General features: G+C 37.0%; 46 protein-coding genes and 1 tRNA gene (1 of these 47 running past the window's edge). 24 read left to right on the top strand and 23 right to left on the bottom strand.

All coding sequences use genetic code 11. The annotated features are described in order from the left end of the window. Window positions 1–601 carry the 5' portion of an ADP-glyceromanno-heptose 6-epimerase gene (gene rfaD / locus ACE01N_RS17350; protein WP_380591768.1) on the bottom strand. Its footprint begins 368 nt before the window's first position, so only the first 601 of its 969 coding nucleotides appear in the window; it begins with the start codon at window positions 599–601; the stop codon falls past the left edge of the window. Between the two features lie 158 nt (window positions 602–759). On the opposite strand from rfaD, the gene folE reads away from it, so the two are divergent. The 9 genes from folE to ACE01N_RS17305 all read left to right on the top strand — a co-directional run bounded on the left by folE (window position 760) and on the right by ACE01N_RS17305 (window position 7,876). Beyond that, window positions 760–1,371, top strand: a complete 612-nt coding sequence (gene folE, locus ACE01N_RS17345) for a GTP cyclohydrolase I FolE (RefSeq protein ID WP_380591766.1) — start codon at window positions 760–762, stop codon at window positions 1,369–1,371. Next, window positions 1,372–2,139, top strand: a complete 768-nt coding sequence (locus ACE01N_RS17340; protein ID WP_380591764.1) for a TatD family hydrolase — start codon at window positions 1,372–1,374, stop codon at window positions 2,137–2,139. It begins immediately after the preceding gene. Beyond that, window positions 2,139–3,176, top strand: coding sequence for an asparaginase (locus ACE01N_RS17335; RefSeq protein WP_380591762.1), 1,038 nt, complete (start codon window positions 2,139–2,141; stop codon window positions 3,174–3,176). Before ACE01N_RS17340 ends, ACE01N_RS17335 begins: the two co-directional genes overlap by 1 nt. A 373-nt stretch (window positions 3,177–3,549) precedes the next feature. Next, window positions 3,550–3,637 (top strand) — tRNA-Ser (locus tag ACE01N_RS17330). Between the two features lie 80 nt (window positions 3,638–3,717). Beyond that, window positions 3,718–4,548, top strand: a complete 831-nt coding sequence (locus tag ACE01N_RS17325) for a MotA/TolQ/ExbB proton channel family protein (protein WP_380591760.1) — start codon at window positions 3,718–3,720, stop codon at window positions 4,546–4,548. A 16-nt stretch (window positions 4,549–4,564) separates the two neighbouring features. Further along, window positions 4,565–5,014 (top strand): hypothetical protein, encoded by a 450-nt coding sequence (locus ACE01N_RS17320; protein WP_380591758.1) that lies wholly within the window; start codon window positions 4,565–4,567, stop codon window positions 5,012–5,014. A 48-nt stretch (window positions 5,015–5,062) separates the two neighbouring features. Further along, a complete protein-coding gene (locus ACE01N_RS17315) occupies window positions 5,063–5,641 on the top strand; it encodes an ExbD/TolR family protein (protein WP_380591756.1) in 579 nt (192 codons plus the stop codon). 1 nt (window position 5,642) lies between these two features. Next, the gene (locus ACE01N_RS17310) at window positions 5,643–6,116 is read left to right on the top strand and encodes an ExbD/TolR family protein (RefSeq protein WP_380591754.1); all 474 of its coding nucleotides are present in this window, start codon (window positions 5,643–5,645) and stop codon (window positions 6,114–6,116) included. A gap of 149 nt (window positions 6,117–6,265) precedes the next feature. Next, on the top strand, window positions 6,266–7,876 hold the full coding sequence (locus ACE01N_RS17305; protein ID WP_380591752.1) for an OmpP1/FadL family transporter: 1,611 nt from the start codon (window positions 6,266–6,268) through the stop codon (window positions 7,874–7,876). An 86-nt stretch (window positions 7,877–7,962) separates the two neighbouring features. Here the strand turns inward: ACE01N_RS17305 and ACE01N_RS17300 are convergent, their stop codons facing one another. The 9 genes from ACE01N_RS17300 to porU form a co-directional block, all read right to left on the bottom strand. Continuing rightward, the gene (locus ACE01N_RS17300) at window positions 7,963–11,433 is read right to left on the bottom strand and encodes a PPi-type phosphoenolpyruvate carboxykinase family protein (protein WP_380591751.1); all 3,471 of its coding nucleotides are present in this window, start codon (window positions 11,431–11,433) and stop codon (window positions 7,963–7,965) included. Between the two features lie 228 nt (window positions 11,434–11,661). Beyond that, window positions 11,662–12,039, bottom strand: coding sequence for a YccF domain-containing protein (locus ACE01N_RS17295; RefSeq protein ID WP_380591749.1), 378 nt, complete (start codon window positions 12,037–12,039; stop codon window positions 11,662–11,664). A 160-nt stretch (window positions 12,040–12,199) separates the two neighbouring features. Further along, window positions 12,200–13,849: a diphosphate--fructose-6-phosphate 1-phosphotransferase gene (locus ACE01N_RS17290; RefSeq protein ID WP_380591747.1), complete on the bottom strand. Its 1,650-nt coding sequence runs from the start codon at window positions 13,847–13,849 to the stop codon at window positions 12,200–12,202. Window positions 13,850–13,978: 129 nt separating this feature from the next. After that, window positions 13,979–14,881: a 1,4-dihydroxy-2-naphthoate polyprenyltransferase gene (locus ACE01N_RS17285; protein ID WP_380591745.1), complete on the bottom strand. Its 903-nt coding sequence runs from the start codon at window positions 14,879–14,881 to the stop codon at window positions 13,979–13,981. A 33-nt stretch (window positions 14,882–14,914) separates the two neighbouring features. Then, window positions 14,915–16,273, bottom strand: a complete 1,359-nt coding sequence (locus tag ACE01N_RS17280; protein ID WP_380591743.1) for a dihydroorotase — start codon at window positions 16,271–16,273, stop codon at window positions 14,915–14,917. Between the two features lies 1 nt (window position 16,274). Beyond that, on the bottom strand, window positions 16,275–17,018 hold the full coding sequence (locus ACE01N_RS17275) for a polyprenol monophosphomannose synthase (protein ID WP_380591742.1): 744 nt from the start codon (window positions 17,016–17,018) through the stop codon (window positions 16,275–16,277). Window positions 17,019–17,024: 6 nt separating this feature from the next. Then, complete coding sequence (gene ispF / locus ACE01N_RS17270) at window positions 17,025–17,519, bottom strand: 2-C-methyl-D-erythritol 2,4-cyclodiphosphate synthase (RefSeq protein WP_375728776.1); 495 nt, start codon at window positions 17,517–17,519, stop codon at window positions 17,025–17,027. Between the two features lie 139 nt (window positions 17,520–17,658). Further along, window positions 17,659–18,813 carry a type IX secretion system outer membrane channel protein PorV gene (gene porV / locus ACE01N_RS17265; RefSeq protein ID WP_380591739.1) on the bottom strand — a complete coding sequence of 385 codons (1,155 nt, stop codon included), beginning with the start codon at window positions 18,811–18,813 and terminating at the stop codon, window positions 17,659–17,661. Window positions 18,814–18,899: 86 nt separating this feature from the next. Continuing rightward, window positions 18,900–22,718: a type IX secretion system sortase PorU gene (gene porU / locus ACE01N_RS17260; RefSeq protein ID WP_380591737.1), complete on the bottom strand. Its 3,819-nt coding sequence runs from the start codon at window positions 22,716–22,718 to the stop codon at window positions 18,900–18,902. A gap of 300 nt (window positions 22,719–23,018) precedes the next feature. On the opposite strand from porU, the gene ACE01N_RS17255 reads away from it, so the two are divergent. After that, on the top strand, window positions 23,019–23,411 hold the full coding sequence (locus ACE01N_RS17255) for a hypothetical protein (protein ID WP_380591735.1): 393 nt from the start codon (window positions 23,019–23,021) through the stop codon (window positions 23,409–23,411). A 2-nt stretch (window positions 23,412–23,413) separates the two neighbouring features. Beyond that, a complete protein-coding gene (locus ACE01N_RS17250; RefSeq protein WP_380591733.1) occupies window positions 23,414–24,070 on the top strand; it encodes a DUF3267 domain-containing protein in 657 nt (218 codons plus the stop codon). A 30-nt stretch (window positions 24,071–24,100) separates the two neighbouring features. Here the strand turns inward: ACE01N_RS17250 and gdhA are convergent, their stop codons facing one another. Continuing rightward, on the bottom strand, window positions 24,101–25,438 hold the full coding sequence (gene gdhA, locus ACE01N_RS17245) for an NADP-specific glutamate dehydrogenase (RefSeq protein ID WP_380591731.1): 1,338 nt from the start codon (window positions 25,436–25,438) through the stop codon (window positions 24,101–24,103). A 235-nt stretch (window positions 25,439–25,673) separates the two neighbouring features. Here gdhA and gldB point away from each other — a divergent pair, with 235 nt between their 5' ends. Beyond that, window positions 25,674–26,681, top strand: a complete 1,008-nt coding sequence (gldB, locus tag ACE01N_RS17240) for a gliding motility lipoprotein GldB (RefSeq protein WP_380591729.1) — start codon at window positions 25,674–25,676, stop codon at window positions 26,679–26,681. Window positions 26,682–26,765: 84 nt separating this feature from the next. On the opposite strand, the gene ACE01N_RS17235 is transcribed toward gldB, so the two are convergent. Then, complete coding sequence (locus tag ACE01N_RS17235; RefSeq protein WP_380591727.1) at window positions 26,766–28,847, bottom strand: putative porin; 2,082 nt, start codon at window positions 28,845–28,847, stop codon at window positions 26,766–26,768. A gap of 192 nt (window positions 28,848–29,039) precedes the next feature. Here ACE01N_RS17235 and ACE01N_RS17230 point away from each other — a divergent pair, with 192 nt between their 5' ends. Beyond that, complete coding sequence (locus tag ACE01N_RS17230) at window positions 29,040–30,410, top strand: T9SS type B sorting domain-containing protein (RefSeq protein ID WP_380591725.1); 1,371 nt, start codon at window positions 29,040–29,042, stop codon at window positions 30,408–30,410. A gap of 228 nt (window positions 30,411–30,638) precedes the next feature. Here ACE01N_RS17230 and ACE01N_RS17225 read toward each other — a convergent pair whose 3' ends face one another. Continuing rightward, complete coding sequence (locus tag ACE01N_RS17225) at window positions 30,639–32,753, bottom strand: sensor histidine kinase (protein WP_380591723.1); 2,115 nt, start codon at window positions 32,751–32,753, stop codon at window positions 30,639–30,641. A gap of 10 nt (window positions 32,754–32,763) precedes the next feature. Then, window positions 32,764–33,498, bottom strand: coding sequence for a LytR/AlgR family response regulator transcription factor (locus ACE01N_RS17220; RefSeq protein WP_380591721.1), 735 nt, complete (start codon window positions 33,496–33,498; stop codon window positions 32,764–32,766). A gap of 188 nt (window positions 33,499–33,686) precedes the next feature. Here ACE01N_RS17220 and ACE01N_RS17215 point away from each other — a divergent pair, with 188 nt between their 5' ends. The 3 genes from ACE01N_RS17215 (at window position 33,687) to pgi (ending at window position 37,893) form a co-directional block, all read left to right on the top strand. Then, entirely contained in the window at window positions 33,687–34,046 is a 360-nt protein-coding gene (locus ACE01N_RS17215) for a hypothetical protein (protein WP_380591719.1), read from the top strand. A gap of 276 nt (window positions 34,047–34,322) precedes the next feature. Next, a complete protein-coding gene (locus tag ACE01N_RS17210; RefSeq protein ID WP_380591717.1) occupies window positions 34,323–36,035 on the top strand; it encodes an erythromycin esterase family protein in 1,713 nt (570 codons plus the stop codon). A 208-nt stretch (window positions 36,036–36,243) separates the two neighbouring features. Beyond that, window positions 36,244–37,893 (top strand): glucose-6-phosphate isomerase, encoded by a 1,650-nt coding sequence (gene pgi / locus ACE01N_RS17205; protein ID WP_380591715.1) that lies wholly within the window; start codon window positions 36,244–36,246, stop codon window positions 37,891–37,893. A 94-nt stretch (window positions 37,894–37,987) separates the two neighbouring features. Here pgi and ACE01N_RS17200 read toward each other — a convergent pair whose 3' ends face one another. The 4 genes from ACE01N_RS17200 to ACE01N_RS17185 all read right to left on the bottom strand — a co-directional run bounded on the left by ACE01N_RS17200 (window position 37,988) and on the right by ACE01N_RS17185 (window position 42,456). Beyond that, window positions 37,988–38,986, bottom strand: a complete 999-nt coding sequence (locus ACE01N_RS17200; RefSeq protein ID WP_380591713.1) for an NAD(P)H-dependent glycerol-3-phosphate dehydrogenase — start codon at window positions 38,984–38,986, stop codon at window positions 37,988–37,990. Between the two features lies 1 nt (window position 38,987). Beyond that, on the bottom strand, window positions 38,988–40,724 hold the full coding sequence (gene lysS, locus ACE01N_RS17195) for a lysine--tRNA ligase (RefSeq protein ID WP_380591711.1): 1,737 nt from the start codon (window positions 40,722–40,724) through the stop codon (window positions 38,988–38,990). 159 nt (window positions 40,725–40,883) lie between these two features. Continuing rightward, window positions 40,884–41,972, bottom strand: coding sequence for a fibrobacter succinogenes major paralogous domain-containing protein (locus ACE01N_RS17190; protein ID WP_380591709.1), 1,089 nt, complete (start codon window positions 41,970–41,972; stop codon window positions 40,884–40,886). Between the two features lie 10 nt (window positions 41,973–41,982). Continuing rightward, complete coding sequence (locus tag ACE01N_RS17185; RefSeq protein WP_380591707.1) at window positions 41,983–42,456, bottom strand: T9SS type A sorting domain-containing protein; 474 nt, start codon at window positions 42,454–42,456, stop codon at window positions 41,983–41,985. A gap of 387 nt (window positions 42,457–42,843) precedes the next feature. Between ACE01N_RS17185 and ACE01N_RS17180 the strand changes: the two genes are divergently transcribed. Next, entirely contained in the window at window positions 42,844–44,316 is a 1,473-nt protein-coding gene (locus ACE01N_RS17180; RefSeq protein ID WP_380591705.1) for a glycoside hydrolase family protein, read from the top strand. Between the two features lie 17 nt (window positions 44,317–44,333). Here ACE01N_RS17180 and ACE01N_RS17175 read toward each other — a convergent pair whose 3' ends face one another. The 5 genes from ACE01N_RS17175 to ACE01N_RS17155 are packed head-to-tail and all read right to left on the bottom strand — an operon-like array spanning window position 44,334 to window position 50,074. Next, the gene (locus ACE01N_RS17175; RefSeq protein WP_380591703.1) at window positions 44,334–45,650 is read right to left on the bottom strand and encodes a TolC family protein; all 1,317 of its coding nucleotides are present in this window, start codon (window positions 45,648–45,650) and stop codon (window positions 44,334–44,336) included. A gap of 7 nt (window positions 45,651–45,657) precedes the next feature. After that, window positions 45,658–46,785 (bottom strand): efflux RND transporter periplasmic adaptor subunit, encoded by a 1,128-nt coding sequence (locus ACE01N_RS17170; protein WP_380591701.1) that lies wholly within the window; start codon window positions 46,783–46,785, stop codon window positions 45,658–45,660. Window positions 46,786–46,826: 41 nt separating this feature from the next. Beyond that, window positions 46,827–48,110, bottom strand: coding sequence for an ABC transporter permease (locus ACE01N_RS17165; protein WP_380591699.1), 1,284 nt, complete (start codon window positions 48,108–48,110; stop codon window positions 46,827–46,829). Window positions 48,111–48,113: 3 nt separating this feature from the next. Continuing rightward, the gene (locus tag ACE01N_RS17160) at window positions 48,114–49,382 is read right to left on the bottom strand and encodes an ABC transporter permease (RefSeq protein WP_380591697.1); all 1,269 of its coding nucleotides are present in this window, start codon (window positions 49,380–49,382) and stop codon (window positions 48,114–48,116) included. Between the two features lie 2 nt (window positions 49,383–49,384). Next, a complete protein-coding gene (locus ACE01N_RS17155; RefSeq protein WP_380591695.1) occupies window positions 49,385–50,074 on the bottom strand; it encodes an ABC transporter ATP-binding protein in 690 nt (229 codons plus the stop codon). Window positions 50,075–50,280: 206 nt separating this feature from the next. On the opposite strand from ACE01N_RS17155, the gene ACE01N_RS17150 reads away from it, so the two are divergent. The 7 genes from ACE01N_RS17150 to ACE01N_RS17120 all read left to right on the top strand — a co-directional run bounded on the left by ACE01N_RS17150 (window position 50,281) and on the right by ACE01N_RS17120 (window position 57,526). Further along, window positions 50,281–50,715 (top strand): cupin domain-containing protein, encoded by a 435-nt coding sequence (locus ACE01N_RS17150; RefSeq protein ID WP_380591693.1) that lies wholly within the window; start codon window positions 50,281–50,283, stop codon window positions 50,713–50,715. A gap of 64 nt (window positions 50,716–50,779) precedes the next feature. Next, window positions 50,780–51,385, top strand: coding sequence for an SET domain-containing protein (locus tag ACE01N_RS17145; RefSeq protein ID WP_380591691.1), 606 nt, complete (start codon window positions 50,780–50,782; stop codon window positions 51,383–51,385). A gap of 129 nt (window positions 51,386–51,514) precedes the next feature. After that, window positions 51,515–53,581 carry a sensor histidine kinase gene (locus ACE01N_RS17140; RefSeq protein WP_380591689.1) on the top strand — a complete coding sequence of 689 codons (2,067 nt, stop codon included), beginning with the start codon at window positions 51,515–51,517 and terminating at the stop codon, window positions 53,579–53,581. Between the two features lie 50 nt (window positions 53,582–53,631). Then, entirely contained in the window at window positions 53,632–54,339 is a 708-nt protein-coding gene (locus ACE01N_RS17135) for a LytR/AlgR family response regulator transcription factor (RefSeq protein WP_380591687.1), read from the top strand. Window positions 54,340–54,525: 186 nt separating this feature from the next. Then, entirely contained in the window at window positions 54,526–55,344 is an 819-nt protein-coding gene (locus tag ACE01N_RS17130) for an FISUMP domain-containing protein (protein ID WP_380591685.1), read from the top strand. A gap of 71 nt (window positions 55,345–55,415) precedes the next feature. Beyond that, window positions 55,416–55,919: a hypothetical protein gene (locus tag ACE01N_RS17125; protein ID WP_380591683.1), complete on the top strand. Its 504-nt coding sequence runs from the start codon at window positions 55,416–55,418 to the stop codon at window positions 55,917–55,919. A gap of 38 nt (window positions 55,920–55,957) precedes the next feature. Continuing rightward, the gene (locus tag ACE01N_RS17120) at window positions 55,958–57,526 is read left to right on the top strand and encodes a LamG-like jellyroll fold domain-containing protein (RefSeq protein WP_380591681.1); all 1,569 of its coding nucleotides are present in this window, start codon (window positions 55,958–55,960) and stop codon (window positions 57,524–57,526) included. Window positions 57,527–57,671: the final 145 nt, after the last annotated feature.

The raw sequence follows: 57,671 nt of genomic DNA, 5'->3' as shown, positions 1-57,671 counted from the left end.
GAAACAGATTAACATATCCCTGCTTCTGAATCTGGTTGAAGGAATGCAAAACAACACTGGCCATCGAATTCTTATGAATTTCATTACGACCGTATACATTAAAAAATTTCAAACCTGCCCAGAATAAGGGTTTTACCTCTTGCTGCAGTGCCCACATATCAAAATCCTGTTTCGACTGACCGTATAGATTTAAAGGTTTTAATTCCGAAATTAATTCATGTTCATCTGAGTATCCGTTTGAACCATCGCCATAAGTGGCCGCAGAAGAAGCATATAAAAACGGAATACCGTATTTAATACAGCTACTCCAAAGCTTTTTGGTATAATTAAGGTTTAACTCATCAAAAATCTTTTTATCAGTTTGGGTAGTATCAGAACACGCACCCAGATGAAAAATAAATTCAATAAAAAGATGTTTATTCTCAATGAAATCGAATAATTCTCTGTGGGTTATATTCTTGATATTCAGATCTTCACTGATGTACTGGTTTCTTTCTACATGCTCCAAATCAACACAAACCAAATCTTTGTAGCCACGCACTAATAACTTCTCCACCAATACGCTACCAATAAACCCTTCTGTTCCTGTGACAATTATCATGTTTTAATTTTCCCCTTTAAACAACAAAAATCACTAAAAATAGTTATGTAATTAACTGGTATTTTTTTCAACGGTAAAAATACAATTTTATTGTTAAGATTTATAAAAAATTACTCAAACGTCTTAATTTTGACAATTCAACCCAATAAAACAAGTACATGAAGGAAGGGAAAGGCTACTTAAAGATTGATAAATACGATAAGGAATTAACAGGTGAGATGGCCACTCACTATCGGCAAATCATTGAAAGTCTGGGAGAAGATCCGGAACGGGAAGGACTATTAAAAACACCTCAGAGGGTAGCGAAAGCAATGCAATTCTTTACACAGGGATATGATCTCGATCCATATGAAACAGTCAAGTCTGCCATGTTTCACGAGGAATATCAGCAAATGGTTATTGTTAAGGATATAGATTTCTTCTCATTATGCGAACACCACATGTTACCATTTTTTGGTAAAGCTCACGTAGCATATATTCCAAATCAGTACATTACCGGTTTGAGTAAACTTGCCAGAGTAGTCGAAATATTCTCCAGAAGACTACAGGTACAGGAACGCCTGACAACGCAAATAAAAGATTGTATTCAGGAAACGTTAAATCCTTTGGGTGTAATGGTTGTTATTGAAGCACAACACATGTGTATGCAGATGCGTGGCATACAGAAAATCAATTCTATCACGACCACGTCCGATTTTACCGGTGCCTTTACAAGCGCTAAAACCAGGGAAGAGTTTATGGGATTAATCAGGATAAACGGAACCAAATAAATGATAGACACTCATTCGCATATTTATTTAAGCGAATTCGACACGGACAGAACCGAAGTAATATCCAGATCTAAAAATGTGGGAGTTGACAAAATAATCCTCCCCAACATTGATTTGGAATCTTATCCCCAGCTTATTTCAACATATAAATTGGCCCCGGACTATTTTACTATTCTTAATGGCTTACATCCAACAAGTGTAAATACAGGTTTCAGGGCGGAACTGAATTCTTTACTTGAGATGATAAATGACCATGAATTTAAAGGAATCGGAGAAATTGGCATTGATCTTTACTGGGACAAAACTTATATTAATGAACAGAAAGAAGCGTTTAGAATTCAAATCGATTTTGCCATACAACATAATTTGCCTTTCGTAATTCATGCTAGGGATTCCTTTTCAGAAATATTTACCGTGTTAAAAGAGTTTTCTCCGGGGAAATTAAATGGTGTCTTTCATAGTTTTACCGGAGGTCTTGAGGAAATTCAGAAAATAAACAAACTCGGGAACTTTTATTTTGGTATAAATGGCGTTGTAACATTTAAAAACTCAAACTTACGAAACGTTCTAAAAGATATCGGATTGAACCGATTACTTCTGGAAACCGATTCCCCATACCTTACACCTGTTCCATACCGGGGCAAAAGAAATGAATCGTCATATCTTTATTATATTTGCAGGCATATTTCAGAGCACACTGGTGACGATTTTCAAAAAGTTGATGAAATCACCACCAGGAATGCAATCGACTTATTCAACTTACTATAATGGTTAAAACACCTACTTCAATCCTGTTGATTTATACAGGTGGTACAATTGGTATGGTTCAGGACCCGGAAAACGGTTCACTCATGCCGATGGATTTTGAAAATATTCTGATTCAGCTTCCCGAATTAAAAAGGCTTGACTGCTGTATAACCGCGCTTTCTTTTGATCCGATTATTGACTCATCAAATATGACCATCGATACATGGATTAAAATTTCAGAGCTTATTTATAAAAACTACAACGCATTTGACGGCTTTGTCATTCTGCACGGAACCGACACTATGAGTTTTACGGCTTCAGCTCTGAGCTTTATGCTGGATGACCTGCAGAAGCCGGTCATACTGACAGGTGCACAGCTCCCGTTAGGCATGCTCAGAACTGATGGTAAGGAAAATATTATAACAGCGATTGAAATAGCTTCAGCAAAATTAAAAGGGAAAGCTATAGTCCCCGAAGTTTGTATCTATTTTGAGAATAATCTGTTCCGTGGCAACAGAACAACTAAGCATTATTCAGAAAAATTCAATGCCTTTAAATCACATCACTATCCCGCCTTAGCAGAAATTGGTGTCAATATTAATTATAATACTCAGTTCATTCATCAAATAGATGAACCACTTCCGCTTAAGCTATCCACTAAAATGGATAACCGTATTGCTTTGGTCAAGATATTTCCCGGAATGAAGAATTTTATCAATTCTGTTTTGGAATCAAAGGAACTTAAGGCTGTAATCGTTGAAACTTATGGAACAGGAAATGCCCCAACCCACAATTGGTTTCTTGATTCTATAGATTCAGCCATAAAAAGAGGAATCATTATTGTTAATGTTAGCCAGTGCCCCGGAGGAAGAGTTGAAATGGGCAAGTATGAAACAAGCCTGGATATGTTAAATAAAGGCGTTCTGAATGGATATGACATTACAACTGAAGCGGCATTGACCAAATTAATGTATCTGCTTGGCAGATACGATGATTTAGAAGAGGTTAAATATTGGATCCCCAGATCAATCCGCGGAGAGCTCTCTATGAGTTGTTAAAATTACATACCCAATAAAATACTAAAGACTAAATAAATATCGTTTAAATAATTGGATAAAAAACATTATACCATTTGTTTGAAAAAATTTTTTGTTAACTTCACGGCGCGTTTTTTTCGCCACATTTTTGAAGTAAAATGGTATTAAATTTTTACATTTTAGTTCTTTTATTTTACATTTGAGAGTTCTTTAATTTATTTAGTATGATAAGCCCATTTTTGAAGTTGATCCCAAATATTCAAATTCAAGTATTCAGCATCAATACATTCCATAACGGGCTCAAAAACATATAATTAAAAACTTTCAGATACTAACTAATGCAAAAGACACAGGTTCTTTGAATGAAATATTGAGTCATTTTGCACTAAATCATGGAGAGGTGCAGGAGTGGCTTAACTGGCACGCCTGGAAAGCGTGTGTTCCTCTAAAGGGAACCGGGGGTTCGAATCCCCCTCTCTCCGCATTTAAAGAATAAATTGAGAAATAATTATTAATAATCGATAAATTAGATTGAAACTAAAGTCAAATTAAATTTTTAGAAATGAAAAAATTATTCGCGTTTTTAGCAGTATTTGGTTTGCTTACTTTCGGAATGTCGCAAATCATTGTAGCACAAGATGAAGCAGCCACTGATGATGTTACTATGAGTGAAGATTCAGCCGCTGTCGATACTACTGCTACCATGGAGACTGTTGACAATACAACTGTTGACAATCAGGCTACGACTACTGAATCTGGAGGCATTCATAAAGTAATCAAGAAACAGTTCATTGAAGGTGGTGCCGGATTCATGGGTATCGTAGTTTTATGTCTTATCCTTGGTCTAGCTCTTGTTATTGAAAGGATTATCTATCTTAATCTTTCTTCAACAAACACTAAAAAACTTCTTGAAAACATTGAGACAACACTTAACGAACAAGGTGTTGAAGCAGCATTGGAAGTTTGCCGTAATACACGTGGTCCAATCGCTTCAATTTTCTACCAGGGTCTTAGCCGTTTAGATGAAGGTGTAGATGTGGTTGAAAAAACTGTTGTTTCATACGGAAGTGTTCAGATGGGTCTTCTTGAAAAAGGGTTAACCTGGATTTCATTATTCATTGCGATTGCCCCGATGCTTGGTTTCATGGGTACTGTAATTGGTATGATTCAGGCATTTGATATGATTGCAGCAGCTGGTGAAATCTCACCAACACTTGTTGCTGGAGGTATTAAAGTGGCCTTAATCACAACTGTAACAGGTCTTATCGTTGCAATTATTCTTCAGCTGTTCTACAACTATCTGGTTTCAAAAATCGACAGTATAGTTAATGACATGGAAGATTCTTCCATTACATTGCTGGATATAATTGTAAAATATAACGCTAAGAATTAATTAAATATCGTTTAAAATGTCAGCACACAAAATATCTACATGGGTTGAATATATCCTGATCGCTTTAGCAGTAGTTTCTACTATTGTGTTTTATGGCATCGGATTTCAGGATACAGCACCCGGACCGGATTATACAGACCAGTTTTTAGGTCTTACATATTTATTAGTGGGTTTAGGATTAGGAGTAACATTATTACTCTCAGTTATTAACTTCGTAAAAAAAGTTATTGCTGAACCTAAATCTGCATTAAAATCGCTAGCAGGACCGGTATTTATTATCCTGATTTTTGTGGTAGCATATGCAATGTCAGATGGCACACCATTAAAATTACAAGGATATACCGGCACAGATAATGTACCAAGCATGCTCAAATTTGCAGATACCTTTCTGTATAGCATGTATGCTCTTATTGTCATTGCACTGATTATGACACTTGGCAGTTCTATTATGAAGCTGTTTAAATAAACAAAAGTCATCTACGGATTAATTACTATCCGTTAAAAAAATAAATAAATGGCGAGTCGAAAAATACAGGAAATTAATGCAGGTTCAATGGCAGACATTGCCTTCCTGTTGCTGATCTTCTTCCTTGTAACTACTACCATGGATGTTGATACAGGACTGCAACGAAAGCTTCCACCAATTGAAGAGGATCCTCAGAATACACCTCCAATTAAAGAAAGGAACGTTTTCATTGTTTTGATCAACAGTCAAGACCAGCTACTCATTGAAAAAGAACCATCAGATATTTCAGAACTGAAGGCAAAAGCTAAAGAGTTCATAAAGAACCCTGAAAACAAAGCAACATTGCCCGAAAAGGAAATGAAATATATTGAAGGTTTAGGCCGAGAGGAATTTGTATGTAAAAATGCGGTCATATCGCTCCAAAACGACATGAATACCACATATGCCAAATACATGGAAGTTCAGAACGAACTGGTGGCTGCATACAATGAACTCAGGGATGAATTTGCAAGAAATGAGTGGGGTAAAAAATTCAAGGAATTAAGTCCGGAACAGCAGGATGCGGTGAGGGAAGTTTATCCAATGAAACTTTCTGAAGCTGAGCCTAAAAACGCTAATTTGGAATAATATGGCAACATTTAAAAAGAAAAAAGGCGGAGAACAACAGGCGATTAATACAGCATCATTACCTGACATTGTCTTTATGTTGCTTTTCTTCTTTATGGTTTCCACAACCATGAGGGAAGTAACGTACAAGGTTCAGATTCAATTGCCGAATGCAACAGAGCTTGATAAGCTTGAGAAAAAGTCCCTCGTGAGTTTTATATATATTGGGTCTCCTTTACCACAGTACAGAGGTATGTATGGTAGCGGTTCCCGTATTCAGTTAAACGACAAGTTTGAAACACCTGATGACATCATGGGGTATATTGCAACTGAACGTGAAAATATGAATGAGGTGGACAGGCCAAAAATGACCGTATCGCTTAAAGTGGATAAGGATACAAAAATGCAGATTGTACAAGATACAAAATATGCATTACGTAAAGCTCAGGCACTTAAAATAAACTATTCTGCGCGTAATCCGCAAAAAACGCAATAACACAGATATATTATACCTGTAAAAGGCTGTCTGAAATTCAGACAGCCTTTTTTTTGTCATTTCGAAATTAAGTCGACATTTACTTCAATTATTTCTTTACATATATAAATTATTATATCTTTAATAGTTATTAACTAAAAATCAGTACAATGAAAAAAACACTCCTCTCATCATTCTTCTTATTTACTGTCGGCTACGCTATGGCTGGCGGAATTTTAACAAACACAAATCAAAGTGCCATGTTTACACGATTACAGGCACGCGATGCAATCATTGATTTAGATGCCGTTTATTATAATCCGGCTGGTTTAAATTTTTTACCTGATAATGGGCTTTTTGTTTCGTTGAATAATCAAACTCTGGGACAAACAAGAACCATTAAAAGTGATTATATGTATTTAAATGATGGCAATTATCAGGGTAAAGTCTCTGCGCCCTTTTTCCCGGGCATATATGCAGGCTATAAACTTGACAAAATTGTTATTTCCCTGGGTTTTAATCCAATTGGTGGTGGTGGTGGTGGAATATATGAGAAAGGTCTTCCATCCTTTGAATATCCGGTTGCGGACCTGGTACCTTCCCTGAGCAGCCAGGGTGCACAAGGTTATAACCTGGATGCATACTTTAAAGGTTCATCGGTATATTTCGGGTATCAGCTTAATGTTTCTTATAAAATTAACGATAAACTATCCGTAGCCCTTGGCGGAAGATATGTTCAGGCTAAGGAGAGTTATTCTGGCTATTTGAAGAATATTGAATTAAACATGGGTGGCACATGGATGCCTGCCAGTGATGTTTTAAACGGTTTTGCAGCACAAGCCAGTGCAAGAGCCACAGCTGCAAGTTCCGCTGCTGCTAATATGGAACCTATTATTACTGCAGGCAACGGCGGATTAACTTTCGAACAGGCACAGAATAATGGAATAATTGACGCCACAACAAGAGCGCAACTGGAAGGTGGACTTTCAGAATTAGGAATTTCCCCAACAGGTTTAACTCTTGCACAAGCCCAGGGTGCCTATTCCAGTGCTGCTACAAGTTTAACCGCTACTGCAGCTAAATCAACAGCAACAGCATCAATTTTGCAGGATCAGGAGGTGGAATATGAGAAATCAGCTTCTGGAATTACACCTATCTTTAGCATAAACTATAAACTGAACGATCAGCTAAACTTTGCTTTCAAATATGAACATAAAACTGAGCTTATATTTGAAAATTCCACAAAAAAGGACTTTACCACCGGGTTTACTTCTGACGGTGCTCCGGTAACACAATTTCCGGATGGAGAGAAAGCACATTTGGATTTACCGACACAGATAAGTATCGGAGCTACCTATCGCCCTGTTAAACCTTTACTTATTTCAACCGGATATCATACATTTCTGGATAAAAATGCAAACTGGAATGGAAAGGAACAACTTTTGAACCACAATAGTTGGGAGTTTGCGTTGGGGCTTGAGTATACGCTGACTGAAAAAATATTAGTTAGTGCTGGCTGGCTCAAAACAAGTACAGGTGCCACGGAAGCATACCAAACTGATTTAAGTTACAGCTTACCTACCAATACGTTTGGCGGAGGATTTGCATACGACATTAATAAAATGATAGAATTGAATCTTGCAGGTTCATATACCATGTACCAGCAAGGAGAGAAGAATTTTTTGCATGATATCGGCGGAAGTGGTACTATGGTTCCGGTTAAAGAAACATATGACAAAGATGTTTGGATTGTGTCTCTTGGGCTAAACTTTAGATTTTAAAGTGGAAGTATAGTCAAGTAATATTATAAAAAAGCCATCCGTCAATCAACGGATGGCTTTTTCGCTTTACGAATTTCGTCGTTTCATTAATCGATAATTGGTATTAACGGATCAACACCAATTGTCCCTTCAAGCTCTTTAAGATATGCAGGAGATTTCACCCTTTTTAGTTGTTTTTTTGCATCTTCAAGATTAGCATTAACATTTAGCTTATCAGCTATTTCTTTAAAACTACTCTGTTTCAATTTACTTTCGAGGTATGCTATATTTCTTGTCCACAAATCTATATCACGTTTCTGTTTCTCAACCAAACGTGCATTATACCATTTACTGTTCAAAACCACATCTCTACTGAACATTTTCCTTATATCCGGATGGTTCCTGTCCTTCCCTTCAAATTTACCTTCAACCATGATACTAACGAGAGCCTTAAGCGGAGGACACAATGTTTCAAATGTACCATCAATCATATATCCTTCGGCAACTCTTTTCTGGGTAATGGATAGATTCTCGATTGACGCCACAAAAGCATCCATATCCTGAAGTTCCGGTTTAAGCATATCCTCTGTAAATACTGCGTCCGGACGACTAAATATACGCGCCATAAAATGCTTCACGAATTTAAGGGTAATTCTGTACCCCAGAAGGCTGGCCTCCACTTCTTTTCCCTTGTACTCAAAATTATTCACCTTTTCCAGATAACCGTTATCGATCAGGAATTTAGGATCCCTTTCTGCAACAGTCATTCGACACCATACTTCCGGCACGAGCAAACTTACATCATGATCCACCTTGTATTTTGGACCTACATAACCGGCAGCTGATGAAAATCCATCATACCCGGTTAGTATATAAGAGAGAAAAGCATTATTTAAATCAACCGAAGGGAGCAGGGAGTTAAACGGACCCTTTGTAAGTGCTCCTTCAGATCCAAATCCTGTTGTTGAAGGCGATTTTCCCGTAATACTACACATAAAGTCAATAAAGAGCTCCGGTAGTTCCTGGTAATGAATAGGATTATAAACAGCAAGCGGCGGCACATTATTTGCGGGTTCAGCTGGATTGTTTCGTCTTCCTGTTAATACTGCATTTACCGGTAAAAATACTGGTTTATCTAATGGAATACCTCTGAAAATACGCGTGCTTATTTCAGCAACATATTTATTTGTACCATCAACCAAATCAGGCCGGGTCTGCAAGTATCTTGGGTTTTTGGTTGGAACACCATCCACCAGTCGTGGTTCTGAAGATATTGCCAGATATTCCGGATCATCACTTTTTAGAAAATTATTGATCAAATCCTTAACCGGTTGTGTATACATTTCAAAGCCAATGGCATCCTCTTTTATATTGAGCACCTGCTCTCTGTTAAGCGGTTCAAAATTTGAAAGGAAAGTATTCGGACTTGAAATATCCTTTTCGCCTTGCTTGTCGTAACCTTTTATCACACAGTCATCCGGACGTTGAAACAGCCTGGCTTCTACATTCTGAACAATCTTTACACTCGGATTTTTATAATCCGCGTTCAGATTCTCCAGTTTATCACTTTTTATAATAACTGATGCTGTGATATCATCTTCAACCTGTACTTTCTGTGCCGCGTTAAAGTCCTGACGCAACAGGAATACCCTCCATGAACCATCGGTATCCAGACCAACTCTTAAATAGTTGGATAATAGTTTTGTATTATGAAATTTTAATTCATGTCCCGGAATACCATTCACCTTATCCACAGAAAAATACTTCCTCCAGTTCTCTTTATCCCAGGTTGCATTATAGTTCCCTTTTATAACATACATCAACATTTTTATAGGCTGAGGAATTGATGCGAGCCATTCGTTATATTCGTCTGTATATTCTTCTGCAGGAGTCAATAATTTTATAACTGAACCTAACGATCTTCGTGAACTCAGAATAGAACGTGGTGGATTTTTAGAATAATCTGCGGCAACCCTGAATCGTTTGGAAAAGTCCTTATTCATGATTTCCTCAATCATGTCAAGGTCATTCTGCATATCACCAATAATGACCGGCCCCTGTATCATAGCATCCTGTATGGACTTTGAGATCTCTGATTTTCCTCCACCGGAAACCGTACAAGGCTTATGGCACAATGTACCTTCCGGTACAGTTCCTACAAGATGCCAACGCGAGGTTCCGCGTCTTTTACGCATTTCAACCTTATAGCCCGTTGGATAGATATAATGCTTGTATGGCAGTAACTTAATGCTTTTTTCAGCCCCCTTCACCAACCAGGATATCTTTTGATTCATCAGATCGAACAATGCATCTTCAGGCACATAGATGATACTATTATGATTTTTATCAATGGCATATCCTTCATGCTTAAGGTCCATGATATCGCCAAATTTATATAACATTTCAGCAAAAGTCATATCGTTCGAAGGTAACCTCTCATCCAGATAAAATTTCTCACCAAGGTTATAACTTCTGAATGCCAAAGCACCACCGGCATGTTCTTCTTCTGCCAGTCCGTAAAGGTTTGCCGAATAGCTTATCATTGTCTTAACCTCTTTCTTGCAATAACCAAAATAGTTATCTGCAATAATGGTTATTGCCACTCCCCTTTCATCCCTTGCAGTTATTTTAAATGCGCTGCCATCGTTATACAGTTCTTCATCAGATTTCCAGCACATGCCATCTTTTCGTTGCCTTTCTGTAGCATTATCATAATGAGGAAGTCCAAGTTCCTTCTTGGTATGCTTTGTAATATGTGGAGCAAGTATCACGCATCCTGTGTGTCCGGTCCAGAAATCAGGGCTTAATGCTGCATCATTTTCCGGTAAAATCGGATCACCTGCATTACCAAAAATTGATTCCACAAAATCCAGGTTACTCACAAGACTTCCTGGCGCCAGAAAGCGAATCTCCATGGATTTTTCCTTATTTACTCCTGTTACCTCCGGCACTACGATCGGACGAAGTAATAAACTTACAAAAAGTTCAGCTTCTTCCTCCTGACCAGCAGTATAAGGAAGTTTCATTATTTCTTTTGGGGGATTTAGTGCACTCTGCAGAAGTTTTGCAAATGCAACTTTTGGGACAGCCTTTTTATCATTAGGAATTGGCAAACCTCCTTCGCATACATGGAATACACCTTTTGTGGTACGCCTGTCATTTTTTGGATTATGTAAAATCCCCTGACTTATTCTGTATGATTTTATTAAATCTGTTTCATATAAGTCGGAGTCAGGTGGAACAGATACTGTTTTAGCTATTCCATGTCTGTCGAGATTAAGAGGGCGTTTCGGAAATTCAATTTTAATCTCCCCCGGAACGTCATTTAAATAGGAATCTAAAAAGGACTCTATACGAATCCCTATAGGGGATATTTCACCGGGCAAAAATCTGGATTGTTCCTTAAAATTATCGAACAAAGGTTGCGCCATTTCCAGAAATTTAGACGTAGAGTTACTGTTATACACGGGATAACCCAAAGCAGCCAGCTTCAAATTTATGTACTGAATCATTTTTTTGTCAGATACATCAGATTTTTTTGCATCGATGCCAATTCCAAATGTGCGTTTTACTGTCATTTTTATATTGTTTTTTATCTTCTGAACCGTATTACAAATTTAGACAATTAATGTTTTACAACATATTTTCAAGAGGTTAAAATATGATAACATTTTAACAATCCATAGCAGGATAATTCCGTTGAATTACAACAGCCTTCTGTCTCCCAAACCCTATGTCATATTAACAGAGTAAACGCTTTAAATGTTGATGAAATGCGCGATTATGAAAGTAAAATCAGGACAATATTAATACTTGTACACTATATCCTTGCCAAACGGAGCAAATGCCAGCCTGGCCATTTTAAAATGTTGTTGCCCCCAGGGAATTCCTATAATAGTAATAAAAAGTAAAATGCCAAACAAAATATGAGTTACAAGTATCCAGAAACCTCCAATGATAAACCATAAAATATTCATGGGAATTGTAATGCAACCATCCGGCTCGTTGCGATCCTGAATCCTCTGATTGAAAGGCCACAATGCAAACATTCCAAGTTTCATACATTGAATGCCAAAGGGAATACCAATGATAGTTACCATAAGTGCTAAACCAGATACAAAATATTCAATCGCAACGGCAAAGCCACCAAATATCAACCAAATAATGTTCCCCAAAAATCTCATATTGTGATAATTTTAAGTTTAAAGATAATGATTTGAAAGAAATCGAAATCAACTTTAAAAATAAAGGTTAAAATAATATTTTCAAAATATTTTTTTTATGTTATATAAAAAAAGCCATTCATCTTACGACAAATGGCTTTTTAGTATTATGTATTTCAGTTTATTCCTTCTCTATCTTTAATGTTTGTGTTGTTAGATCACAAACTTCGGTTGGTCCAAAATACTGAATCGGACCAGGATAAACAAAAGCAGTTTCAACAGCCCATTTTTCCCGGTTTTCTTTTAACTTAAGGAATGGTTTGCCATCCAGTTCAACCAATGCTTTCTGAATAACCGGTTTCATGTGACCATGACGACGCTCCATATTCATCATCATGGTAACCGGAACCCCACCTGCAATCCATTCATCCGCAGGAGCAGTTGTATTGCGAACAGATGCCATGTAACCGGTTTTACCTTCACCTATGAGCATAGATGCGGTATAACCAAGTGAAAAACAGTAGTCGGCATCAAAATTGGATGGAGCAGCACAACGGCCTTCGTATCCAAAGAAATGGTTCAGTGCAGAGAATTTACCTTTAAACTCTTTTGCTTTTTTCATTTCTGAAAGTTTGGCATCAACCATTTCAATCAACAGTTTTTCTGTCTCAATGCGTGAAACCTGAACGTTACCATGTGGGTCACGATCCAATGTTAACTGTGTAGCAATACTATCAGGAAGTGATTTAAACACTTCGGAAGAATGCGCTGAAAGCTTGCCAGCAACCCATTCGTTTCTATGAGATTTTTTAATATGCTTAAACTCCGTATCTGAATCGGTTCCTTCGGCCAGAAGTTCGTTCAATTCAGAAATAAGAATCTTCATTTCAGGGATAAATTCAACTAATCCTTCAGGTATAAGAATTACACCGAAATTGTGACCTTCAGCTGCCCTGTTACTAATAGTCACTGCCACGTTTGCCACAATTTCTGCCAACGTTTGTTTCTTCTGAGCCACCTCTTCCGAAATCAGACAAATATTAGGCTGTGTTTGAAGTGCACATTCCAGTGCGATGTGAGAAGCCGAACGTCCCATCAACTTAATAAAGTGCCAGTATTTTTTTGCTGAGTTGGCATCACGCATAATGTTACCTATCAACTCACTGTAAACTTTACAGGCCGTATCGAAACCAAACGAAGTCTCAATCATTTCGTTTTTAAGGTCGCCATCAATTGTTTTAGGACAACCAATCACCTGAATTCCTGCTTCTTTTTGAGAATAATATTCAGCCAAAACACATGCGTTTGTATTGGAATCATCACCACCAATAACAACCAGTGCATTTATACCGAGCTCCTTACAAATCTCAATACCTTTATCAAATTGCTTTTCTTCCTCAAGTTTTGTACGGCCTGATCCGATAATATCAAAACCACCGGTGTTACGATACTCATCAACAATTTCTGCAGTTAATTCCATGTATGAATGATCAACCAATCCACTTGGACCACCCAGGAAACCATACAATTTATTATCCGGATTTAAAGCTTTTAATCCATCAAATAATCCTGAAATCACATTGTGCCCACCCGGTGCCTGACCTCCTGATAAAATAACGCCTACATTCATTACAGGATATTCTCTAACAGAACCTGATTCGAATGTCAACAACGGCATTCCATAAGTATTAGGAAAAAGTTTGGCTATTTCTTCCGGATCAGCCACACTATTTGTTTTTTCACCTACCACAAGCGCTACAGGACCCTGTAATGATTTAGGCAGTTTTGGAGCATATGCTGCTCTGGCAATTTGTAACGGACTCTTTAACATTGTTCTGACTTTATTAATTTATACTGAATTTTTTCTTTAATTAACGGAGGTGCAAATTTTACGATTTTTTTTGATTTTTAAAAGTTTTCATTCACTTTAATCTCCCTGAGATCACGGCCTAAAGAAACTTTAACAAATTAGAAATGAGACCGCAAAAAGCACTGAAAATAAAAATGTTGACAACGATAATTCTCTTAGCAGCGGATCAAGCGAAGCTCCCTCACGCTTTATTACCTTTTGCAAATGCACCACAAACAAGGGCATAGCCAACAAGAAAATGAGATTAAAAACGAAACAATATGAAAGCGAAAGATAAAGCACAGCAGATAACCATCCCAATGTAATCAGGGATATATGATAATTTTTAGCACGCTTTAATCCCAGTCTCACAGGTATAGTATGTTTCCGGTGAATTTTATCGTTTTCAATATCCCGCATGTTGTTCAGATTCAAGACCCCGACAGAAAACAATCCCAAAGTTAATGCAGGCAGAAAGATCCGGATATCTAGCATGAGTGTTTGCACATAGTAACTTCCTGCCACGCCAACCAGACCAAAAAAGATAAAGACAAAAAAATCACCCAAACCTGAATAACCAAATGCTCCTTTCCCGACCGTGTATTTTATGGCTGCCCAGATAGCGGCAATACCTAAAAAAAAGAACAGCACAAGTTCAGGAAATTTCTCTTCGGGAAAACTGATATATAATAACAACAAACCTGAAATCAACGATAGCAGGACAAAAGCTATTATCATCCGTTTCATTTCCTGGTGTGTGATCTTTCCGGACTGAACTGATCGTAATGGTCCAACCCTGTTCTCATTATCCGTCCCCTTTTCTGAATCGCCGTAATCGTTTGCCAGATTAGACAAAATCTGCAAAAAAACAGTGGTAATCAGAGTGAGTATAAAAACGAGAGGTCTGAAAAGCCCTTCTCTGACAGGCAACAGCCCACCAGTAATAACTGATGCCAGAGCAAGAAATAATGTTCTTAACCTGAACGCTTCAATCCAGTTTTTTAACCGTTGCAACAAATTATAAATTTTATGCTGTATAAATCGGGATCAAATTGCCCGTTTTGTGAACCGCAGCCTCTGTCCTTTCACGGATTCATCGAAAATTCCGGCATCATAAACTTTGTGTCCGTTAACAAACGTGGTCATTATGGAATGGGAAAAGGTCATCCCTTCAAGTGGCGACCAACCGCATTTATAACGTATATTATCTTTTGTCACTTTACTTGCAGTATCCGGGTCAACCAAGACGAGATCAGCTTTATATCCTTCCCTTATAAAACCGCGTTCTTTGACGTTGAATAAAACAGCCGGAGCATGGCACATTTTCTGAACCACCTTTTCGTAAGAAAGCTTCTTGTTTTTCACTAACTCTAGCATTGCCACCAAACTATGCTGAACCATCGGACCACCAGACATTGCTTTCAGAGCTCCACCCTGCTTTTCCTCCCACAGGTGTGGCGCATGATCCGTGGCTACAATATCCACCTTATCACTTATAATCCCTTGCAATAAAGCCTCCTTATCCTCTTTGGTTTTAACCGAAGGATTCCATTTTATGAGCGTACCTTTGGTACTATAATCCGAATCATCGAATAACAGATGATGTACACAGACTTCTGCTGTGATATTCTTTTCCCTCAATGGCTTTGAATTATCGAATAACTCAAGTTCCTTTTGGGTAGAGAGATGCAATATATGTAATCTTGCATTGAATTTTTTTGCCAGGCTTACAGCAAACGATGACGACAAATAACACGCCTCAGCACTTCGGATCAAAGGATGCTGTTCAATTGGTACATCCTCACCAAACTGCTGCTTTGCTTTTTGAATGTTTGCCTGAATAGTTGATTCATCCTCACAATGTGTAGCAATTAACAGTGGTATTTCTGAAAAAATATTTTCCAGGGTTTCCTTGTTATCCACCAGCATATTTCCCGTTGAGGACCCCATAAATATTTTCACGCCACATACCTGTTCCGGATCTACTTTCTTTAATTCATCAATATTATCGTTGGTGGCACCCATAAAGAAAGAATAATTTGCCAGGGATTTTTCAGAGGCAGATTTATATTTATCCTCAAGAATCTGAATCGTTACTGCCTGTGGTTTGGTATTTGGCATCTCCATATAGGATGTTACACCTCCAGCCACTGCTGCTTTAGCCTCAGTATAGATATCACCCTTATGTATCAGACCAGGATCGCGGAAATGTACCTGATCATCTATCACACCGGGGAACAGTATTAATCCTGTTGCATCAATCAACTGAATATCCTTGAACGATTGCGGATCAACCTCAGTCTTAAAAATCTCTTTAATCACCTCATCCTCAATCAATACAGAACCTGTAAACCTTTCGTTTTCATTTATAATTTCTGCATTGAATATTAGTATTTTATGTGTCATTTCAGGCTGCGTTTTTCTGAGGGTACTTTTTGAAATAACTGCGTAATTTCAACTTTAATACGCCCCAAACGGCTTCATTAAAAATACCACCGCTCATTTTCGAGGTCCCGAGAACGCGGTTCACAAATACAATCGGGACCTCTTTAATAGTAAATCCACATTTAAACGTTGTGAATTTCATTTCGATCTGAAAGGCATATCCCTTGAACCTGATCGCATCCAGATTGATAGTTTCCAGAACCTGCCTCCGATAACATTTAAAACCGGCAGTAGTGTCAAATACTTTCATACCGGTTACAATTTTTACATATTTTGAAGCAAAGTATGACATTAGTACACGACCAATAGGCCAGTTAACAACATTTACTCCGCTGATATATCTTGAACCAATTGCCAGATCTGCTCCTTCTGACTTACATGCATGTAATAGCCGGGGAAGATCATTGGGATTATGGGAAAAATCGGCATCCATTTCAAAAATAAAATCATATTTTCTTTCGATGGCCCATTTAAAACCTGCAATATAAGCAGTCCCAAGTCCCTGTTTTCCCTGACGCTGAACCATGAATAAGCGGTCATCGAACTCTTTTTGAAGTTTTTTTACAATGTCTGCAGTACCATCTGGTGAACCATCATCAATAATAAGAATATGAAACCCTTCTTTAAGATCTGTTACAGCACGGATTATGTTCTCAATGTTCTCCTTCTCGTTGTAAGTTGGAATGATTACTACACTTTTTGCCATGTGCTTTTATATGTCTTTAGCTTCTTTTTTATAAATAAGGACTACTGCATAAGCCGAAATTCCTTCTTCCCGCCCTTCAAATCCCAATCGTTCTGTTGTAGTAGCCTTTAATCCAACACTGTTTTTATCTATATTCAGTACTTCTGCCAGTTTCCGCTTCATATCAGACATAAAGTCGGCAAGCTTTGGTTGTTGCGCTGCAATTGTACAGTCTATGTTTCCGATCACGTAGCCCGATTCACTCAGCAGTCTCACAACTTTTAGCAACAATTTTTTACTGTCCACATTTTTAAATGCATCATCGGTATCAGGAAAATAATGCCCGATATCCCTAAGTCCGGCAGCACCCAACAGAGCATCTGAGAGTGCATGAATCAGGACATCTCCGTCAGAATGAGCAACTGTTCCTTTTGTATGAGGAATTTCAACACCACCGAGCCACAAAGATTCGCCTTCGGCTAACCGGTGAACATCATATCCGAAACCTACTCTGAAATCCATAATGCATCAATTTTGTTATTGCAAAAGTAGCAAAAGATGAAGATACAAAAAAGGCCGGGTTGACCGGCCTTTAATTTAAATTATTTCAAATATGTTATATCAATTTAAAAAAGATTAATCCAATTGATAATCTGTACTATTATTGTCCGTTAATCATTTTTTGCAATCCATCAACTCCAAAGGACAACGTAAATCTTAAGGTATTTGCCAGAGGGCTGGTTGAATCCGTCGGAATCAGATAAGAAACATCCAGGCTTAACACATTCATTTTAAAGCCGGCTCCAGCAGAAAAGAAAGTTCGGTTCCCTTTAATTGCAGATTCATGATAATAGCCACCGCGAATGAAGAACATTTCATCGTACACATACTCCAGACCAGCTGACCACATTATCTCCTGCATCTCTTCCTTGAATCCCCCGGGAGCATCGCCAAAAGATCTTACTGCACCGACCAGAACGTTCATATCATTTCTTATCTGTGCATCATTCTCAGCATTAGCAGCATCATATCCACCGGGTGTTGGAACCAGTAATTTTGAGAATTCCACTGAAGCAGATAGTTTATTATATTCATCAATTACCATTCCCCAGGTGGTACCTAAACGAAGTGTGGTTGGAAGAAAATACTGTTCCGTTTCGTTATATGACATCTTTTGACCTAAATTGGTTATACTTAAACCAACGTTATAATTAACATCATATCCACTTATTTCAGTCTCCCTTGTATAGAAAGTTGACATATCAGCCGCAAAAGAACTACCAGCACGGTAATCTTCACTTCCCTGTTGTGTAGCACCACCACTCAGATCCGAATAAATATATCTGAATGTAACAGCCCCTGTTACATAATCGGAAAACTTTCTGGAATATGCAGCATCCAGAGCAAATTCATTTGGTTTGATGGTTCCAAGTCCGAAACCCGTTTCATCGGTCCACTGTATCTCACCCAACGAGAAATACTTCATAGATGCACTGACCGCATGTAAATCACTAAGTTTATAATATCCTGACAGATAGAAAAGCCCGATGTCATTAACCAGTGCTCTCAACCACGGTGTATATGAGAAAGTAAACCCGAATTCATCAGTATTATACGGATATTTTGCAGCATTCCAGTATTGTGAATTAAAGTCTGCTGATGTTGAAACACCGATATCACCCATAGCACTCGAACGTGAATCCGGTGCGATAGTTAAAAATGGTGTTGCTGTAGTGATAACATTGCTGGTATTCTGGGCAGATAACGCGCCTGTAACAACAACAAATAAAAGCATTAATTTCGATCTAAACTTCATATTTCCTAGCTTAATTAATACGCTTCTAAAAAACGTTTTTCTAAAACGCAAAGAAACTGTAAATTATTTTATTAACCAACCAAAAACTAATTAACAATAAGTTTTTGAGCTGCCCCCAAACTCTCCTTACCGTTCTGAGTAATTCGCACCCTGTAAAAATATATTCCCCTTTTGACTTTTCTACCCGACATATCCGTCAAATCCCAATTAAGAGGATTTGAAGTATTGTCGGCACTGTATGCTATCTGGTTTAAAGTATTTAAAAGCTGACCATTGGTAGAAAAAATGTCTATTTGAATATCCAGAACCGATTCCGGACGGTTATGATCAAATTCAAAATACACATAAGATTTCGCCGGATTCGGATAACAGGTAACCTTCGTAATATCGGGTTTATCATTCTTATCCACCACAAATTTAAGTTCTGCTGAAGATGAATTATTATAAATATCCCACACACGGAAATGCAAGGTATGTTCTCCTTCATCAAGATTACTGAGTCTATACCTAACCTGACCCTCAGACGAACCTACAGATGGTTGAAAATAATCATTCACTATGTATGTCTGATATGGATCATCATCCAGGGTCAGCATAATATCATGACCAATGCCCAGGCCTGAAGTATTAATTCCACTCTGATCTACAATATCAGCAAAAAACAACGGATTGGAACTTACCGAAGAACCATTTGTGAAACCAGTGCTGTTCAGATATAATGAAAGCTCAGGGCCCGCATCATCTGCAATAAAATTATCATTGAACCCTCCAATCTTAATTTCTTCCGTATATCCCTTTGCTTCGGCTGTTTCTGAAGTTGCATAATACACAATCCTACCATTTCCAACCATATAATTTATCTCTTTGGGTATCATGAACTCAAACTCAAACCTGCCATCCTTTACTTTAGCCTTACCATTGAATATGGCTTTGTCCCATAATTTGAAGGTAAGTGGTCCACTATTAACATAATCAGCAGCATCGTTCATGAGGGTTGTAATTGTGGAAATCTTGTCGTATATTTTAATATAAACATCGCCATTAAAAAACGTTGCCGTATCGCCATTTAAAGCTTCAATATATCCACTCACGGTAGCACTTTCAAGTGCTGCGATTGTATCATTATCTGTTTCAAAACTGGTATTACCGTTGACAGCAGAGGTTTTAACTGTTAGTTTGGGTTGCAACATCCTTAGAGCCGGATCACCCAGAAGCATAAATTTACGCTTGTTGGCTCCGGTTCCGGTGTGACTTTTTGTTTCGCGACAAATATCACCTAATCTATATGATTCCCCACTATCATCCAGCTTAAAGGCATAGTCAAAAAAGTTGTTGTTAATGGTATAATTGGAACTGGAAAAAACAAGACGTGTGGTTGTAAAGAGTGATACACCTCCTCCTGCCTGACTCAGCAGCACCCATTCACCAGCTGAAGTACTCTCTTTCATATCAAACCGGCTGAATTCACAGGTAGCAGTTACCCATACCGGTAAATTATTAAGGTTACTTAGTGCCTTAATCATATTTTTTGTTACAATCTTTTCATCTGTAAGTCCTGTTATTCCTCCATGTCCTGAGTAATTCAACAGCAGGACTCCTTTTTGAAGATCCCTCTTCAATGCCTTATTGGCATCAGGGAAAGAAGGCCCGGAAGCCTCAACCACCTGCTGATAGGCATCCAGTAAAATTTTGTCCACAACCATATCGGGATGCAGCCTCATCACTTTATCTGCCATAAGATTAGCATCCCGCATATGGGTATTGCCGTCCCCATCATCCGCAACAAAAGTGACTGAATTTTTCCACATGTTTTTATTGAGATTCTGGTTATAATATGTTGATTTGGACACCATTGCTTTCGCTTCTTCAACAGTATAGACAGGATAGCGCCCTACACCAATATCCACTTTATCACTATTCCCAAGCGATCCTTCAGAGTCATCAAGGATACCAAAATAATCATCTGTTACGTATGTATTGGCTTGGTTTAAAGATTCATCCGACTCAAATGTAATTACTCTGTTACGTTCAAGATCCACGTCTGGCCTGTTATCAAAAGTTCCATCTCCGAATATAAGCAGATACTTTAGACGATCTTCATTGGCTGTTCCCCTGTCGTATAACATTTTCATAAACCAACGAATAGCTGTTACATCAGGCTGACCACATGAAAATTCATTATAGATTTGTTCCGGTGTTACAACCAACACCTTCAAACCTTCAGATGTATGCAGATCATAAAGGTCCTGAGCCATGCCTTCGCCAAGAAAATCTTTATTTGATACAATCACCATATCAATACCTGCTTCAGCATGTAGGTTCTGATTTTCAACCTCACCAATCACCTCCGGTTTTGGGAAGGAACCATTCGGATTCAGTGCCACATAATTTCGCAAAGATGAGGCATCATCATTAAATGAAATTGCACCATTTGTAGTTGCAGTTGCAACTTTTTCAATGTTCATGCGATCAGTTACATCCAATACTATAATATTATCATCAACTCCGTTAACAGTAAAACGATGTGATTTACCTTCACCGGTATTATAAGGATACCTGAACTGTAATTCGTCTCCGGTCATTTGTAACGGGCGAATCACATTCACCCTCACAAAATCAATCCAGCCCGTAGCTGAATTATCTGCACTTAACAGTTGTACATTAATGTCGATATCAGGAGAAACAGGTGTAAATATCTTGTTTAAATCTCTGGTATACGCAAACATACTTATTTCTGAACTTATTGTTGACGGGATGGATAATGATCCAAGTAATCCGTCATTGTAATTTACGTACACGTTTGATCTGGCATCTAACGATCTTGCTACATAAGATACGTAAACTTTCGACTCTTCATTTGTAGAGATTGTTGGAAAGTTAAAAGAGACTGTTTGCGTTGTACCTTCATCCATTTTAGGGCCATACCAATCATCACCCGATTCCAAAAGATTTTCAGTCATAGGTTCATAAACCGCATAATCCACAAATGTTGTAACCTCATCATCCGCAACATTAATTGTATCGGGTTTTGACTTTAACTCTTTTAATGATCCTGAACCGGACGTCAAAAAGTAATAGGCTTTGTCACTAAAAGGATGTTGTGTTTGAACAAACTGTTGCGATGCATCATCCCAGGTCCATTTGTAAGTTCCAACAGCATAAAACAGGATATAATCTCCGTTGTTAAAAACCCCGTCCGAGCCTTTTTCAACCCAAACCGCCACTTCATTCAAATCATCGTATTTGTAATTTGCAATAAATTTATCCAAAACCTGTCCTCCGTTACCGTAAATTTTAACAGTACCCGGATCAAGCCCCATACTGCTTATATCACTGTAAGTAAGCTTATAAAAGCCTGTTTTTTTAATGGCGACCTTTACCCATTTTCCGGTGGCAAGAGCCGATGACGGTTTAAAATAGTCAGTTTTATCCAACGTTGCAGACTTTAATTTAACAACCGGTTGCTTAACAACATTTATTGCAAATGATTTTAAACCTTCAATTACATTTCCATTTTTTCGTAATGGTATAACGGTAATATCCAGCATACCGTTCCCCCTTGACATGGTAACATAATGCTCTACAATTGCCGAATCAGAAATAAAACCCATTCCCTGAATCTGTTGATTTGTATTAACTGGCAATGGCTCCCATTTCTGATTCTTTAGGGTGACACTAAAATCAACATTGCTAAAATCTTCCTGATTGATGGGGATATACGTATAATACTGTGGTAAATATCCATACTCATCCGCATTCTGTGCTCCTTCAAAGTTTAAAAAACCTATAGAATCTTCCTTTGTTACCTGTCCCAACGTGTTATACCAGTTAAGACTAACATTAATCTGAGCATTCAGAACAGAAAAACCACAAACAAAAAATATTAATATGAATCTCTTTAACATATTATTTTAAATTGGTCACTAAAATAGATAAGTTTTACAATTCAAAAAACTTTTCTGATGAGTAATGACAGTTAGAGCAATTTCAGTTATAACGCAATCATTCAAAAAATATTTTACAATTTTAAACCCTTTTAAACAGACTTTAATTTCAATATAATCGCTTTGAGAAAAAGGATTTCGTTACTCCTTATGATAATTACTATAGTACAGACGTTTTAAATGATCCAATCTTACAGCAACTTTTGTAATTTTGCAGCGTTGTTTTTTATAAAACGCAAATTAAGATATTCGGAAAAGAAAATGGTATTTATATTATCAGCAATAGCAGTTTTTGTGATCCTGATCCTTATAGGGGTTCTTTTTCGCTCTAAAAAGGATGAAACGGAGGAAGAACCTACACTCCTCCCTGATGCGGATTGCTGCGGCGCACATGAAGTATGCGAAGCTGAATCGCTCATGAACCACACCAACAAACCCGTGTATTTTGAAGATGAAGAGCTGGATCGTTTTGCAGGAAAAGATGTTCATGATTACTCCAACGGGGATATCACAGAATTTGAAGATATCCTTTATACTCTAAAGGAAAAGGATGTTTCGGGATGGCTGAAGAGTCTGCAACTCCGTAACATAGAACTACCCATTCCTGTACGGGACGAAGCACTAATGATCATCAGTGAACGCAGGTTTGGATGAACATGAAATCAAACCCAACCGTTTCACAATTAGACTCAGGAGTTGAATACACCTTAATTAAAGAACTCAGGTTCGATGAAATTAAACCATTCATTTTAAAAATAATCTCTAAGCGGGATACACTAATCAACTTTTATGTGCTGTACCAGACAATTGCACTTGCAGCACTTATAATACTGGTGGCATTTCATATTTACAATGCACTAATCAATGAGGCTTACCACATACAAAACTTCTACTGCATATTAACCGGGTTACTTTTCTCTTTTAGTGTTTTGGTTATAATTCACGAACTGATGCACGCTTTAGCTTATTCTGTGCTTGGTAAAAAACAGTTAAAGTTTGGAGCCGATATTAAAAAGTTTATCTTTTACGTGCATGCACATATGCAGGTTGTCAACCGAAAAGAACTGATTCTTGTGGCACTTATTCCTTTCATTCTGGTTCATCTGATTTGCATACCTTTAATTATAATCCTCTGGCATTCCCCGCTTTCTTTGTTTTTTTGGGTGGTATTGTTAGCACACGCTTTGTTCTGTGCCGGAGATTTTGCAATGATAAGTTTCTTTTCAAGGCAGAAAACATCTGAAATATATACCTATGATGACAGCAGAAATAAGCTGGCACGTTTTTATATAAAAAAAGCTGATATCGAATAATACCAGCTTTCATAAATTATATCTCAGTTTTTAAATAACACCCTGTGCGAGCATTGCATCCGCAACCTTGACAAAGCCTCCGATATTCGCTCCTTTAACATAATTAATTTTACCACCCGGTTCTTTACCATAACGGATACAGGTTTGGTGAATGTTATGCATAATGATCTGTAAACGTGCGTCCACTTCATCTACCGGCCAGTTTAACCGCATACTGTTTTGGCTCATTTCAAGTCCCGAAACAGCAACGCCGCCTGCATTTACAGCTTTTCCGGGAGCAAACATAATATTGCCGGTTGCGAGCTCTGCAGCCTCTGCTGTCAGCCCCATATTTGAAGCCTCAGCTATCAACTGACAGCCATTATCTATCAGCATTCTCACATCTTCGTGGTTCATCTCATTCTGTATGGCACATGGAATAGCGATATCCACTTTTTCACGCCACGGCCTTTCACCTTCATAAAACTTTACGCCATAACGCTCTGCATAAGGTTCAACCACATCCATATTGGTAGCACGAAGTTCGAGCATATAATCAATTTTTTCGCCAGTCACACCATCCGGATCATAAATATATCCGTCAGGACCCGATATTGTAACCACCTTAGCACCCAATTCAGTTGCTTTGAGTACTGCACCCCAGGCCACATTACCAAATCCTGAGATGGCGATTGTTTTACCTGCAAGTGTTTGATTTACATCCTCAAGCATTTCCTTTACAAAATATACCGCGCCAAAACCGGTTGCTTCCGGCCGGATCAGACTACCGCCAAACTCCACTCCTTTTCCAGTCAACACGCCTGTAAATTCATTCTTCAGCTTTTTATACATTCCGAAAAGATAACCAATTTCGCGACCACCAACACCAATATCACCGGCAGGCACATCAGTATGAGGACCAATATGGCGGTAGAGTTCGGACATAAAAGCCTGGCAAAAGCGCATAATTTCGTTATCCGATTTTCCTTTGGGATTGAAATCAGAACCACCTTTACCTCCTCCCATTGGCAGGGTTGTCAGGCTGTTTTTAAATGTCTGCTCGAATCCAAGAAATTTCAACCCGCTTAAAGTTACACTGGTATGGAAACGCAGACCACCTTTGTAAGGCCCAAGGGCGCTGTTAAATTCAACCCTGTACCCTCTGTTGATACGTATTTCACCACTATCGTCTATCCAGGGAACACGAAACATGATAACCCGTTCAGGTTCAACGATGCGCTCCAGAATTTTTGCTTTCTGATACCTGGGGTGCGATTCGTAGTAATCCCAAACCGATTCCACTACTTCTTCTACTGCCTGCAGAAATTCATCTTCGCCAGGATTTTTTGCTTTTACATCTTCTAAAAAAGCAGTCATTTTTTCTTTCATCTGCCATTTAATTTTTTGTTCTCATATCATCAGATCATTACAAAATATCTGATCTGAATCTGGTTCATAGTCTCGATACTAAAGTTTTAAATGCGTGCAATTTCTTAATTAGGTATAAATATAGGTATGATTTTTATCAATTTTAATTTTTGCCTGATACTTAAACAATTTAAAGGATTTTTTTGGGTTAAAGAGATAGATTTTGTTTTTTCGTTCAACAAAAATTCTGAAGAATATGAAATACCCTGTTTTTACTTTCATTCTGGTTTTCACAGTTTTTTTTGGGTGCAAAAAAAGCAACAGATTTACCGTTAAAACCGACGATATTGATATAAATATTCAATTCATCCGTTTCGATCAGGAATTGGGAAAAGAAGATACAACTGCAACTGCTGCAAAAGTTGATACTTTCCAGAATAAATATCCTCGATTCTTTAATTTATACTCTTCCCAAATTATTAAAACAGGCGTTCCTACCGGTAAGAATTTTGAAAAGTACCTAAATCGATATCTTACCGACACAGTATACTGTCAGGTTTATGATACTGTAGAACATAAATTCAGTTCCACTCAAAAGCAGGACCTCATCATCCGAAACGGATTCAAACGTTACAATTATTTTTTCCCTGAAAGAGCCATACCCGATGTATATTATATGATTTCAGGATTCAATGAATCTGTTGTTGTAGCAAAAGATATTCTTGCCATAAGCCTTGAAGATTATCTGGGCGTTAATCACCCTTTTTATCAATGGTTATCACTGTATGAATATGTCAGGATTAATATGTATCCCGAAAAGATACCAACCGATGCATTATGGGGCTGGCTGAAAAGTGATTTTCCATATCGGGCAGAACAACAGACGCTATTGAATAAAATGATCTACGAAGGTAAGATAATGTTTGTTTTAGAGCAGCTGTTACCCGACGAACCCAAAAACAGAATACTGAGTTATTCCGAGCCACAACTGAAATGGTGCGAAGCAAATGAAAAAGCAATGTGGAGTTACATCATCGAATATAAACATCTGTTCAGTAAAGAGCCTTTAGTTATAAATAAATATACCGATCCTGCACCATTTACTCAATTCTTCGGAAATGAATCATCACCCAGAGCAGGCTCCTTTATCGGGTATAGAATTGTATCGGCTTTCATGAAAAACAACAAGGAAGTAACACTGAAACAATTATTGAATATTAACGTCGGAGCGGATATCCTTGGAAAATCAGGATATAAACCGTAAAATTAATGACGAATACAAAATTATCTTAGGAGTTTGCAATCAGGGGAAAGTATAACAGCATAATCCCAATTTGGATTTTACGTACTAATCATAAAAATTCCAGGAGACTCCTATTTTCAAAAAGCGCGGATTGTACCCATAATGGAGGGCTGAAAAATACCGTGGTGGAATTACATCTTTCAATACATTGTAATACATAATGAAGAAACGCATCCGTTTGATCTGAAAATTCGCATACGCATGGGTCATTGGAAAATTACCAATTAATAGTTCATGCTGGTTGTAAAACCTTCCGGTTGCAGGCATATAAGCCGGGACATAGTAAGATGTATGATAATAATTATCCAGCCCGATCTGAAACCTTAGCACATTAGCATACGTATTTTTATAATAAATATTAGATCTGACAGCCAAATCCGGTAATGGTAACACGTCCGAATTTCCTGTTATCTGATAGGTTGCAATATTGTCCCAATGAAATTTCCCAACGGTAAGGTCTTTGTAAAGCGTCGCTTCAACTAAAGGCAATCCAGAAGTATATTGACGCGGTAACGAAGCTGTATCATAATAAATATAATTTACAATTGTATTGAGCTTAACCTTTGCTCCTGCATGCCATGAAGGAATTTTAAGTTCACCTTCCAGACGTTGCTCAAACACATCTTTGAAGTCATTATTCCACCAAAAATGATTTGATGCGTAATGATTAAGAAAATAATCGGGCGTTGTTTTAGAAAAATCAGCATTCAGGGTTAATGAGGCAGAATCCAGAACTGCAAACCATTTTGTCAGTTCACCCTTAATACTATAGTCTCCCTGTCGATACCCCAAAAAGTAAATTTCGGCACCTGCTTCAAAAAAGAAGTTTTTCCCTTTTCTTCTGAATATCTGACCTCCAAATGAAGTATTAGCATAAGTAGTGTCATTGGAATGCCGCATGTATTCAAATTTTGAAGAATCGGCAACCATTGTGCTATAAATAGACTTAGCCTGTGAATATCCGTAGTTAAACACAGAATCCGGCATGAATGACCATGAATTATTTTCCTGACGGATCAGTTCATTTTTAATGTAAGCTCCAAATCCAAAAGGCATATATTTATTTAAACCTTCTTCAAAATACAGCTTAATTTTATTTTCCAGAACCCTGCGATACGTACTATCCAAAGTAGTTGCACTGTTAATAAAATTATTCTGATAAAAACCGTTGGTTGGTAATGGAGAACCTTCAACATAGTTTTTGGAATACTCTGAGTATTTAAATGTATGTCCTATTGTGTTAACAGCCACAAATTCCTTGACTATTGTATCCTCAAGCTCTACATCCTTTTTGTATCCTATTCTGTATTCGTGGTTCAGATAAAGAAAACGGTTTTTTAACTGTGATTGTGCATTATTAAGATTAACCTGAAACGTGGCATAGTCTCTCGATGCTCTTCTGTCAGCAAATACTGCATAAGGATCTGAGATATAACGATCATCTGCAAATCCACCGTTTTCAAAATTCTGCAGATTATTTATCCCTCCAATAAAGTAGAGGACATACCTTGGTTTCAAAATGGATGTTGACAGAGAGAAATTCAGGTGCTTGGTAGACATACGGTCGTAAAATCCCCTACCGTAAATATAATTTCCATACCCTGTTATATTGATGTCTTTATGAATATTCCGGGAATGTATAATCCTTACCTGCTCCTCTGCCTGTAGTTTTGGGCCACCTGTCCAGTAATTCAAACTGGTATAAGGGGTCTTGGTATTATAAAATCTGTAATCTTCAGGCATTTTCATATAATCACGGTAAACATCCATAAAAAGAAACGGAAGATCCACCGGGCGATCAAAATAAATCATCGACTGATAAGGGCTGCCAAGATTTCCCAAATGAGCATTTGCAATACTTGTACGGTATATAGGGTAATAAACAAAAAAATCATTCATGGCAGTATCAAAGGCGATATGAAATGTGTCCAGATTGTTCGGATCAATCTTCCATGAAAATATTTCTGCTTTTTTCGACTCTTTTTCCTTTACTTCCAATTTTTTAGGCCCCACATATGTTGTTCCCTCTTTTTGTTCATCACTCCCAGGTTTTACAAGTTCCTGCGCCTGTAAAACGGAAATACAGTAAAAGAATAAACCAACTAATATTAAGGCTCTTAAATTCATGGGCACAAATATAATTAAATTAACACTTGTCATTTATTGTGACACACTTACTTTAAAAACTTTAACAAAAAACTTATTATTGCCCGTGTCTAAATTTAATCTGCTGGCAATTCAACGATGATAATGCAATATTACTCTGATAATTTACACTGGTAATTTGATGTAAAAATAAAAGGACTAAATTTGCGTTTTATGCGTAAACAATTCAACATAATGAATCTGACAAAACCGGTATTAATAACACTCTGTTTATTATCTACTTCAGTATTTGCACAGTTTAGTCTGAACACCGGAACTCTTCTTAATTCAGGTGATAATATAAGTGCCTCAGGACTGGATACAATATTTGTTGTTCAAAACCTCAACAATGTAACCCTGCAATACACCAATTCAGACACCACAGACTTTTCATGGAGCAGGTTTACGATTCAGGATGGTGCTGTAACAACTCCTTCATTAATACCGTCTTCTATTGTTTCGAACCAAAAGATAGCCACTTTGTCCATAACCGAACCCGGAGGTTATCAGGTAGAGATAGGACCTACAGGTAATTCCATAACAAAACAAATATGGGTTATTGATTATGAGGAATATACACCGAGGGTAGATTCTGTTGTGGTTTATGATAAATCAAAGGATGGTGCAGACAGTTGCTCATTTATTAAAGTGGAAGCTTTCACAAGCTCAGACACTATTCTGGTAGGTGATCCGATACAGAATAAAATTGTCCGGCTCACTCGATATCAAAGCATAAACTGGAGTTCGGTTCCATCACTTACTTTTGACAGTAAAGAATTTAAAATCAATTTATTTGCGCCTAATATACCATACGAAGATACACGTATAAAGGCAACGCTTGCAGAATCACTATTCGAAGGTATTACTTCATTTAATACTGAAGTTGAAAATGACACCTTATATATTCCGGTTGCAGTAAAACTTGAAAGCATTGTCGCCAATATTATAGAAAGGGATAATAATAACGAATTCGAAAAAGTTGTTACCGGTGATATCAAAGGAAGCGCACCTTTAAATGTTGACTTCTCAACAAAGGGAGCTAATTCAAAGGTTGAATTTTACGATTGGGAAATTCTTGCCATGAGTGAAGCCGATTCCCAGAAAATAACGTTTGCACTTGACTCGTTCCGATATGAGTTCCGAAATGACGTAAATGATAACGAAGAAGCAGACTATCTTGTCCGGGTCACTGTAAGTAATGACTATTGCCACGCAAGTGATAAAGAAGAAGTGCGTATTGTTTCATCGTACCTTGATGCCGCCAACATTATGATCATTGGATTTGGTGCCAGTGAAGAGGCTGGTCAGTTTAAAGTGGTGTATAAATCCCTGAAACCGGAAACATTTCGTGGCGCAATTTATAACCGCTGGGGACGCCGGGTTTTTACATGGACTGATCCTGAACTTGGCTGGGACGGACGTTATAACGGGAGATATGTTTCACCGGGTGTTTACTACTATGTAATTACAGCAACCGGAACCGATGGTGAAAAATGGAAAATAAAACGCGACCTGAACATTATTCGCTCAAAAGACTCCAAATAATACAAGTTAAAAACCCTCCAGGACTTGGAATCTCTGAAGGGTTTTTGAAACTGAACGAATCTTTCCGGGACGAACTTACTTTCTAAGGTGGTCTAGGCGTATTGTATAACCTAATTTAACCTTTATTAACTGTAGCAAATATCATATATTTTTTTTAATCAGCCGTAAAGATTCAAATCTGTTTATTGAAGACAGGTTCTCATTTAATGAATTAAAATAATACAACCTTTATTTGGTAGGTTTTGCTATTACAAAGCTGAACTGGTGTGGGATAGACACTTTTACGATCGTTCCTTTCGCCTTGCCATCCAGTACGAGATCGGTAACCGAAATTACAATATGGCGAACGTTATACTTATTAAAAAGATTAATCTGTTCCTGCATCACATTCATTCCAATACCACTCCCTTTACTTGTATGAAGTTCTGCGGCCTTTTTTCTTCCAATTCCGTTATCCTTTACTAAGATTACCGTTGCTTCAGGTGTTTTTTCAATACTAATTTCTATTAGCCCAGGGTAATCAATCTGGTAAAATCCATGCCGAACCGAATTCTCTGCATAGCCCTGTATCAGCATCTTGGGGACCTGCATTTTCCGTTCAACTCCGGGACCTGTAATTACCTTAAAATCAAATTTGTCCTTAAACCGGTATTTCTGAAATTCAAGGTAATCCATTGTAAATTGTATTTCTGCATCCAGTTCGCGGGTAATATTGGTACTGTCTATCAAACTGAAACGCATCAACCTGGAAAATCGCGTAAAGTAATCGTAAGCCACGTCCTTATCTTCCTTATAAATAACTGATCCAATAACATTCAAGGCATTGAATGTAAAATGCGGATCAAGTTGATTCCGAAAGTTTTTTAATTGCAAATCGGTAATCTTACTTTCAATGGCTTTCAGTTCAAGTTCTCTTTTCCGGGTCAACTGGCTTCTCAACCACACAATCAGATTTAACAACAGGAAAACCATGAGCCAGTAAGGGTATTTAAGCCAAACCCATACAGTACTTCTATAGGTCAAACGATTGATATAAATTTCTCCGGGAATAATTATGGAATATATGCTACCCTTTCTCACCGAAAACTGATCAAAATAAAAATCTTCATCCATTATTTCTATTGATGCCGGATTCTTAAATCCTTTTCGGTAAACAATCAGTTCATTCGAAATATTACTAAAAAGCACATGTTCTTTGTCGGGCTTATTATCCAATTGAACAGATGTTATATAATCGTATCCGTCAAGATTAACCTGTGCAAAAAGGGTCTGACTTAAACTTCCGTTTGATTTATCTACCAACCAGTACTGCCTCCCCTCGGTCTTAATATATAACTCGTCCTCCTTATCCTGAATAAGCAAAAGATCCGTTATTATCTGATCAACATTCAGATCCGCTTCAAAAATAACATCTCCGGTGAGGCTCACCTTAACCAACTTCCGGTTATTTGAATCAATGCTTAAATCCCACAGGAATAAGTATATATCTTTGGAACCCGATTCGGCATCATCCATAACCACTAAATCAGCATATCCATATGATTCCGCTAGTATTACCGGATCAAATAAAAAATTAAAATCCTTATCAAGAACCATATAACGGCATTCCATTTCGCCATAGTCCCAGGCAAAAGCCTCGCGAATGTGACGATTTGAAACTGTGTTAATAACAATAGAAAACTCATGCTGATCATTTGTTGTTACTTCTACCTGCGGATTCATGGAATCAAAACGGAAACGATTCATTTGCCTGGTGCTCACATTAAAACACATAATTTCACTTGATCCCAGACTTTCGCTGTCGTCACCCCAAAAGTATAACAGCACTTCCTGCTTCTCATTCTTTCTGAATCCCAACCATCTGATTTTTGAAGGTCCATGCTCTCCACTGGTATTTTGTTTTACCGGGTAACCATATACGTTATGCGTACTGTCATGAATGGAAAAAACAAACAGATAAACAGAATCGATACTACGGGTAAAAAAAGCTGTTGTTATATATCCGGTATCAAAAAGATCTTCAAAGTAAAACTCATCAATACTTGCTACATCTCCATACTTTTCTTCGTACTGCGTTTGGTACATAATATTACCGTTCGCTTTTGACACGAACATTTGGGTACCATTTCCGGTAAGAGCAGATGATCTGAACCTGAAAAATTCAGAGATACCGTCCTCGTCCAGATCATAGTAAACCCGACTGACACTTTCATTATTCAAAACCTTGAATGTTGTCTCCAATTTATACTGTGCAAAAGGAAATGGCAAAAGCCAGATAAGTACCAATACAACAATGGATGTAATGAATAACGGATGCTTTATAATGGTTGTAAACCTGATCACTGCTAAAATATTACAACAGGTTTTGTAAATAGTTACGTGAGTACTTCAAATTAATATCTTCTCCACTATCGCCCATAAGAATTATTTCCAGGTTATGCCGTTCTACACGCTTAAGATATGAAACATTAACCACGCAGCTTCTGCTGATCTGTAAAAATCCGTTTGCAGGCAAATGATCATTTTTTATTCTGCCAAGATTGAAACTGGAAAAGATTACCTCATTATCTTTTAATATAACATGAGTATAAGTGCCCTCTGCCTGCAAATAAATTATCTGAGAAGGATCGAGCAATTCAATTCCCGAATTTGTAGGAATTTTAATTTTCCCGTAGAAAAACTTATTCTCTTCGTCTCTTTTTTTAATCAGAGGTTTTATTCTGTTTAACGTATCATACAGTTCCTTGCGATCAACAGGTTTCAACAAATAGTCGAATGCATTTAGCCTTAGCGCATCCAGCATATATTCATCAAAAGCTGTTACATAAACCACATGAAGTTCCAGGTTTACCGAACGGATTTTCTTAAGCACCTCAATCCCTGATATACCAGGCATCTCTATATCAAGAAATAATATATCCGGCTTTAACAACTGAATCTGACGGTCCAGATCCATGGGATCGGTCAAAACACCACATACTTCGGCAATACCTGTATTATTGATTAAGGTTTTAAGCAATTCATTGGCTTCATATTCATCATCAACCAGCAGGGCACGAATTTTTGTTTGATCATCTTCATTTATCATAATACCGGTTATTTTGAATCAATATAAAGATAGCAGTATCCTGACAATTTTCAGAATGAGAAAGCCATTCAACCTAATGTTTTACAACATATTAACTCAAAATATAAAAGTGCGGCTATATTCATTTTTTGCACCCCGCATAATATTGTAACTTTAAGGTTGAAAATACATACTTTCAATTTTTTATTATGAAGCAAATCATCTTTGTTTTGGCATTGATAGCATTAGTGAGTTGTGAAAAGAAAACCGAAAAAACATGTCTTACGGCAAGAGTAATGGCAACAACCTGCGCCGGGTCGGTATTGCAGTTTATCAGTGCAAATGAATCATTTGGTGAAGCCTGGATAAATATTTTTGAATCACCCCAAATTACTTATTCTAACTGTGCTTTGGCAGAAAATCTTCCAACAGGTTTTCATAAAGGAGATACACTAAACCTGAATTACATACAGGTCTCCCGCTTCACAACTGCCGGCTTATGCACATTGGATAGTTTACCCAAAACAAAAATCAGAATAACTGAGATACTGGACGGTGATTGTAATTGATTTCTCCAATCTATTTCATTTCGCTTAGGGCATAATGCATCTATCCAACCGAAATTTTATTTTTTCTTGTTGTCCGGGTAAAGCTTCAGAGATTCCTCGCTTCACTCGGAATGACAGGCATTTGATGGCTTTCGGCTGGAGAATGGACCTAAAAGACTGTCATTCTGAGCGTAGTAAAATGAAGCGAAGAATCTTTAAATAATATTGATTTTTAGCCTGACAACAGTGATTTTTTTATTTTCTTTATTGTCTGATTACCTCTTAAATTTAAAGACTATGAAATTACAACTTACCTTAATCTATTCTTTATGTCTGTTAATATTTACTTCTTGCAATAAAAATTCAAAAAAAGAAAGCAATGATCCCTATAATTTTAATTTTGAAAGAAATTATTCAGAAAACAATAATGAATTTAGCTGGGAAATCAGTGGGACTTACTTTAAGATAAGAAAAGATACTATAAATAAATTTGAGGGTAATTCTTCATGTTCAATAATAAATCCAAATAATCTTAAATCATCTACTGGTAGACTAAGAATTTTTCAAAAAGTACGTATTTGTCCTACAAATAATGAAATTAAAATCTCTATTTACTTAAAAGGGAAGAAGATTCAGAATTGTATGATAAAAGCATACTTACTCGACCAAAATGAACAAATTGTTATTGAAGATTCCCTGGCATTCCACCCGTCGATTGATTGGACAAATTATAATTTTAAATTAAAAAACGCAGATTGTGAACTACTATTTTTAGAGTTTATAATTGGAAAAGGTTCTGAAATTTGGGTTGATAACCTGAACGTTACACAAAATGGAGAAAGCATTAATATTCTCAGGAACAAAGAAATTTCAAATTCGCAAATCTTTGGGAATAGAATAATCGAAAAATCATTTTTGTGGCAAAAGGATTCCGAGCTTTCTCTGTCAGATTCTTTAACTGACTTTGAAAATTACAATGTTGTGGGCATTGGAGAAACCGTACACGGAGCTAAAGAAATGGTACTTTACAGAAACTCTTTAATAAAATACTTGATCAAAAAGTACAATTACACTACAGTTATTTTAGAAGCTCCTGACTTTTATATGAATGAAGCAAATAAATTCATTAATGGAGAAATTTCTGATGAACGTATATTAATGAACTACAGGAAACACTTTGCCCAATACTACAATTATGCAATTTCAAACATTGAACTGTTCAAATGGTTAAAAGAGTATAATTTAAAACATGACAATAATGTTGTTGTTTTAGGTATGGATGTGTCTCATGAGTGGCGCACATATATACATAAATATCTGGGAAAGTTTAATTTTCCAATTATTAATGAAATAGATAACAATATAAAATCGCATAATATAAAAACTGCGGTGGATATTATTAATAAAAATCAAGATTTTCTGGTTGATAAAATGGGGGCTACATATTATGATTCATTACAATTTATCGTGAAAAAAATAATTGATTTTAATAGTGTTTATGATAGCCGATCTAACAATAAATCCAGGGACTTGATAATGTATCATAATATAATAAAGTTGATCCCTCCAGATAAAAACGAATCATGTCAAAAAACTATAATATGTGGTCACTTTGAACATTTAGGGAAAGGAACGTTCCTTAATGATCCTTTAACTAAGACTGTTGGAAGTATGTTAGCAGATGAACTTAAAGATAAATATTTCGTTATTGCGGAAATAACTGGAGGTGGTACTAACCAGTCCGGATCCTTTTTCATTCAACCAAATTCAATAAATAAACTTCAGAAACCCGATGACAGCTCAATAGAATTTTTATTTAAGAATATGAACAATTGTTATGTAAATACAAATGATATATCAAAAGATATACCTGAGCTTATAACGATCAGAAGCATTGGTGGACGTATTAATGATTTTAATCAATTCGTTACGTGTAATTTTAAGACACGATGCGATGGAATTATTTATATAAAAGAATGTACCCCAATAGAAATTGTTTTATCCCAATAATATTTAGCTTATTGAGGGCTTCAACTATGGTGAAACCCTCCGCAAATACCTAAATTCTTAAACCCTGTTAAGAAATTTTACTTTTCTCTATTGAAACAGCCAAAACACACAACTTTTAATAATCTGTTATATCTTTGCAAACACAAAATAATAACGGACAACCGGTTCATATCAATTCGATAAAAAAATAATAAAAAAGATAAATATTATGTTACCAATCAGCAATCCAACCAGCACAAAAGCCTGGAAAGAATTAGAGGCGTATTTTGCAAAATTTAAAGGGACCCAGATGAAGGATCTTTTTGCAAACGATGAAAATCGCTTTAAAAAATACACCCTGAAATTCGAAGATATATTAGTCGATTACTCAAAAAACATAGTTGACGACAAAGTTTTGGAACTTTTGATTCAACTGGCCAATGAATGCGGACTGCAATCAGCCATAGAAAGTGAGTTTTCCGGTGAAAAAATAAATCAGACAGAAGGTCGTGCTGTATTGCATGTAGCATTAAGAAATCGAAGCAACACGCCGATTTTGGTTGACGGAAAGGATGTAATGCCTGAAATTAACAAAGTGCTGGATCAAATGAAAGCTTTTTCTGAAAGCATTATTTCCGGTACATGGAAGGGGTTCAATGGAAAAGCTATTACCGACATTGTAAATATTGGTATTGGCGGTTCCGATCTTGGACCCTTGATGGTTACAGAAGCACTAAAACCTTATAAAAAGGAAAATCTGAACCTGCATTTTGTATCAAATGTTGACGGAACACACATAGCAGAAACTTTGAAAAAGGTCAACCCTGAAACAACATTGTTTATTGTGGCTTCAAAAACATTTACCACTCAGGAAACAATGACCAATGCTCATTCGGCAAAATCATGGTTCCTGAAAGCGGCGAAAGATGAAAAGGCTGTTGCTAAACATTTTGTTGCGCTTTCTACCAATGCTGAAGCTGTTTCTGCATTCGGTATCGACACCAAAAACATGTTCCGGTTCTGGAACTGGGTTGGAGGCCGTTACTCGCTATGGTCAGCAATTGGTCTATCCATCGCATGTGCCATTGGATTCGACAATTACATTGAATTGCTGGAAGGTGCCCATGTCATGGATAAGCATTTTAAATCTACAGATTTCAACATGAACATCCCTGTAACACTGGCATTAATAGGACTTTGGTACAATAACTTCTACGGAGCGGAAACCGAAGCAATTTTGCCATACGATCAGTACATGCATCGTTTCTCAGCGTATTTCCAGCAGGGAAATATGGAAAGTAACGGAAAGTATGTAGATCGTACCGGGGAAAAAGTTACATATCAAACCGGGCCAATTATCTGGGGTGAACCGGGAACCAATGGCCAGCATGCCTTTTATCAGCTGATTCATCAGGGAACAAAATTAATTCCTTGCGATTTTATGGCTCCTGCCATCAGCCACAATCCACTGAGTGACCACCATCCAAAACTTTTGGCAAACTTCTTTGCGCAAACAGAAGCTTTAATGGTAGGTAAAACGCCTCAACAGGTTGAAGCTGAGTTAAGGTCTGCGGGCAAATCCGACAAAGAAATTGCAGACTTGCTGCCATTTAAAGTATTTGAAGGAAATAAACCAACAAATTCTATTTTGTTTAAACAGCTTACGCCACGCACGCTGGGTTCTTTGATTGCCATGTACGAACACAAGATTTTTGTTCAGGGTATCATCTGGAACATATTCAGTTTCGATCAGTGGGGCGTTGAATTAGGTAAGCAACTGGCAAATCAGATTCTACCAGAACTCTCAGGTGAAGAAGAAGTGACAGCTCATGATGGTTCAACCAACGGATTGATTAATGCTTATAAAGCCATGCGTTAAGAGATTACATACAATAAATAAAGAGAGGCGGTCTGAAAAGATCGCCTCTCTTTATTATATAGATAAAACATACTGTTTTTTCTTAATGTGTCACCTATCGTAAATTCTCATGCAATAATTTGATCTCAATGGCCGGTGAAATGCGTTCATAAACAATGTTATAAACAGCATCAGTTATGGGCATCGAAACTTTGTACTTTTCGTTAATCTCTTTAATACATTTCACACCATAATAGCCTTCTGCCACCATGTGCATTTCCAATATGGCATTTTTTACCGAATATCCCTTCCCTATCATGTTTCCGAACGACCTGTTCCGGCTGAACTGCGAATAACAGGTCACCAGTAAATCGCCGAGATATGCCGAATCTTTTATATCACGGGATATCGGGTGAACCGTATCAACAAACCGTTTAATCTCCTGAATAGCATTTGAGATCAGCACGGCAAGGAAATTATCACCATAATTCAATCCGTGGCAAATACCGGCTGCTATAGCAAATACGTTTTTCAGTACAGATGCGTATTCCGTTCCATAAATATCATCGGAAATATTAGCTTTAATGTAATGGCTGCCAAGCATCTGTGCCATCATTCGTGCTGTCTCACGGTTCTGGCAAGCCAGCGTAAGGTAAGACAACCGCTCCATGGCTACCTCTTCAGCATGGCAAGGCCCGGTTATGACACCAATATTTTCGATGGGAACCTGAAATTCCTGATTGATGTATTCCCCAATAATCATATTTTCATCAGGAACAATTCCTTTAATGGCCGAAAAAACAATTTTGTCCTTTATAGAAACCTTAATCTTTTTGAGTGCAGGCTTAAGGTAAGGCGAAGGAATGGCCAGAATAAGAATATCAGACTTTTCAATCACTTTGTTGATATCGCAATTCAAAAAAAGCCGATCGGTATCAAAGCGAACCATAGTAAGATAAGACGGATTATGCTGCAGTACTTTAAAGCGTTGCAGGTTATCCTTATCCCGCATATACCAGTTAATGCGCTCAACATTTTCAAGCAACATTTTGGCAATAGCAGTAGCCCAGCTACCTCCTCCTATAATCCCTATTTTCGCACCCGATTTTTCCATGTTATTCAAATGAGGCAAACCATGAATTTACCTCATCTATAGATGGATTTTTTAAGCCCAGTTTATTCTTTTTGTTATATCCGCAAAGGTCGTTAAAAAATTTAGATGCCTTTACCTCTTTAAGTTGTATTACCTTTTTATAACCTAAATTACGAACCACATCCACCCATTCCGGTGCTATTCCAAGCTCAATAAATTTTTCATCACTATCCGGTACAGAACGTTTTTCGGGTTTCATTTGCGGGAAAAACAACACTTCCTGAATGGCCTGCTGATTGGTCATTAGCATCACCAAACGGTCAATACCGATTCCCATTCCGGACGTCGGTGGCATACCATATTCCAGTGCCCGCAGAAAATCCTGATCAATAAACATCGCCTCATCGTCACCTTTTTCCAAGAGCTTCAACTGTTCTTCAAACCGTTCACGCTGGTCAATCGGATCATTTAATTCTGAATAAGCATTAGCCAGTTCCTTACCATTCACCATTAATTCAAAACGTTCGGTAAGTTCAGGATTGCTACGATGCTTTTTACACAATGGCGACATCTCAACCGGATAATCAATGATAAACGTAGGCTGAATGTAACTTCCTTCACATTTTTCACCGAATATTTCATCAATGATCTTCCCTTTACCCATAGTTTCGTCCACCTCCACGTCTATTTTTTTACAAACTTCACGAAGCTGATCCTCATTCATTCCTGAGATGTCTATTTCTGTATGCTCTTTAATGGCATCAAGCATTGTGATGCGTTTATAAGGACGTTTGAAATCAATTTCTTTATCACCCACCTTTAGTTTGGTTGAACCGTGAAGATCCAATGCAACTTTTTCAACCAGCTCTTCGGTCAGGTCCATCATCCAGTTGTAATCCTTATAAGCTACATAAATTTCCATAGCTGTAAACTCAGGGTTATGGGTTCTGTCCATCCCCTCGTTACGAAAATTCCTGGAAAATTCATATACGCCGTCAAAGCCTCCAACAATCAACCGTTTCAGGTAAAGCTCGTTGGCAATACGCATATACAATGGAATATTTAAGGCATTGTGATGTGTTACAAACGGACGGGCAGCAGCACCACCCGGAATTGGCTGTAACACCGGCGTTTCAACTTCAAGATATCCTTTACTGTTAAACAGATCACGAATGGAGTTGATCAGTTTTGTACGTTTAACAAAAGTATCCTTCACACCGGGATTTACAACCAGATCAACATAGCGCTGACGGTAACGCATTTCAGGATCAGAAAATGCATCGTAAATTTTTCCCTCTTTTGTTTTTACTATTGGCAAAGGTTTCAGCGACTTTGCCAAAACGGTCAGGGATTCCACATGAATAGAAATCTCACCAACCTGGGTCCTGAATACATGACCTGTAACACCTACAAAGTCACCAATATCCAGCAACTTTTTGAATACAGTATTGTATAAGGTTTTATCTTCATCGGGACAGATATCATCCCTGGAAATATACATTTGAATACGACCTTCAGCATCCTGCAATTCGGCAAAAGACGCTTTCCCCATAATACGGCGGCTCATAATACGACCGGCCAGGGTAACCTTACCAAAATCTTCGTCATCCTTAAAACTTTCCTTAATCTGCGCAGAGTAATGGCTTACTTCGAATTTTTCCGCCGGATAAGGATTAATGCCCAGACTTCTTAATTCATCAAGGCTGTTTCTTCTGATTAATTCCTGTTCGCTTAGTTCTGTTTGAAGATTATTTGACATATTCAATTCCCTTTTTAAAAAAGTTTTGCAAAGATAATAAACCTGCAATGATAAAATGAAAAAAGGCAACAAAAAAGGACCGCCCTCCAGCGGTCCTACCTCATCCTACTACCTCAAGGTCAATAACCCTCAAAATATATTTTTACATCGAACGATTGTCTATTCTTTAATACACCTGACTGATATGTTTGCGTCTTTTTTAATGTTCACTTTAATAACCAGGTTATTTTCAGCATTAAACTGATAAGCTACAGCATAATCAGGATTATCAGCAGATTCTTCACCGGTCCAAACATAAGCCCTGGCCCCAAGCCCTGTACTTGATCCATCTGATGCCACCATTCCGGCAGGAATAATTTCAGTTTCAGCTGATCCGGTTACACCATTCGCCTGAACATTCCAGTGAAATGTTCCGGTCTCTTTTAAAGAACTTCCTGCCAATGCAGATCCACCGTATTTCTGTAACAACACACTCCATTCCGCACTGGTAGGCATACGGTATCCGTCAGGACAGATATTTTTACCTTCTGCTATAATTGCATCATATGTATACAGGTAACCATAGTCTACAGCAACTAATGGATCGTTATTATATGATTTTACGTTCTGAATAGGTGTACCATCTGTATAAATCTCTGCTTTCAGATTATCTGCCATCCAGTTATTGCCATCATTTGTAGTAATGGTATCATACCAAACAGTTAAGTTCGGATCTCTTGTATCTTCCAAACCTGTACCCATTAATTCTTTCTTTACAGATTTAAGCTGAGTCTGTACATCCGCCAGGCTTTTCTTAAGATCAGTAATCGTTTTTGCATCCACACCATCAACAGACTGAGCTGTTGATGCACTTTTTGCATACATGGCGTAGGGCACGCTTAAAAGCTGACTGGTGGACATATCCACATAATCAGTTCCTCCGTCAGTGTCCATTGCTACACCTACAAAATATTCACCAACCGACCAGTCAATATCTTCAAAGTATCCAAAAGTTGGATGACCTGTTCCGATAGTCAGATTTATAATTCCATAATTATTGGTCGTTGGAGAAAATTCCTCAACATAGGCCAACTCACCAACCACAGAATTCTTAAGAATACTGATTTCAATGCCAACTTTCTGATTGGCAATGACATCACCTCCAGCGTCTCTTGCAACAGCCTGATAACTGAATCCAGGTACTGATTGCGCCACAGCAGCAAATGACGTTACTGCGATTAAAGCTACTATAAGTAATCTTGTTTTCATGCTTTGAAATTTATTTTTTTACAATTTTTACCGATCCGGATATATTACCAAATTTATCCAGCGTATTTACAGTATATACACCTGATGCAAGTGATGTAAGCAACAAACTTGTTTTCTCCGAATTTAATTCTTCTGATAACACATTTTTACCTGATAAATCAGAAATAACTACATGTCCTCCCTTCAACTGATTATTTTTCATATGAATATTTACATATTCTGTTGCCGGATTAGGATAGACACTAATCTCTGCAGCAGGCAGACTGTTTTTTAAACTCAATGCTATTTTTTGGTTTTCATAAATGTCTGGTGTTAAAACAGGTGATGCATCATTTTGATTGGCAGAAATTCCACCGCCTACAACCCATGTTAAAGATGCTTTTGCTGATTTTCCTTCTGCTCCTGAAGAAACAAACATATCTTGCGCAGCCATTGTTCCTGAAAAAAGAACTATTCCCAATATTAAATTTACTATTCTCTTCATGGCCTTTTATTTATATTCACATAACAAATATAGATCATTAAATTAAATTAAACAATATTTTTAAAACATTTTTTTAATATTTATTTAACATAAAACTGCCCGCACGAGGTCAGGTAACCCTAAATAGCTGTAAATATGACATTTACACACTTGAATCGATTTAGGCAATTCTTCATGTTTTAAAACACGATATTTCCAAGTAGCTCATTTTCAATAATTTATTTAATTTTAGTTAAAAACACCTTTAATTAACATTAATTTAACAATATTGCCATAACTGTGTTAATTTAACATTAATTTTTACTCACGTTAAATTATTATTTATAACTAGAAAATTGAAGATCAAAGAATTAGGACAAATTCATATATTTGCAGAAAGCAAGTTTTATGAAAATCCTAAAAATACTTGGTATAACCTTTATTATATTTTATCAAAACATTAACGCTGAAGTTTTTATTCAAGCTGTTCCGCCGACAGTTACTACATCCAAATCCTTTAGTGTTAAAGTTAACAGTAAGCCTTTAGGTTTATTTGCTATCCCGTCACGATACGGAAACAACATTTCTTACGGAACTTTCGGATTTACAGATTCAGTCTCAATAGAAGTTACCACCAATTTCCCATCGGCAGGTTTTACCAAATGGAAATTTTTACCTGCAACAGACAGCATAAAATATAAAATCTTGTCGAATGGGATAATTACCTTTAAACTGTACAAGCCAACAAAACTTACCGTAATACTCAACGGCGATTACAGAGGAAGAACCCTGCATTTAGTCGCTTCCCGCCCACAAATCAATCCTCCTGATCCCAACAGTCCGGGAACACTTTTCTTTGGTCCTGGGCTGCATGAAATTTCTGCAGAAGAACAACATACAATTACACTTGAGAGTAACAGAAAAGTATATTTATCCCCAGGTGCAATAGTTAAGGGATATATCCGGGCTGAAAATGCCGAGAATATTAAAGTATACGGCCAGGGCATTCTTATTCCGCCGTCGGACTCTATCAACAAACATGTAATAGATTTTGAGGCTTGCAGCAATATTTCTGTATCCGGTATCAGTATTCTAATGCCACATGAAGGAGATGGTATCTTTATTTACAAATCGGATCAAACCAATATTAGCAATGCTACAATAATAAATCCGGTAATTTGGAATAGTGAAGGCATAATTATAGCGAACAGCTCGGAGACAACCATAAAAAACTGCCTGATCAGAAGTGGCAGCAACGCAATAGCAATCAAGGGCATCGGGAATAACCGGGAAGCTTCCAATGATTCAATAGAACCAGGATCAGCACTACCTAGCACGGCCATCGACATATCGCAGTGCAGGTTATGGTCTGACAACAGTAATGCAATTGGCATTGGACCGGAAACAATGACTGAATATATCTCTGACGTTACAATATCAGATTGTGATATTTTATTTGTACGGGATGAAGAAATAGATAAGGCTGCAATTTCTGTCTTTTCTTTACAAAGCACAGATATATATAATGTATCCCTGAAGGATATAAATATATATACGTCAGGACAACTTATCGTTTTAAAAAACTCGGAACAGCTGGCAGGACTTAAAGGATCTCAGAAATGGCCGGGTAATATCCACAACATCACTTTTAACAACATAAAAACGTTTGAGCGTGGAAATGATCGCATTCAGATAGAAGGATGGGACAGTACGAAACTGATTCATAATATTGCATTGACAGGTATCATTACAATGGGAGATACGGTAAATGCAAACTCACCGCTGCTAAACCTGAATGATTTTACATCTGCCATAACAATTAACGGAGACACCATAAAAAAACCGGTCCAAACTGAACCGGTTACTTCTACCCATAATTAAACAGGTTTATTGGTATATTAAAAAGTGATCGTATTATTCTTATAGAATTCCAGTACTTTGGAAGAAAATATAAACTGATATTTAGAACGTAACATTTCAGATTCAGCCTGCATTAACTGACTCTTAGAGGTATTATAGTCATAAGGAGATATTGCACCAACTTTGTATTTCTCTTCGGCAAAACGAAATGATTCTTTCGTAGCATCAAGCGTTTTTTGTGCAGATTCATAATTTGACTGCGCGGCCACTGCCGAAACATAGGCTTCTTTTATGGTTTCCCTCAGCTGATTTTCAACCTGTGCCAGTTGCAGATCCATCGCATCGTAATTCAATTTTGCGCGTTTTACATTATTCCGGTTAGTGAACCGACTGAAAATCGGAATGCTTATATTCACGCCCATATATGGTCTTGAAAATGCATCTAACTGATCCGAAAACGATAAATTTGATGTATTGTAGTAATTGGCCGAATATCCCGCAAATGCAGATACAGATGGATAATATCCCGACTTAGCCTGAGCAATCGTATATTCCGAACTTTCAAGATTTTTCTCCGCACTTTTCACATCAGGCCATGTCAGCTTTGTTTCATTGAATAAAATGGCTGCATTATACAATGCAACTTTTGCCATTACTTCTGGAAGCTTCAGGGTAACCACATCAAACTCCTCAGGATTCTCCAAATCCAGAATATGAGCCATTACCAGTCTGGAATATGCCAGGTTATTTTTGGCTTCATTTAACGTAGCCATTTCACGGGCTTCCTGAGCCAGATTCTCCAGATAAATATCTTTCGACACCTCTCCTACCTCATATTTAATCTCAACAGCCTCTTTGTCTTTCTGTGTACTCGCGAGCTGTTGCTCTGCAATAGTTACCAGTTCTTTTTTCATAAGGATATCCAGATAGCTTTGCAGTAAAAGCAACAGTACATTGTTTTTTCTGGATTCAAGATTATATTCAGCAGCTTCACGATCGACTTTTGCCTGCGAAATACTGTTCCGGATAGCAAAACCATTAAACAAAGGGACACCAGCTGAAGCACCAAAACCAGTATTGAATGAATTTCCCTGCGTATATGTATTATCACTTGACCCCGAAAAATTAAAACTCTCAGTCATATTCACACTACCAGACAAATTCGGAAGCATCTGATTTCTCGCACTCTGGACCAGTACTGCCTTGTCCCTCACATCCAATTCCTGCATGCGTAACGTAAGGTTGTTCTCAAGGGTGTAGTCGATGCATTCCTGTAGCGTCCAAAGCTTTTGGGCTTTTGCGCTCAGTAAAGTCACACCGAGAAACAGCAATATAATTGAATATTTAATCTTCATAACACTATTATATTTCTTCGGTTTTAGGTCTATCCTTTTTGGCCAGCTCCTTTTCGCCTTTTATTTCATCGTCAAGAGTCAGGCCATTTAAAACCTGTATTTTGATTCCGTCTGACAAACCGGTTTTAATCTCTTTCCTTTCGAAAATTTGTCTTCCATCTTCCTCTCCTTTGAACAATTCCACAAATGCAGTATCATTTTCAAATTTCACCAGACTTTCATCAATGGTCATTACACTGTCTTTCTTATCCAGAACAATATCAGCATTTGCGCTGTAACCAGCCCTTACAAAGTCTTTTTCATTAAGTTTTACATCGGCTTTGATCTCAAACTGAATGGCCCCGTTTTCTTCTACACCTTTTGGTGCCACATAGGTCAGCTTTGCATCAAACTTTTTCTCTTCAATGGCACCTATGGTCAACATCAGGTCCATCCCGCTTCTGATCTTCCCAACTTCTGTTTCATCTATCTTTCCTTCAAAGATCATATCGCTCATATCGGCAATGGTAGCAATGGTAGTACCATCATTAAATGTATTGGCCTGAATTACTGAATTTCCTTCCTTCACCGGCACATCGAGAACCATACCGGTTATAGTGGCACGAATAAGAGTATTCGAAGCATTGGCATAGTCCTTAATTACCCCTTCTTTTATAAGCTGAAGGTTATTATTGGCTGCAGCCAGTTCCTCTTTTGAAGCATTGTACGATGTCACCACTTTTTGAAATTCACTTTTTGAAATTACCTCCCGGTCATACAATTCCTTCTGACGGTCATAATCCAGCTTGGCATCATTCAGTTTAATCTCGGCCTGCTTTACGCGAGATTCTGCTGAATTCAGGTTCACCATATCCGGTATAATCTTGACCCTTGCAATCACCTGGTCTTTTTCAACATGATCACCCGGTTCCACATAAATCTCATCAATAATTCCTGATATCTGTGGCTTTATCTGGATTTCCTGCCGTGGAACCACACTACCGGTTGCAACCGTTTTATTAATGATATTACCAATCTCAGGTTTCTTAATCTGGTATTGAACAGGAGGTTTCTGCGATTTTTGATACAAAAAGTAGAACGTCCATATAAAAAGGAGTCCAAGAATCACTCCAAATGCAATTTTAACGATCTTCATAATGGCTATATTTTTATGTTTATTATTCTTTTAAGTTATTATTATTCATCGCGTAGTGCGTCTATAGCTTTCATTTTAACAGCCCGGTAAGCCGGAAGTAATCCTGCCAATGCACCGCCAATGATCAGTATTATCAGCGACGCAATACCCACACCAAAACTAATCTGTGGATTCTGCAGTACAATTGTATTATCCGGATTTTCAGCTGCCTTTTCTAATCCATACGAAACACCTTCCAGAAGCATCATGGCAAGAAACAAGCCTACATATCCGGCAAGGGTTGTCAGCACAATGGACTCAGACAGAATTTGTGTAATTATTTTAGCCGGAGTGGCTCCAATGGCACGCTGAATACCTATTTCATGTGTCCGTTCACGAACTATAACCAACATAATATTGCTAACACCGATTACACCTGCGAACAGCGTCATTATCCCCACAAACCAGGTCAATATATTTATGCCCGAGAAAAGCATATTAATCTGCTTAAATTGCATCTCAACATTTACATGCCCCACACCATCCTTATCATTCGGGGCAATATCATGCCGGTCCTTTAAAACTTTAACAACTTTATCTTCCACCGTCGAAACGGGAATACCAGGTTTAGCGGTTATTGAAAAAAAGTGAACTTCATTCCCGTAATTATAAGTCTGCTGTAAGGTTGTAAAAGGAATAAAAACCGACTCTTTTTTATCACCTCCAAAATTCATTTGTGTATCAGGAGTGAATACGCCTACGACCTGAAACCATACACCATTAACCTTGATATATTTTCCTACCGGATCTTCATCCTTTTCAAATAATACTTCTTCAACACGTTCACCAATTATGCAGACTTTCCGTTTTTCCATGATATCGATATCATTAATAAAACGGCCCTTTAAAACAGTGAACGGATCTATATTCCTGTAAGAAGGATAATCGCCTTTGATATAAAATGATCCGCTTTTATTATTATAATGTGTATTATCTCCGTTGCTTTGTCGCCATCCCTGCAAACGGGGAGCTATATATTGTATCTCCTTTACATTTTCTTTTATATAGGCCATGTCGTCGTTGGTAAGATCCCATAAACGACCCCGTTTATAACCTTTATAAGGCTCTCCGGTTGGCTGAGTCCAGAAAAAAGCACTGTTTGTTGCAAAATTACCAAAGCCTTCAGTGATCCCATTCGCCAATCCCTGTCCTGCTCCTGCCATGACAACGAGCATAAAAATTCCCCAGAATATCCCGAATGACGTTAAGAACGTACGTAGTTTATTCTTTTTCAGAGAACTCCATATCTCCTGCCAGAAATCCGAATCTAAAACACTTATATACATAACTTATTCGTCTCTTAATGCTTCAATGGGTTTAATTTTAGTTGCCTTTCTTGCCGGAAAATAACCTGCTATTACACCCGAAATAATCAGAACCAATGTTGAAATACCAGCAATAGTAAGGTTTACAGTTGGATTACTGAAAGGCATACCACCCTGTCCCTGCTGACTCTGTGCAGCCTCCGCACCTTTCTCCATTGCCATATTAAGCAGTTCCAGCAGGCCAATGCCACACACCATTCCAAGATAACCTGCTATACCGGTAATTATAACCGCTTCAAGTATAATAAGTGAAATTATACTCCCCGGTGTTGCACCCAGTGCTTTCCTAATTCCTATTTCCTTGGTCCTTTCTTTTACCGTAATAAGCATGATATTACTAACCCCCACAACACCTGCAATGATTGTGAAAACACCAATGATCCACACGAATGCTTTAATCCCTAGAAATACCGACTGAACACGCGTGTAGTTTTCAAGCCTGTTATTGATATAAAGTGCCTTTTTATCTTCCGGATCAAACTGATATTTTTTAGCAAAGTACTTTAAAAACCGTGATTCCAGTTCCTTATTCTGTTTAACCGACATATCGTCCACAGTGAGAGCGATGTTATGGACTCTGTTCGCACCATTAAACAGTTTCTGTGCGGTTGTCATCGGCACATAAACCCGCTTGTTATCCCAGTCAGATTTATCATGGTAAACGCCAACAACCCGAAACATTACACTGTTTATTTTTATGAACTTACCCAGCGGCTCATCGCCATTAAACAGTTTGTTAGCTACTTCCTCGCCTATAACGGCATATTTCCGGGTCATTTTCAGATCCACATCATTAATGAACCGGCCTTCCATCATCACAGCATTTTCAATTTTCTGGTAATCGGGCATACAGGATAGAACCTGGTAAGTACCGTATTCATTTCCATATGATATATTGGTTTCGCCCCAGGGTAGAAAAAACCGGCCTGAAATATCATTCACCTCACTGAAATTCCTTTTTATATTGTCAATATCTTCATTTTCAAACCGGATACGTCTGCCGGGCTTCAACCCTTTATATGCCTTGCTGGTGGTTCCTGAATTAAAGAATATAGAGTTTGTGGCATCATCCGAAAAATTCTCCTTCATACCGTTTGATAATCCGTTACCGGCACCAAGTAGCAGGATGAGCATGAAAATCCCCCAAAAAACACTAAAACTCGTTAGAAATGTCCGGAGCTTATTCTGTTTTATTGTTGAGGCAATTTCCTGCCAGATATTGGAATCAAACATAATTAAACGGTTTGAGCTTCAATAAATTCTTCTTTTTCAATCAATCCGTCTTTCAGGCGGATGATACGACGGGTCATCTTTGAGATGTCATTTTCGTGAGTTACTATCAGAATAGTCTTACCTTCATCGTTAATCTGCTTCAGGAGCTCCATCACTTCGTACGATGTTTGTGTATCAAGGGCACCTGTTGGTTCATCGGCCAGAATAAGCTGAGGATCAGAAATAAGCGCACGGGCAATCGCAATACGCTGCTTTTGCCCACCGGACATCTCATTTGGAAGATGCTCTGCCCATTCCCGCAGACCAACTTTATCAAGATATTCCATGGCAATTACATTACGTTTTCTTCGGCTTACTCCTTTATAATAAAGTGGTAATGCTACATTTTCAAGCGCATTTTTAAAAGATATCAGGTTAAACGATTGAAACACAAAGCCAACCATCTTATTCCGGTACCGCGCGGCCATCGTTTCCGACATATTAATAATGTGTTTCCCTCCCAGAACATATTTCCCTTTGTCGTAATTATCCAGTATCCCGAGAATGTTCAGCAGCGTTGATTTTCCTGATCCTGACGATCCCATAATTGACACAAGTTCCCCTTTATCAATGTGCATATCTATGCCCTTTAATACATGAAGACGGTTATGTCCGGTAATATAAGATTTATGAATATTGGTTAGCGTAACCATATGATGAGTTTTACAGAATTACGTTGAATATAATTATTTGTTACAATTTACCTCAAAAATAATCCAACATCAATCAAGGCCACAATCAAATAAGGTAAACAACAGGTTTTCGTCGGTAAACGACGTCAATTAAAATTCCAGTGTATGCAACATCTAACCATAAAAAAACGTAAATTGGACAAAATTATTTCTTAATTTTTTTCAATATGAAAAACATACTCATCACATTTATTCTTACTTTTTCAGCCTGCACATTTTTAAGTGCTCAGGAAAAATCTGATGCTCCAACAAAACAAAAACAGTTTACCATTGAAAACTGTGTCTCCCAATTTTCATGGGAAGATACGGTCAAAACAAAAGTTGGTTATCAGTTTTGGTTCGCTGATAAGGAATTTCTTGATGGCCGAACGCTTAAGATGAGCGTAGTCGCACCGCATTCTGCAACACATCCACCACATAAACACCTTGAAGATGAGTTCTTTTTTGTTCTGGAAGGAACGGCAGAATTTTATCTGGATGGTAAAACAAAAGTGGCGGGACCATATGCCAGTTTCTATTGTCCCCCAAACACTGAGCATGGCATTAAAAATGTGGGTGATACCGAACTAAAATATTTAGTCATTAAAAAGTATCTGAAATAAACTTTTTACAGATATTTGTATCATTCATTACCATACAAATTAAAACAATATTTGATGTTCTGATATGATACACCCACATACCGAATTAAAGTTCATCAGTGAAGAAATTGGCTATGGAGTGGTTGCCACCAAAACCATACCGGCCGGGACCATAATCTGGGTTCACGATAAACTGGACCGGGAATTTACGCTTCAGGAAATTCAGAATATGGAACCGGTTTACCAGTCCGTTATATTAAATTACACATTCAGGAATAACAAGGGTAACTATATTTTTTGCTGGGATAACGGCCGTTTCATCAATCACAGTTTCAAATCCAACTGCCTGTCAACAGCCTACGACTTTGAGATCGCCATACGCGACATTCAACCGGGAGAAGAATTAACAGATGATTATGGTTATCTGAACATAGTAGAACCTTTCAGGGCAGCCAACGAAGGTACAAAACGCAAAATGGTCTATCCTGATGATCTGCTTCGCTATCATCGTACCTGGGATAAGAAAATCGCCAAAGTCTTTAACAAGATTACAAAACTTGACCAACCTTTAAAACCGTTGATCGCAAACGGAACGTGGGAAAAAGTAGAAAAAATCATATCAGGTGAATTGCAGGCAGATTCTGTTTTGAATAATTATTTTGATGAAAAACAAATTAAATCAACTACTTAAGTATTTTATTGAATAAAAAATATTTGACAAATAAAAAACAATCTGTAACTTGAAAACCTGAAAAATTATTTTTGGGGTACAACATTTAACCCATAGGATCATATTTTATTATTTTAATAATCACCTGCTTTGAAAAAGACTATAACTTCTATATGGTTTTTAGCTCTAATAATTACTATACCCATAACTTTTTTGATTCCTAAAGTATTTGATAAATACAATTGTGAACTGATTCAAGAAGGAGAATCCGGTCTGGCATTAAAATCAAATCCCAGATTGCATTTTGTTGACCTGGATTCTGATGGAAAGATGGAAAGAATTGAATCATTTAAAGATTTAGGCAATAACAGATTCTCAATTCAAATATATGACAACAACGGAGGGATGTTTGACCAAATAAATTTTCCTGAACGATACAACTCTCAAACCGATCGATTATTCTTTGAAGACGTTGATAATGACGGGCACAAAGAGGTATATAAGTTTTCTTATCACAATGACAGTCTTTACCTAACCTGGCTGAATCTAACTCCTTCCATTGGTAAAATCAATTCCTTGCCGCTTTGTAAGATACATACTTATGGAGATAACTTAATAGACTACCAATTATATATAAAAATGCATTGTTTAGATGTTGACAATGATGGCAGCAAAGAACTAATTTTTCCTGTTAACGCCGGTTTTTCTATTTTACCAAGACAAATCTTTCTGGTGAACCCGAAAACAAAAGAAATTAGAAGATCCGAAAATTCCGGTAGCAGTAGTAACGACCTTCAATTTTATGACCTGAATAATGACAATAAATTAGAAATCATAACTAATGGAAGTGTTGGACCCATAAGATCAGATTTAAATTTACTTTATAACAAACCGGCTCCTTATCTAAGTGTATTCAATTCAGACTTAGAATACTATTTTGAACCCATAAAGTTTTTTGAAGGCATACAAAGTAGTTTAATGACTCAGGTTGTCGAGAATAGCGGCAAAAAAGAAATTATCGCCGCTTTCATGTCTGCAAGTTCAGAATGTGTCCCCTTCAGAGCGTACAAGATTGATTTGCATGGCCATCTTATTGATTCCTTACTTTGCAACAATTGTGAAAGAACAGGGAAATTCTTTATCAAAAATGAAAAAGGGAATTTTATTACTCAAATAAAACCATCTGTTTTGATGGAGTTCAACAGCGATCTAAAAATTGTAAAAACCTATAAATTAGGATTATCCACAGACCTGTCCCTTATGGATAATTTTGACTACAACGATGACGGAACCAATGAGGTTCTTTTTCTCAGCAACAACAAACTTTACCTTTTTAGTGATAACTTCAGATGGTATAAAACTTTCAGCTTCGATTCTAAATTACACAATGCCTCTCAGGGAATACGATACGGTAAAAACAAGTTTTTTATCACAACACTTACAGGAGAATATTATATTTATCAATTCTCAAAGAATCCTTATTATTGGTTAAGATTTCTGTTTTACCTGGCATTATTTTTTGTAACTTTTTCTTTGATAACCCTATTCACAAAAATTATTGAATCACGCATAAGAAAGAGATACGATTTGCAAAATAAAATACGTGAATTACAGATACGTACATTTAAAAACCAACTGGAACCACACTTTATCTTAAATACGTTCAACAATATTGCATCTGTAATAAAGCAAGGCAGAAATGAAGAAGCGTATCATATATTTATGAAATTTTCTAATTTATTCAGAACAAGCTTACAGAACACCGAAAAAATTTTAATTCCTCTTAGGGAAGAGTTAAAAATGATCAATAATTATATAGAGATACAGAATTTCAGATTTAAAGATGTATTTAATTATGTTGTTGACATATCAGAAAATGTTGATTTGGATATAGAAATACCAAAAATGCTTTTACAGGTCCACATTGAAAATGCAATTAAACACGGCTTAATATCGAAAAGATCAAAAGGAAATCTTGAACTGAAAATAAGACATAGAAAAAATATAATTACCATTGAAATAACTGATGACGGCATTGGCCGTAAAGAATCTAAAAGGACAGGTACCCAGGGAACAGGCCTTGGCATTAAAACCATAAACGATTTTATAGCATTACATAATCAAAATAACATACACAAAATCAGCTATAAATTTATAGATTTGTATAAAGACGGAAAAAGTTCAGGAACAAAAGTAGAAATTATAGTTCCTGTATAAAATCCTCTTTAACAAGCCGAGTGGAACATAAGAACCAAAATATCACAGCGATGATAATCGATGATGAACCTGAAGCCATCGTGTATTTATCCATGATATTAAAAGAAGAATTTCCGCAAATAAATATCATTTCAACATCAAACTCTTTCGAGGATGCTACAAATAAGGTTGGTAAACTTAAACCGAATGTGATCTTCCTTGATATTCAGTTAAATGAAAATAATGGTTTCGATGTTATAAAGTATTTAAGTTTGAATAATATATCAACTTATATAATATTTGTTACAGCCTTTGAAAATTATGCCATTGAAGCCTTCAAAACCAATGCACTTGCCTATTTGGTGAAGCCTGTTGAAGCCGAAGATTTAAGAATAGCTGTTAACAAATTTATGTCGCAAAAAGAAAAAGATACTATTAAAACCGATTTATTACATATCCTGAATCATTTTCATCCAAAGATCAGGTTTAATACACGAACCGGATTTATATTAGTCCCACCTGACGAAATAGTTTATTGCGAATCTGACGGCAACTATTCAACACTGTATTTAACTGACAACTCAAAAAAAGTTGTGTGCCTGAATCTAAATACGCTTTTACAACAGATCAATCATCCAAAGTTTAAACGAATTAGTCGCTATTTCATTATTAATTTGGATTTTTTGACAGAGCTGGACAGAAGAAAAAAAGCTTGCAGCCTGGCAAACAACGGGCATATCATCAGTTTAAAATACTCTCCAAAATTCTTTAAAGAATAAATTATTCTGATATTATTTCTTGTCATATCTCTCCTTTACGCCTATACTTTATACAGTCATAATACTCTTTAATGAAACAGCACCTATCTTTTATACAATAAAGGATAAAGGCATTGATTATTCCCTGGTTATTAAATAACTTTTGATAATAAATAACGACATAATCTGTTGATCTAATATTATCTCATGAAAACCCGAAGTCTGTTAATTTACGTTTTAGCCTTTTTATTTTCAGCTATATATTCACAGGAGGTAATATTTAATAAAAAAGAACAAAAATCAATTCCTATTGAGAAATTACCAATAGACTCCGGTACTGTAACCGATATTGACGGCAATACCTACAAAACTGTTAAAATAGGAACTCAATGGTGGGTGGCAGAAAACCTTGCTGTGACTCAGTATGCAAATGGCACACCTGTTCCACCTGTTACAGGAGACGCAGACTGGGCAGCTTTAGACGATGATAATACAGACAAAGCATATTGTTGGTATAACGATGATATTGCAAACAAGGATATTTACGGGGCACTTTACACTTATGCAGCAGCTACTAATGGGAAGCCATTTGATGGCACAAACCCTGTTCAGGGTATATGTCCTAATGGTTGGCACCTGCCAAATGAAACAGAATGGGCTATTTTAGAGAATTACCTGGCAGATAACAACTTAAATCATGGTGACACCTGTTTAGGAGGGAGAGACAAAATAGACAAAGCCATGGCTTCTAAAACAGGTTGGAATAGTTTTTCGGAAGATGGAACTATAGGTAATCATTCCGAAGATAATAATACAAGTAATTTTTCAGCTTTACCAGGTGGCTACCGATACTTTGCCAATGGTTCATTTCTTAATGTAGGCGAAAATGGCTATTGGTGGAGTAGCTCGGAGGATAAAATAAGCCATTATATTTTTATTCGATTTCTTTCATACAACAAGGCCAGTTTGGGCCAGGTTCTTTTCCGTAAGTCATCCGGACTTTCGGTCCGTTGTATCAAAGAATAGTATCTTTTTATAAAAATAGATTAAGATGCAAAAATCTAGTTTACTCATATATTGATCTAAAATATTATCTCATGAAAACTTTTAAAACAATAATTTTTATTGGCTCATTATCTATTTCATTATTTCATTTGCAAGCTCAAACCGAGGTCCGTGGACATATAACTGAAAATACAATTTGGTCGTATGCTAATTCGCCTCATCATATAATGGATGACATTACAAATGATAATGGAGTAATATTAAATATTGAAGCTAGTGTTGTTATAAAACTAGGAATACAAGAAAGATACTCGTATTACAGGTACGATATTTTTATTAATAGCATTTTAAATCCTCGAGAAACTCCCATAAATCCTGATGTTTTTACATCCTTCAGAGATGATACTTACGGTGGGGACACCAACTCTGATAGTAATGCAATATCCCCTTCTGCAGGCGATTGGAGCAGAATAAAATTTACTTCTCAACCCAATGTTTCAAATACATCCCAGAATTGTATCGTAAAATATGGTGGAATATCAAGAACATCATCTACCTACTATACATCAATTTTGGCTCTCATTAGAAAAAACTGAAAACGAAAAACATATTAGTTAACTTAAATTAAATAATTATGAAAAGGAATATTACAATTTTGACTTTCTTATTTTTAATTGGTCAATTATTTGCCCAAAATGGATTAGTAGCATATTATCCATTTAATGGAAATGCAAATGATGAAAGTGGCAATGGAAATGATGGAACAGTAAACGGAGCAACTTTGACAACTGATCGCTTTGGAAATGAACATTCTGCATATGAATTTAACGGGACAGATGAATATATTTCAATAGCCTATAGTGAGGACTTTAATATTGATCCGACAGGACAATTGTCTCTAGTTGCATGGGTAAAACCATCCATACAAGATGCTTCGATGAATATAGTGACAAAAGCACCAAATAATACTGTATGGGATTACGGATTAACCATAGATAACAATAACGAATATTTGTTTGGACATCATACACAACATGAAGCATATTCCTCATCAACATCAGAGATTGGTGCATGGCATATGGTAGTAGGAGTGTATGATAACGGTAATTGGAAAATATATATTGATGGAGTTTTGGAAACTGAGAATGATGTATCATTATTAACTCAATCAACAGGAGGAATTGCAATAGGAAGGAAGGGAGAAACTTCATTAGGTTATTTTAATGGAAGTATAGATGATATTAGCATATTCAATAAAGCATTGGCTGCAACGGAAATTGATGATTTATACTATGAAGGTGGATGGGATAGCGGAGTTGAAGGATTAGTAGCATATTATCCATTTAATGGAAATGCAAATGATGAAAGTGGCAATGGAAATGATGGAACAGTAAACGGAGCAACATTGACAACCGATCGCTTTGGAAATGAAAATTCTGCATATAGTTTTGACGGAGAGAATGATAATATCGCGTTTGGTCATAACTCAAGCCAGAATTTTACAGATCAGCTTACTCTAATAGCATGGATCAATACTGAAAAACAAGGAGATATTCAATTTATTTTTTCAAAATGGGGCGGTCCAAACAATAACGAATCATTTTATTTGGCTTTAGATGCAAACAATTTACCCTATGGGAAAATTAATTTTACTGATACCGAAGAAATAGTTCCCAAAGGCACTGATCCTATTGAAGTTGGTGGCTGGCATATGCTGGTAATGACTTATGATGGAACTTCTTCAAATTACTTTGTTGATAATGAAGTTGTCGCAACTACTAATGATACAAGAAACATTTTATCAGGAACTTTATCATTAATAGCAGGTGATGACAATGGAAATTACCTGAGATATAAAGGCAAAATAGACGACTGTCGATTATATAATAAGGCTCTGACAATTACAGAGATTAATGATTTATATCATGAAGGTGGATGGACAAGCATTATTAATGTTAAAAATGAATTTGACTTAATTGTTTATCCAAATCCTACAAATGACATAATTAATATTAAATCTAACATTAATAAAACAGCTGATATCAGTATTATCAATCAGATTGGACAGAAAGTCTATAAAAATAAATTAAACACTGAATCCGCAACAATCAATATTAAAAGTATAAAGAGCGGATTATATTTATTTGTCTTGAAAGACGAGAACGGTAAAATTCTTAGTACACAACGTTTTATAAAGGAATAATGACAGTGTCCCATAAAGTGTGTAAATGGGATTTGGTTAATATAAATTTAAACGTTCCTCAAATATAATTAACGTGAGTTCGAGCTAAGCATTTTTTGTAATTCTATGTTCATCAATAACTTCCGTATTAATTGATGGCTTTTTA

It is taken from the genome of Quyinboa ferrireducens (assembly GCF_042436675.1).
Lineage (GTDB): Bacteria > Bacteroidota > Bacteroidia > Bacteroidales > UBA5342 > JBHJHP01.
This window is presented reverse-complemented; position numbering and strand designations above follow the sequence as displayed.

Bases quoted from the DNA above. Each gene is read 5' to 3' on its own strand.
- folE (WP_380591766.1), top strand. From the start codon at position 760: ATGAAGGAAGGGAAAGGCTACTTAAAGATTGATAAATACGATAAGGAA.
- ACE01N_RS17340 (WP_380591764.1), top strand. From the start codon at position 1,372: ATGATAGACACTCATTCGCATATTTATTTAAGCGAATTCGACACGGAC.
- ACE01N_RS17335 (WP_380591762.1), top strand. From the start codon at position 2,139: ATGGTTAAAACACCTACTTCAATCCTGTTGATTTATACAGGTGGTACA.
- ACE01N_RS17325 (WP_380591760.1), top strand. From the start codon at position 3,718: ATGAAAAAATTATTCGCGTTTTTAGCAGTATTTGGTTTGCTTACTTTC.
- ACE01N_RS17320 (WP_380591758.1), top strand. From the start codon at position 4,565: ATGTCAGCACACAAAATATCTACATGGGTTGAATATATCCTGATCGCT.
- ACE01N_RS17315 (WP_380591756.1), top strand. From the start codon at position 5,063: ATGGCGAGTCGAAAAATACAGGAAATTAATGCAGGTTCAATGGCAGAC.
- ACE01N_RS17310 (WP_380591754.1), top strand. From the start codon at position 5,643: ATGGCAACATTTAAAAAGAAAAAAGGCGGAGAACAACAGGCGATTAAT.
- ACE01N_RS17305 (WP_380591752.1), top strand. From the start codon at position 6,266: ATGAAAAAAACACTCCTCTCATCATTCTTCTTATTTACTGTCGGCTAC.
- ACE01N_RS17300 (WP_380591751.1), bottom strand. From the start codon at position 11,433: ATGACAGTAAAACGCACATTTGGAATTGGCATCGATGCAAAAAAATCT.
- ACE01N_RS17295 (WP_380591749.1), bottom strand. From the start codon at position 12,039: ATGAGATTTTTGGGGAACATTATTTGGTTGATATTTGGTGGCTTTGCC.
- ACE01N_RS17290 (WP_380591747.1), bottom strand. From the start codon at position 13,849: ATGTTAAAGAGTCCGTTACAAATTGCCAGAGCAGCATATGCTCCAAAA.
- ACE01N_RS17280 (WP_380591743.1), bottom strand. From the start codon at position 16,273: ATGACACATAAAATACTAATATTCAATGCAGAAATTATAAATGAAAAC.
- ACE01N_RS17275 (WP_380591742.1), bottom strand. From the start codon at position 17,018: ATGGCAAAAAGTGTAGTAATCATTCCAACTTACAACGAGAAGGAGAAC.
- ispF (WP_375728776.1), bottom strand. From the start codon at position 17,519: ATGGATTTCAGAGTAGGTTTCGGATATGATGTTCACCGGTTAGCCGAA.
- porV (WP_380591739.1), bottom strand. From the start codon at position 18,813: ATGAAGTTTAGATCGAAATTAATGCTTTTATTTGTTGTTGTTACAGGC.
- porU (WP_380591737.1), bottom strand. From the start codon at position 22,718: ATGTTAAAGAGATTCATATTAATATTTTTTGTTTGTGGTTTTTCTGTT.
- ACE01N_RS17255 (WP_380591735.1), top strand. From the start codon at position 23,019: ATGGTATTTATATTATCAGCAATAGCAGTTTTTGTGATCCTGATCCTT.
- ACE01N_RS17250 (WP_380591733.1), top strand. From the start codon at position 23,414: ATGAAATCAAACCCAACCGTTTCACAATTAGACTCAGGAGTTGAATAC.
- gdhA (WP_380591731.1), bottom strand. From the start codon at position 25,438: ATGAAAGAAAAAATGACTGCTTTTTTAGAAGATGTAAAAGCAAAAAAT.
- gldB (WP_380591729.1), top strand. From the start codon at position 25,674: ATGAAATACCCTGTTTTTACTTTCATTCTGGTTTTCACAGTTTTTTTT.
- ACE01N_RS17235 (WP_380591727.1), bottom strand. From the start codon at position 28,847: ATGAATTTAAGAGCCTTAATATTAGTTGGTTTATTCTTTTACTGTATT.
- ACE01N_RS17230 (WP_380591725.1), top strand. From the start codon at position 29,040: ATGCGTAAACAATTCAACATAATGAATCTGACAAAACCGGTATTAATA.
- ACE01N_RS17220 (WP_380591721.1), bottom strand. From the start codon at position 33,498: ATGATAAATGAAGATGATCAAACAAAAATTCGTGCCCTGCTGGTTGAT.
- ACE01N_RS17215 (WP_380591719.1), top strand. From the start codon at position 33,687: ATGAAGCAAATCATCTTTGTTTTGGCATTGATAGCATTAGTGAGTTGT.
- ACE01N_RS17210 (WP_380591717.1), top strand. From the start codon at position 34,323: ATGAAATTACAACTTACCTTAATCTATTCTTTATGTCTGTTAATATTT.
- pgi (WP_380591715.1), top strand. From the start codon at position 36,244: ATGTTACCAATCAGCAATCCAACCAGCACAAAAGCCTGGAAAGAATTA.
- ACE01N_RS17200 (WP_380591713.1), bottom strand. From the start codon at position 38,986: ATGGAAAAATCGGGTGCGAAAATAGGGATTATAGGAGGAGGTAGCTGG.
- lysS (WP_380591711.1), bottom strand. From the start codon at position 40,724: ATGTCAAATAATCTTCAAACAGAACTAAGCGAACAGGAATTAATCAGA.
- ACE01N_RS17190 (WP_380591709.1), bottom strand. From the start codon at position 41,972: ATGAAAACAAGATTACTTATAGTAGCTTTAATCGCAGTAACGTCATTT.
- ACE01N_RS17185 (WP_380591707.1), bottom strand. From the start codon at position 42,456: ATGAAGAGAATAGTAAATTTAATATTGGGAATAGTTCTTTTTTCAGGA.
- ACE01N_RS17180 (WP_380591705.1), top strand. From the start codon at position 42,844: ATGAAAATCCTAAAAATACTTGGTATAACCTTTATTATATTTTATCAA.
- ACE01N_RS17175 (WP_380591703.1), bottom strand. From the start codon at position 45,650: ATGAAGATTAAATATTCAATTATATTGCTGTTTCTCGGTGTGACTTTA.
- ACE01N_RS17170 (WP_380591701.1), bottom strand. From the start codon at position 46,785: ATGAAGATCGTTAAAATTGCATTTGGAGTGATTCTTGGACTCCTTTTT.
- ACE01N_RS17165 (WP_380591699.1), bottom strand. From the start codon at position 48,110: ATGTATATAAGTGTTTTAGATTCGGATTTCTGGCAGGAGATATGGAGT.
- ACE01N_RS17160 (WP_380591697.1), bottom strand. From the start codon at position 49,382: ATGTTTGATTCCAATATCTGGCAGGAAATTGCCTCAACAATAAAACAG.
- ACE01N_RS17155 (WP_380591695.1), bottom strand. From the start codon at position 50,074: ATGGTTACGCTAACCAATATTCATAAATCTTATATTACCGGACATAAC.
- ACE01N_RS17150 (WP_380591693.1), top strand. From the start codon at position 50,281: ATGAAAAACATACTCATCACATTTATTCTTACTTTTTCAGCCTGCACA.
- ACE01N_RS17145 (WP_380591691.1), top strand. From the start codon at position 50,780: ATGATACACCCACATACCGAATTAAAGTTCATCAGTGAAGAAATTGGC.
- ACE01N_RS17135 (WP_380591687.1), top strand. From the start codon at position 53,632: ATGATAATCGATGATGAACCTGAAGCCATCGTGTATTTATCCATGATA.
- ACE01N_RS17130 (WP_380591685.1), top strand. From the start codon at position 54,526: ATGAAAACCCGAAGTCTGTTAATTTACGTTTTAGCCTTTTTATTTTCA.
- ACE01N_RS17125 (WP_380591683.1), top strand. From the start codon at position 55,416: ATGAAAACTTTTAAAACAATAATTTTTATTGGCTCATTATCTATTTCA.
- ACE01N_RS17120 (WP_380591681.1), top strand. From the start codon at position 55,958: ATGAAAAGGAATATTACAATTTTGACTTTCTTATTTTTAATTGGTCAA.